The sequence below is a fragment of the Bradyrhizobium sp. 22 genome, from assembly GCF_000482425.1.
GTDB lineage: Bacteria > Pseudomonadota > Alphaproteobacteria > Rhizobiales > Xanthobacteraceae > Bradyrhizobium > Bradyrhizobium japonicum_B.
In genome coordinates, this window is record NZ_KI519399.1 from 57,672 (window position 1) to 114,479 (window position 56,808).

Here is a 56,808-nt window from a genome sequence, read left to right on the forward strand (position 1 = left end):
TGCTCGCCTCGGCCTCGGGCCCCGTCGCCCCCTCCCCGGATTGCACCATCAAAGGCAACGTCAACAGCGCCGGCGAGTGCATCTTCCACCGGCCGACCAGCCGCTGGTACACCCAGATCAAGATGAAGATCAGCAAGGGCACCCGCTGGTTCTGCTCGGTCGAGGAGGCCGAAGCCGCCGGCTGCCGCGAGACCAAGCGATAACCAGACCTGCGTTTTACGTGCTTTTCTCGATCCCGGGCCGCGCGTAAAACGTGATTCAGCAACCCACCAATCTGTTCTCTGGCAACAAGGACCGACAGCAATGACCGTTCGCGCGGGCCGGGAGTTTCTGGCCATCCCCGGGCCCACCACGATGCCCGACGAGGTGCTGCGGGCGATGCACCGTCCGGCGATCGACATCTATTCCAAGGAGATGCTCGACCTGACCGAGAGCCTGCTCGGCGACATCTCGAAATTGTTCGCGACCAAGGGTAAGTCCTACATCTACATCGCCAACGGTCACGGCGCCTGGGAGGCGGCGCTCAGCAACGTGCTGTCGCGCGGCGACAAGGTGCTGGTGCTGGAGAGCGGCCGTTTCGCGATCGGCTGGGGCAATGCGGCGGCGCTGATGGGCGCCGAGGTCGAGGTGCTCAAGGGCGACTGGCGCCGCGCGGTGCGGCCGCACGAGGTCGAGGAGCGCCTGCGCCGCGACAAGGAGCACAGCATCAAGGCCGTCGTCGTGGTCCAGGTCGACACCGCCTCGGGCGTGCAGAACGACATCGAGGCGATCGGCAAGGCGATCAAGGCGAGCGGCCATCCCGCGCTGTACATGGTCGACACCGTGGCCTCGCTCGGCTGCATGCCGTTCGAGATGGACAAATGGGGCATCGACGTTGCGATGTCCGGCTCGCAGAAGGGCCTGATGACGCCGCCCGGCCTCGGCTTCGTCGCCGCCAATGCGCGCGCGCTCGAGGTGCACAAGAAGGCCAACATGTCGACGCCCTATTGGAGCTGGAGCGAGCGCGAGGGCACCGAGAATTATCGCAAATATGCCGGTACCGCGCCGGTGCATCTGTTGTTCGCCTTGCGCCGTGCGATCGACCTGCTGCACGAGGAAGGGCTCGAGAACGCCTTCCGCCGCCACAGCCTGCTCGGCGAAGCCGCGCGCCGCGCCGTTGCCGTCTGGGCGGAAGGCCAGGTGCTCGGCTTCAACGTCGCCGAAGCCAGCGAGCGCTCCAACACCGTGACCACGGTGACCATGAGCAACGGCTACGACCCCGCGGTGCTGCAACGCTATTGTAAGGACAAGTGCGGCGTGGTGCTCGGCACCGGCATCGGCGACCTCTCCGGCCAGGCCTTCCGCATCGCCCATATGGGCCACGTCAATGCGCCGATGCTGCTCGGCACGCTCGGCGTGATCGAGGTCGGCCTCAACGCGCTGAAGATCCCGCACGGCAAGGGCGGGATGGAGGCGGCGGTATCGTATCTCGGCGACGAGGTGGCGGCGTAGGGCGGAGCCACAATCACGGCTGTCGTCCCGGACAAGCGGAGCGCTGGCAACGCGCAGCGTTGTCAGCGTGGAGCGCAGATCCGGGACCCATAGCCACAGGAAGTGGTTTGGCGAAGACTCGGAGTTGCCGGCGCGCGCGACAACTTCTCCCTGGGGTTATGGGTCCCGGATCTGCGCTTCGCTTGTCCGGGACGACAGCGGAGTGCTTGGCTACTACTGTGGCACACGATACGCCTCGACCTGCGCCTTCAGCTCATCCAACGAGGAAAGGGGCGCCTTCGCATCGACGCGATAGGCCCCGCTCGCCAGCCACCTCAGCACCATGGCGTCCACCACCGGCGAATGGTGGATGACGTCGCCGTAATTGTCGAGGTCGTGCGTCACCTCCTTGATCGCGCGGAAATCGTGCAGGCGCACATTGGGGAGCTGCGCCAGGCGCCGCGCGATGACGGCGGTGAGATCGGTGACGGTCTTCAGCGTGGCGGGCGAGGCCTCGCGCATCGCGACGAATTGCAGGATCGAATAGGGCGGGAAGTAGATGTCGAAGGTGACGTCGGGGTGACGCGCGATCAGGCCGACGGCATCCTGCTCGAAATGCCGGACCATGACCTCGTAATCGTAGCCTTCGCCGAGGAAACGGCTGCGCGTGGGATTGGTGATGTAGGTGAAGGCCGCGAGCGTCTTCTTCGCATTGTACTCGCGCGCGACGTCGAAATCCCGCGGCAGCGCGTAGATGTCGTCAACGTCAGGCAGCGCGAATTTCACGGGCAGGAACGGCGCCGCCCGGGTCAGCGGCGGCCGCAATGGCGGAACCGAGCGCAGCAGCGCGAACAGGGATTCCTTCGCCATCGCGGCGCTGAAAAGATAGGACGCAATCCCTTTCGCCGTCCCGCGGTAGAGATCGACGGAGAGATACGGATCGGATTCGATGTCGGCGGCATCGATGAAGATGAAATCGTCCATCTCCCAGATCACGCGCCTGGCGCCGCGCCCGATCGCCTGCTCCAGCACGAAACCCTGCTGGCGCGAGTTGGAGCCGGTCATCGCCAGCTTCAGCGAATGCACGCCGAGCGCGCGGTCGATGTCGCTCTGGCGGAAATGGATCGCGAGCGAGGTGCCCATGAAGGCCGTGTCGAACGACTGGCTGCGGATCAGCCCGGCATTCTGCACGCGGGTGTCGTCGGAATAGAAGGCGAGGCGCGAAGGGCGGAACAACTGCAGGGGATCGACGGCATAGGTGAGCAGCGCGGCGCCCAGCACGCACACGATGCTCGCGAGCAGCAGACGCACCAGATGTGTGAAAGCCCCGCGCATCAGAACCGGAAATAGATGAATTCGCTGTGGCTCTGGATGCCCAGGATCCCAAACGCCAGCACCAGCGACGCCGCGTAGAGGACCAGCGGCCGCATCCGCCCTGCCCGCAAGGCTTCGCCGACCCTGCGGCCTTCGTGATCGTATCCCATCAGCGTTTGCGTGTTCGGTGCCAGCCACACCAGCGCGGCGTAGATGACGACCATCACCAGCGCCGCGATCTCCTCGCGGCCGAACACGATATTCGAGGGGTCGGCCATGGCCTGGAGCACGCGCAGCGCCCATTCCACACCCGCGGCACGGAAGAACACCCAGGCGACCACGACAGCGAGGAACGTCAGCGCAGCGCCTGCGATGCGAGCGGGGCGTGCAAGCAGCGGCGGAACGTTCGGCACCAAGGCATTGAAGGCATGATTGATGCAGAGATAGGCCCCATGCAGCGCGCCCCAAATGACGAAAGTCCAGGCCGCGCCGTGCCAGAGCCCGCCAAGCAGCATCGTGATCATCAGGTTGACGTAGCGCAGCACGCGCCCCCTGCGATTGCCGCCGAGCGGGATGTAGAGATAGTCGCGCAAAAATTGTGACAGTGTCATGTGCCAGCGGCGCCAGAACTCGACGATGCTGGTGGCCTTGTAAGGCGAGTTGAAGTTTACGGGCAGGAAGATGCCGAACATCAGCGAGATCCCGATCGCCATGTCGGAATAGCCGGAGAAGTCGAAATAGAGCTGGAACGTGTAGGCGAGCGCACCCAGCCAGGCCTGGTCGAAGCTCGGCGAGCGCGCCTCGAAGGCGAGCGCGACCAGCGGCTGGATGCCGTCGGCAAGACAGGTCTTCTTGAACAGGCCGATCGCGAAGATGATGGCGCCGCATAACATGAGGTGCCCGTCCGGGCGCTTGGTCTCCTCCCGTTCGAACTGCGGGATCATGTCCTTGTGGTGGAGGATGGGCCCGGCGATCAGATGTGGGAAGTAAGTCACGAACAGCGTGTAATGCGGCAGCGCGTAGGCCGCGACCCGGCCGCGATAGGCGTCGACCAGGAACGCGATCTGCGTGAACGTGTAGAAGGAGATGCCGACCGGCAGCAGGATGTGGACCGCGACATGCGTGCCGAGCAGCGCGTTGACGTTCTCGGTGACGAAACCGGCATATTTGAAGATGCCGAGCACGATGAGATCGCCGGCGACGCCAAGCGCGAGCACCGCCTTTCGTCGCGACGGGACGAGCTCCGACACGATCAGCAGATGGCCGACGCCGTAATTGAAGGCGATCGACAGCAGCAACAGGGCCACGAACTGCCAGTTGCCGATGGCGTAGAAGGCGAGCGAGGCCAGTGCCAGCCAGATCACCGGCATGAGATTGCTGCGCCGCCCGAGCCAGAAATAGCCCGCCAGCACGAGGGGCAGGAACAGCAGGATGAACGGGTAGGAATTGAACAGCATCAGGCTGGACCGGCGGCGTGGATATGGTCCGTAAAGCATACAGGGGGCCGATCAACAACCCGGCGATCTCTAGCCGGCGTGGTGGCAATTCGGGTGCCGGTCGCCATATGATGGGCGACCAGCCGCCTTTTACCGTCATTGCCGGGCTTGACCCGGCAATCCATCGCCAAAGATTTCGTCCTTTGATGGATGCGCGGGTCAAACCCGCGCATGACGAGATGAATTTCAGTGACACGAACGAGGACCGAGTGACCCAAACCAAGATGCCTTCCCAGCCCCCCGTCGCCCCGCGCCGGCCGCATTCCTTCACGCGGCACGGGATCACCGTGAGCGACGACTACGCCTGGTTGAAGGACGCGAAATGGCAGGAGGTGCTGCGCGATCCCGCCGTGCTCGACCCTGATATCCGCAACTATCTGGTTGAAGAGAACGGCTACACCGAGAGCCTGCTCGGCCATACCGCGGGCTTGCAGAAGACGCTGGTGCGCGAGATGCGCGGACGGATCAAGGAGGACGATTCCAGCGTGCCGTCGCCGGATGGTCCGTTCGCCTATTTCCGCCGGTTTCGCGAGGGCGGGCAGCACGAGCTGTTCGGCCGCATGCCGCGCGAGGGCGGCGACGGCGAGATCGTGCTCGACGGCGACGCGCTCGCCAAGGATCACGCCTATTTCAAGTTCGGCGGCAGCCGCCATTCGAACGATCATAAGCTGCAGGCCTGGAGCGCGGACACCAAAGGCTCGGAATATTTCTCCATCCGCGTGCGCGACTGGGCGACCGGAAGCGATCTGGATGATCTTGTAGAAGAGACCGATGGCGGCGTGGTCTGGACCGCTGACTGCAAAAGCTTCTTCTACGTGAGGCTCGACGACAATCACCGGCCGATGCAGGTCTGGCGCCACAGGCTCGGCACCAAGCAGGCCGACGACATTCTGGTCTATGAAGAGCAGGATGCCGGCTGGTTCACCCATCTGCACGAGAGCACCAGCGGCCGATTCTGCGTGATCGCGGGCGGCGACCACGAGACCAGCGAGCAGCGGCTGATCGATCTTGCAAACCCCGAGGCGCCGCCGCGCCTGGTGGCCGCGCGCGAGGAAGGCGTGCAATATTCGTTGGCCGACCGCGGCGACCAGCTGTTCATCCTCACCAATGCCGACGACGCCATCGACTTCAAGATCGTCACTGCGCCGCTTGGCTCGCCCGAGCGCAAGAACTGGCGCGACCTGATCCCGCATCGGCCCGGGATCTACATCATCGACCTCGATCTCTATGCCGGCCATCTGGTGCGGCTGGAGCGCGCCAATGCGCTGCCGTCGATCGTGATCCGCGATCTCAATACAAGCGAGGAGCACGCCATCGCCTTCGACGAGGCCGCCTATTCGCTGGATACGATGGGCTCCTACGAATTCGAGACGACCAATCTGCGCTTTGCCTATTCGTCGATGACGACGCCGTCGGAGGTCTACGACTACGACATGGTCAAGCGCACGCGCGTCTTGCGCAAGCGCCAAGAGATTCCCTCGGGCCACAACGCCGGAGACTACGTCACCACGCGCATCCTGGCGAAGGCGCACGATGGCGCCGAGGTGCCGGTCTCGATCCTGTATCGCCGCGGGCTGAAGCTCGACGGCACCGCGCCGCTCTTGCTTTACGGCTACGGCTCTTACGGCATGGCTATGCCCGCGTCCTTCAACGCCAATCGCCTGTCGCTGGTCGACCGCGGCTTCGTCTACGCCATCGCACATATCCGCGGCGGCGCCGACAAGGGCTGGGGCTGGTACCTCGACGGCAAGCGCGAGAAGAAGACCAACAGCTTTGACGATTTCGCGGCCAGCGCCCGTGCCCTGATCGATGCCAAATACACCAGCGCCAAGCGCATCATTGGCCATGGCGGCTCGGCCGGCGGCATGCTGATGGGCGCGGTCGCCAACCGCGCCGGCGAATTGTTCGCCGGCATCGTCGCCGAGGTGCCGTTCGTGGACGTGCTCAACACCATGCTCGACGACACGCTGCCGCTGACGCCGCCGGAATGGCCGGAATGGGGCAATCCGATCGAGAGCGAGGAGGATTTCCGCACCATCCTGTCCTACTCGCCCTACGACAATGTCGCGGCGAAGGACTATCCGGCGATCCTGGCGATGGGCGGCCTGACCGATCCGCGCGTCACCTATTGGGAGCCCGCCAAATGGATCGCACGCCTGCGCGCCACCATGACCGGCGGCGGCCCGGTCCTGCTCCGCACCAACATGGGCGCCGGCCACGGCGGCGCGTCGGGACGTTTCGACCGGCTCGACGAGGTCGCGATCGTCTATGCGTTCGCGCTGTGGGCGGCAGGGATGGTGGAGGCGTAGTCTTCACCCTCGCCCCGCTTGCGCGGGAGAGGCGAAGAGACTACCGCCCGTTCTTCTTCCGCCACTCCGCGAAGTCGGTGAGCGTCTGCGGGTCTGTCGCGGGATAGAGGCCGAAGATGCCGCGGCCCTTGCCGACCTCCTCGGTGACGAAATCCTCGAACGCGGTCATCTCGAAGGTCTCGTTCGCGATCTCGTCGGCAAGATGCGCGGGGATGACGATGACGCCGTCGGCATCGCCGAGGATGACGTCGCCGGGAAACACCGGCGCGTCGCCGCAGCCGATGGGGACGTTGATCTCGATCGCCTGGTGCAGCGTGAGGTTGGTCGGCGCGCTGGGGCGATGGTGATAGGCGGGGATGCCGAGCCTGGCGATCTCGGCGGAATCGCGAAACCCGCCGTCGGTGACGACGCCGGCGACGCCGCGCTTCATCAATCGCGTGACCAGGATCGCGCCCGCCGACGCCGCCCGCGCGTCCTTGCGACTGTCCATCACCAGCACCGCACCCGGCGGGCAATCTTCCACCGCCTTGCGCTGCGGGTGCGAGCGATCCTTGAAGACGTCGATGGTGTTGAGGTCCTCGCGCGCCGGCATGTAGCGCAGCGTGAAGGCCTCGCCGACCATGGTCGGCTGGCCCGGGCCGACAGGATGCACGTCCTGGATCATCTGGATGCGCAGGCCGCGCTTGAACAAGGCGGTGGCGACCGTGGCGGTGGAGACGGATTTGAGCTTGTTGCGGGTGGCTTCGGAAAGTTTGGTCATGGGGTTCTCTCTCGTTCGTCATTCCGGGGCGATGCGTCAGCATCGAACCCGGAATCTCGAGGTTCCGGGTTCGCTTCGCGCCCCGGAACGACCGAAACTAATAAATCGACGGCTCGCCGATCGGCGCGCCGAAATCGGTCTCGAGGAAATCGAAGTCGCAGCCGTCATTGGCCTGCTTGATGTGCCTGGTGAACATCCAGCCATAGCCGCGCTCGAAGCGGCGCTCGGGCTGCTTCCAGGCTGCGCGGCGCTTTGCGAGCTCGGCTTCGGGGACGTCGAGATTGATGGTGCGGGCGGCGACGTCCAGCGTGATGCGGTCGCCGTTCTGCACCAGGGCAAGCGGGCCGCCGATGTAGGATTCCGGCGAAACGTGCAGGATGCAGGCGCCGTAGCTGGTGCCGCTCATGCGCGCATCCGAGATGCGCACCATGTCGCGTACGCCCTGCTTCACGAGCCTGGTCGGGATCGGCAGCATGCCCCATTCCGGCATGCCCGGCCCGCCCTGCGGCCCTGCATTGCGCAAGATGAGAATGTGGTCCTCGGTGACGTCGAGGTCGGGATCGTCGACCGCCTGCTTCATCGCGGGATAATCGTCGAACACCAGCGCCGGCCCGGTGTGCTTGAGGAAGCGCGGCGCGCAGGCGGAAGGCTTGATGACGCAGCCGTCGGGCGCGAGATTGCCCTTGAGCACGGCAAGCGCGCCTTCCTTGTAGATGGGATCGTCGATGGAGCGGATCACGTCGGCATTGTGCACCTCCGCGCCCTCGATGTTCTCACCCAGCGTCTTGCCGGTGACCGTGATGCAGTCGAGATGCAGATGCGGCTTGATCTGGCCCATCAGCCCCGGCAGGCCGCCGGCATAGAAGAAGTCCTCCATCAGGTAGGTGTCGCCGCTCGGCCGGACGTTGGCGATGACGGGCACCTTGCGGCTGGCGATCTCGAAATCGTCGAGCCCGATGTCCTGGCCGGCGCGGCGGGCCTGCGCGATCAGGTGGATGATCGCGTTGGTCGAGCAGCCCATCGCCATCGCCACCGCGATCGCGTTCTCGAACGCCTTGCGGGTCTGGATCGTCTTCGGCGTCAGGTCTTCCCACACCATCTCGACGATGCGGCGGCCGCATTCACTGGCCATGCGGATGTGGTTGGCATCCGCTGCGGGAATCGAAGAGGCGCCCGGCAGCGTCATGCCGATCGCTTCCGCGATCGCCGTCATGGTCGAGGCGGTGCCCATGGTCATGCAGGTGCCGTAGCTGCGGGCGATGCCGGCCTCGATGTCGAGCCAGTCCTTGTCGGAGATCTTTCCGGCCCGGCGCTCGTCCCAATACTTCCAGCCGTCGGAGCCGGAGCCGAGCGTCTTGCCCTTCCAATTGCCGCGCAGCATCGGGCCGGCCGGCAGATAGATCGCCGGGATGTTCATCGAGGTGGCCCCCAGCAGCAGCGCCGGCGTGGTCTTGTCGCAGCCGCCCATCAGCACCACGCCGTCGACGGGATGGCTGCGCAGCAGCTCCTCGGCGTCCATCGCCAGCAGGTTGCGGTAGAGCATGGTGGTGGGCTTGAGCAGCGATTCCGACAGCGACAGCGCCGGCAGCTCCAGCGGCAGGCCGCCGGCCATCAGGATACCGCGCTTGACGTCATCGACGCGCGACTTGAAGTGCATGTGGCAGGGCTGCGCGTCCGACCAGGTGTTGAGGATCGCGATAATTGGCCGGTCCTTCCACTCCTCCGGCGCGTAGCCCATCTGCATGGCGCGGGAGCGGTGGCCGAACGAGCGCAGATCGTCGGGTGCGAACCAGCGCGCGCTGCGGAGCTGATCGGGTGTTTTCTTCTTGGTCATTTTTTCCTCTGCGAATTCGCCCGCTCTTCCCACATGCCGCTCACTCCTCGCAAGTGGTCGGATGCGCCAGGCTCAGCCTTCCGCTATGCACGAAAACGTGCATATCTTGCGATACGAAGCAACAGCCGCCGACCGGGAGCGTCATCGCGCGAAGTGCTTGCAGGCCGGGCGGAATCCGCGCAACAATTTCATCTTTGATGGTTTGATTTGCGCCGATGGGAATGTCCCGTCCGGCGCGGAGGAATTTAGACGTGGCCAACATCCTGATCGTGGATGACGACCCGGCCGTTCAGATCACGATCCGGCTGCTCCTGGAGAGGGCCGGTCATCAGGTCACCCTCGCCGGCGATGGCCGCAAGGCGCTGGCGCTGTTCGAGGCCGGGCGGTTCGATCTGCTGTTCCTCGACATCTTCATGCCTGGCATGGATGGGCTGGAGACGATGCGTCACATCCGGGCGTTGGCCCCGGCCATTCCCATCATCGTCATTTCCGGCCGTTCGGCCGCGCCGGATGCCTATGCGGAACCCGATTTCCTCAATATGGCGACCAAGCTTGGCGCGGTGGCAAGCCTGCAGAAGCCATTCCGGCCCGGCGCACTGCTTGCCGCAGTCGATGGCTGTCTGAAGGCGGGCGAGCCGGAGGGGTCCGATGTCAGCTCCGGCCGCCGATAACGAGGCCTCCTCTGCTTCAGGCCGGAGCGGCCGCGATCATCCGGGAAGTCCTGCGCGCGTTCCCATGACACTCGCCACGCGGCTGGCCGTCGCCATGATCCTGCTGGTGGCGGTCACCGTGGCCGCGGTCGGCTGGCTGGGCTATCGCAACACCACGCAAGCGGTCATTCCGCGGGTCCTGGAACGGGTCGAGGCCCAGTCGCGCCTGCTGGCGGCCAATCTGGAATCCTACGTTTCCGGAGCGCGCGGCGACCTGATCGGCTATCGCGCCGCCGCGGCGATCCAGGGCCTCATCCGCGCTCACACCGGCGGCGGCACCGATCCGGCCGACGGCGTCTCGGAGCAAATCTGGCGCGAGCGTATCGCCACGCGGCTCGCGGCCGAGATCGAGGCCAAACCCATCTATGGGCAGTTTCGGATCATCGGCATCGATAACGACCAGCGCGAGCTCGTCCGTGTCGATCGCTCCGGACCGAACGGAACCGCCCGGATCGCCCCGGACAACGAGCTGGAGAGCAAGAGCGACCGACCGTACTTTCAGCAAACGATCCGGCTGCCGTCTGGCGAGATCTATGTGTCACCCGTCGATCTCGCCACCCGCCAAGGGGGCACCACGACTCCTCACATCCCGACTCTCCGGGTGGGGACGTCGCTATTCGCACCGGACGGCAAGCCGTTCGGCATCATCGTCGCCAATATCGACATGCGGCCGGCCCTCGACCAGGTCCGCGCGACGGCGGCCTCGGGAGGAGAGATCTACGTCGTGAATTCGCACGGCGACTATCTCGTTCATCCCGATCGCGCGCGCGAATTGGGCAAATTGCGCGACCGTCCCGGCGACTGGCGCAAGGACTTCCCTTACTTCGCGGCTCTGACGGGCACGCAGGACGTATCCACACGGCTCATGACCGATGGGGCGGGCCGGCCCAGCGGCGCGGCCATTGCCCCTGCGCTGCTTGCCGGCAAGGAATGGGTCGCCGTCATCGAGACAATTCCCGCGCCCGTGTTCGGCCTCGTACCGGCAGCGATCCAGAAGACGTCCCTGCTGGTCGGCATATTGGCCGTCGTCGCCGCGGCCGTACTGGCGGTGCTGCTGGCGCGCTCGCTCACGCGTCCGATCGGCCGCTTGACCGCGGCAGTCCAGGCCATCGGCAGCGGGCGTCCGGCGGACATCCCCGTCGATGCCGGCGGCGAGACGGGCGTGCTGGCGCGGGCCTTCGCGCAGATGGTCGAGGAAACCCGGGTGAAGACCGCCGCGCTCGAACGCGAGATCGAGGAGCATCGCCGCACCGAGGCCGCGCGCAGCCATCACGCGGCGCGCGAGCGCCTGTTCAGCGCCGCGATCGAATCCTCCGACGACGCGATCGTGATGCAGACCCTCGATGCCGTCATCACCGGCTGGAATCCGGCCGCCGAGCGTCTGTACGGCTATTCGGCAGACGAGGCGATCGGCAAGCCGACGTCGATCATCGTGCCGGCGGACCGCCGCGAGCAGGGCAAGGACTATCTGGCGCGGATCGCGCGCGGCGAGCCGATCGAACGCTTCGAGACGGTGCGCCTGCGCAAGGACGGCACGCCGGTCGAAATCTCGCTCAGCCTGTCGCCGATCAAAGGGCCGTCGGGCGAGATCATCGGCGTCTCCGGGACCGCGCACAGCCTCACCGAGGCGCGGCGGGCCGAGCGGCAGCTCCAGCAGCAGCTCGAGGAGCGCCGGCAGATCTTCGACACCTCGCAGGATCTGATCATGATCATGGATGCCCGGGGCCATATCGCACAGATCAGTCCGAGCAGCGAGACCATCCTCGGCTATCGGCCGGAGGAGATGATCGGCCGCAGCGGCGCCGACTTCATTCATCCGGACTTTCTGGAGCGATCCCGCGCCGAGATGCGCGCGATGCGGCGGGGCGAGCGTCCCAAGATCGACGACACGCGCTGCTTCCACAAGAACGGACACGAGGTCTGGCTGTCCTGGCTCGGCAGCTGGTCCGAGCAGGCGCATCGCTTCTTCTTCGTGGGACGCGACATGACGGAAGCGCGGCTCGCGCAGGAATCGCTGCGCGAGAGCGAGCGGCTCGCCCGCAACATCATCGAGACCTCGCTCGACGCCTTCGTCCAGACCGACGAGACCGGCAGCATCCTGAACTGGAACTCGCAGGCCGAGCAGCTGTTCGGCTGGCGCCGCGAGGAAGTGCTCGGCAAGAGCACGATCGACCTCATCGTCGCCGAGAGCCAGCGCGAGCGGGTCAGGGCGGGTCTGACGCAGTTCCTGGCGAGCGAGAGCGGCAGGACGCTGAACCGGCGCCGCGAGCTGATGTGCTGCCGCCGCGACGGCAAGGAATTCAAGGCCGAGCTGAGCGTCACCGCGCTGAAGCGCCGCGAGGGCCTGCTGTTCAACATCTTCTACCGCGACCTCACCGACAAGATCGCCGCCGAGGAGCGCATCCGTCACGCCGAGAAGATGGAGGCGATCGGCCAGCTCACCGGCGGCGTGGCGCACGATTTCAACAACATCCTCACCGTCATCACCGGGACGATCGAGATCCTCGCGGAGGCCGTCGAGAAGGAGCCGCAGCTTGCGGCCATCACGAAGATGATCGACGAGGCGGCCGCGCGCGGCGCCGACCTGACCCAGCACCTGCTCGCCTTCGCGCGCAAGCAGCCGCTCCAGCCGCGCGAGATCGACATCAACGCGCTGGTGGTCGACACCGCGAAGCTGTTGCGGCCGACGCTGGGCGAGCAGATCCAGATCGAATCCGTGTTCGAGGACGAGAACTGCGTCGCGATCGTCGATCCCAACCAGCTCACCACCGCGATCCTCAACCTCGCGCTCAATGCCCGCGACGCGATGCCCGGCGGCGGCAAGCTGATTCTGGAGACCGGCGCCGCCTATCTCGACGAGGCCTACGCCAACGCGAACGACGTGTCGCCGGGGCACTACGTGTTGATCGCCGTGAGCGACACCGGCACCGGAATCCCGGCGAACCTGCTGACCAGGGTGTTCGATCCCTTCTTCACCTCGAAGGGGCCGGGCAAGGGCACCGGGCTCGGCCTGTCGATGGTCTACGGCTTCATCAAGCAGTCCGCGGGCCACATCAAGATCTACAGCGAGGAAAGCCACGGCACCACGATCAAGATGTACCTGCCGCCCGGCAAGACGCCGACGGCGGCCGGCGAGGGCGTGACGCCGGCAGCCATCGAGGGCGGGCACGAGACGATCCTGGTGGTCGAGGACGACAGGCTGGTGCGCGACTACGTGCTGGCGCAGCTGCATTCGCTGGGCTACGTCACCTTGCAGGCCGCCGACGCCGCGGAGGCGCTCGCGATCGTCGCCGCCGGAAAGCCGTTCGACCTTCTGTTCACCGACGTCATCATGCCCGGCAAGATGAACGGACGGCAGCTTGCCGACGAGCTGATGAAGACGCGGCCCGATCTCAAGGTGGTCTACACCTCGGGCTATACCGAGAACGCGATCATCCATCACGGCCGGCTCGATTCCGGCGTGATGCTGCTGGCCAAGCCCTATCGCAAATCGGATCTGGCGCGGATCATCCGCAAGGCGTTGAGCGGGTGAGGTTTGGGAGTCATTCCGGACGCGCGCAGCGCGATCCGGAATCTCGAGATTCCGGGTTCGATGCTCCGCATCGCCCCGGAATGACGAAAAAATATCCGCAATACAGCCAGCCTTTACGACGCGCGCTGGGCCGCGGTCATCACGATGCGGATCAGATCGGCGGCGTTGCGCGCGCCGAGCTTCTTCATGATGTTGGCGCGGTGATCCTCGATCGTGCGCGGGCTGATGCCGAGCGTGCGACCGGCTTCCTTGTTGGACGCGCCGGAAGCAAACTGCTCGAGCACCTCGCGCTCCCTGCGCGTCAGCGGCTCGCGTCCGGGGAAATGCAGCGAGCCGAATTTCGGCGAGGCGTTCTCCGCCTGCCTGCGGGCATAGGCGCCGATCGCCTCGTCGAGCCGGCCGACGATCTCGCTGCCGCGGAACGGCTTCTCGATGAAGTCGAGCGCGCCGCTCTTGATCGCGCCCACCGCCATCGTGATGTCGCCCTGTCCGGAGATCATGAAGATCGGCGCCGGATAATCCTCGCCGTGCAGCTCCTTCAGGATGTCGAGCCCCGACTTTCCGGGAATGTGCACGTCGAGCAGGATTGCAGCCGGCGTGCGGTTTCGTGCGACGGAGAGCAGCGCTGCGCCGTCCGCGAAACAGATCACCTCATAACCCGCCGCCTTCAACACCATCGACAGGGTGTCGCGAACGGCAGGGTCGTCGTCGACCACGAAGATTTCACCGCGAGAGGTTTGTTCGGCCATGTGCCACATCCGGTTGGCATGAAGGACTCGCGTCCGCGCCAACCGTTTATGGCGTTCGGCGCGGATTCGGCCCACCCGTATTTGTACGGGACATGCACTTAACGCACAAGTAGCGACAAGGTGCCTTATTGCGGGGGACGGAGAATATCCATGCTAAATTACGCTGGCACACCCCCGCTCGCCGCGATGGCTGACACCGACAGCCGTCAGTTGATCGCGGCCGAACTTCGCTCTCTCATCGCGCGCATCGACCTCAGTATGCGTCTGATCGACGCGGCCATGGAGGAAGAAGACGCCGGCGGTGTGTCGGGTTCCAGCGAGATTGTGGTGCTCGACGACGTGACGCCCCGTTATGCCACGGCCAGCGCCGCCCTCAACGCCTGCCGGGCTGAACTCGGCCAAGCCCTGCGACGGCTGTCGGAATTCAGCAACCCGACATAGAGCGCGATCGGCGCCGAACGCCGACCGCATGGCAGCTCCGCGAGCCCTAAGCGCGGTGCCGTTCCACGATCGCGTCGGTAGCGACACCGCCCCAGGTGTGGATCGCGGGAAGGCCCATGGCGATCTTGCCAAGATTGGCGAGGCTGATGCGCAGGGCCGCGAGGTCGAGCGGCTTCGGCAGGCTCTGGAGCTCGATCCCGACGGACCGGGCGAAGCTGCGAGCGGCGCTGCGGCGCTTGCCGTCCATGCCGCTGATGACGATCACGGCGCCGCCGAACTTCGCCGCTGCCATCTCGCGCAGCACGTCGATGCCGTCGCCATCCTCCAACACGAGATCCAGCGTCACGCAATCGAAACGGGCGGTGCGCAGCTTCGCGATCGCATTCGCCACGGACGGCGCCACGGTGACTTCGTGCCCGGCTTGGTTGGCGGCGACGGTGATCAGGCTGCGCTGCGTGGCGTCGTCATCGACCACCAGAAGCTGAAGCGCACGCCGTTCGGCGCCGTCGGGCAGGTTTGACGTCATGGGCGAAAGAGGACTTCTGGGCATTTCCGTATCCTGAGATTGAGACGGTCAACGGATACAATGTTCGCGCTGAGGCCACGTAAAGCTGCCGGCGCGAATTCGCTTCGAAATCTTCAGAAAGTGTGAAGCAAGAGATCGGAAAGGACGGTCACGGACGCGGGCGGATCACGCCGCGGCGTCATGGCCGCCGGCCGCGCCGCGCTTCTTCCTGTTCTTGCCGCGCAGGAACTGGATGTCCATTTCGGCGCCGTTGACGCGGACCAGCTCGCAGCGGCGATAGGCGAGGCCCGTGGACGACAGCAGCAGGAAGAACTCCTTCAGGTTCAACCCCTGGATCGAGCCTTCCACCGTGAGAATGGCGTCGGTGTCGGAGATCGCGTTGAGCTTGCAGTCGCGGCGCCAGGTGCCGTCGATGGCCATGATGCAGACATCATAGCCGCGACTGAAGGTCACGCGTTCGGTACCCTTGCCATCCTCGGCCATGTCTATCGTCCTGCCATGACCGCGAGGCGCGGCGCCGCGCCGGCGAGGACCGGCTTGGCGGCTGCGGCACGCGGATCGTTCGGCTTGTAGAGGCCGCGCCGGTCCGCGATCGGCCGGAACGTATCGGTCAGACCGACCACGGTTTCGGCCGCGCCCAGCACCAGGAAGCCATCGGGCTCGATCTGGCGCGCCAGCCGGTTGAAGATGTTGATCTTGGTGTCCTGGTCGAAATAGATCAGCACGTTGCGACAGAAGATGACGTCGAAAGTGCCGAGCTGGGAGAAGTCGTGCAGCAGGTTGAGCTGGCGATGCTGGATCATCGCCCGCAATTCGGGATTGACCTGCCAGGTCTCGCCGGTCTGCTTGAAGTATTTGACCAGCATCTGGATCGGCAGGCCGCGCTGCACCTCGAACTGGCTGTAAATTCCGGCCTTGGCCTTCTCCAGCACTTCCTGCGACAGATCGGTCGCGATGATCTCGATGCGCCAGCCGGTGAGGGCCGCGCCCATCTCCTTCAGGCACATCGCCAGCGAATAGGGCTCCTGCCCGGTCGAGCCGGCGGCACACCAGATCCGCACGCTGCGCTTGCCGGCACGCGCCTTGATGATCTCGGGCATGATGGTGTCGCGAAAATGATCGAACGGGACCTTGTCGCGGAAGAAGAAGGTCTCGTTGGTGGTCATGGCTTCGACCACGTCGGTGATCAGCTGACGCGAGCCGCCTTGCAGCTTCTGCACCAGCTCGGCGATGCCGGAGAGTCCGGCCTTGCGGGCCAGCGGCAGCAGGCGGCTTTCGATCAGATATTGCTTGTCTGCGGACAGGTCGAGACCGGAATTGTCCTTCAGGAACTTACGCAGGTACTCATACTCGGTCGGGGTCACTGGTAGCCTCTTCGAAGCTGTACTGGAACATTCTGACCAGATGCGCGGGCCAGATTCGCTCAGGCCATGGCTTGTCCGACCGGGAGCAAGCCGACTTCGGCAAACTTGTCGGCGATGATGTCCTTGTCGAAGGGCTTCATGATGTACTCGTTGGCGCCGCCGCTGAGCGCCTGGGCGATATGAGCCACATTGTTCTCGGTGGTGCAGAACACCACCTTGGGCTGGTCGCCGCCGGGCAGGCGGCGCATGTGGCCCATGAATTCGAAACCGTCCATCACCGGCATGTTCCAGTCGAGCAGCACCGCGTCGGGCAGCTGCCGCTGGCAGATCTCGAGCGCCTTCGAGCCGTCCTCGGCCTCGGTCACTTCGAATTCCAGGCCCTCCAGGATCCGGCGCGCGATCTTCCGCACCACGCTGGAATCATCGACCACCAAGCAGGTTTTCATTTCGGTTCTCCGGCTCCGATGTTTCGTTGGCTCACGCGGCCATCTGCACTTTGGTTTCGAGCTCGAGGACGCGATCGACGTCGAGGACGACCATGAGCTGTCCGTCGAGGCGGTGGACGCCGCCGGCGAGCTTGGCCATGCGGGGATCGAGGTTGACGGGGTTTTCCTCCATGCCGGCTTCGGGCAGGCGCAGCACCTCGCCGATCTGGTCGATCAGAAGGCCGTAGGATTCGCCGCGCAGATCGACGCCGACCGCCATCGGCACCTTGCCGTCCTCGGGCTGCGGCAGGCCGAGGCGGGCGCGCATGTCGATCACGGTGACGATGCGGCCGCGCAGATTGAGCACGCCGGCGATCTCGCGCGAGGACAGCGGCACGCGGGTGACGCGCTCGGGCATGAACACGTCCTGGACGCGGGAGATCGGCAGCCCGAACAGCTGGCCGCCGATCATCGCGGTGACGTATTCGACCATGGCGCCGTCGGCGGACTGGGTCTTGCTGGTCATCTCGTATCTCCTATCCCTGTCCTGCTCTTACGCTGCCGCCCGGCTCAGCTCGGAGGCGCCGGCGGCGCCCGCGGTCTGCTCCTTCAGCGCCGCGATCAGGCCGGGACGGTCGAACTTGGCGACATAATCGTGGAAGCCGGCCTGGCGGCCGCGCTCGATCGCCGCCGGCGACACCAGCGCCGACAGGCCGATGATCGGCATCGAACCGAGATTGTTGTCGGCGCGGATGGTCTCGGCGAACTCGAACCCGTTCATGTCGGGCATCTCGATGTCGGTCAGGACCACGTCGAAGCTCTGGGCCCGCAGCGCGGCGAGGCCCTCCTGCGCGGTCGGCGCGGTGCGGACGCGGTAGCCGGCCGCCTTCAGCACCGGGGCCAGCATGTTGCGGAAGAACGCGCTGTCGTCGACCAGCAGCACCGACTGAGAGTGCAGCGACGGCTTCATCTCCTTGCGGGTGAACCAGTCGGAGAACGCCATCGGGAGGAAGTGGCCGACGTCGATCACCTCGGTGGCCTGGCCCTTGATCACGGCCGAGCCCAGGATGCCGGAGGAGGAGCCGCCGACCTCGATGTTGAGGCGCTCCTCGACGATGTCGATGATCTCGTCGACGACGAGGCCCATGGAGCGGCCATCGTCGGCGAACACCAGGATCGGCTGGGCGCCTTGGCTCGCGATGGTGACGCCTTCCATGGCCACGAGCGGCATCAGCTGCTCGCGGTACTGCACCATGTAGCGACCGTTGGAGAACTCGATCTTGTCGGCGGGCAGCTCTTCCAGGCGGGTGACGAGGCCGAGCGGGACCGCCTTGGGCTGCGAGGAGCCGGCGCGGAACACGAGCAGCGAGGTGGTCTGCTCGCCCGAGCCGATGTGATGGGCGCCGTTCTCGTCGCCCATGTCATGGGCCGAGGAGCCGGCGGCGCCGAGCGCCTTGGCAATGCCGTTGGGGTCGATGATCATGATGACGGCGCCATCGCCCAGAATGGTGTTGCCGGAGAACATGTCGATGTGACGAAGCTTGGTCGACATCGGCTTGACCACGATCTCCTCGGTGTGGAACACGCCGTCGACCACGATGCCAAACGTCTGGCTGCCCACCTGAGTGACCACGATGAAGCCGTTCTCGGGATCGGAGGCCGCGCCGTCGTCGATCTTGAGCAGCTTCTTGAGGTGGATCAGCGGCAGCAGCTTGTTGCGCAGGCGCAGCACCGCGGTGTCCTTGATGCGCTCGATGCGGTGCTCGGAATTGGCGCGGGCCCGCACCAGCTCGACCACCGAGAGCTGCGGGATCGCGAAGCGGTCGCCGGCGGCCTCCACGATCAAGGCGGAGACGATGGCGAGCGTCAGCGGGATCTTGATGGTGACCGAAGATCCTTCGCCGGCCACCGACTTGATGTCGATGGTGCCGCCGATCTGGTCGATATTGGTGCGCACCACGTCCATGCCGACGCCGCGCCCCGACACCGAGGTGACGGCAGCCGCGGTGGAGAAGCCCGGCGCGAAGATGAACTTGTGGATCTGGGCCTCGCTCATCTTCTCCAGCTCGGCCTCGGTGACGAGACCGCTAGAGATCGCCTTGGCCTTGATCTTCTCGGTGTTCAATCCGCGGCCGTTGTCGGCGATGCAGATGATGATGTGGCCGCCCTCGTGATAGGCGGAGAGGCGAATGGTGCCCTGCTCGCCCTTGCCGCTGGCCAGGCGCTCGGCGGGGGTCTCCAGGCCATGATCGGCGGAGTTGCGCACCATGTGGGTGAGCGGATCCTTGATCAGATCGAGCACCTGGCGGTCGAGCTCGGTGTCGGCGCCGTGCATCTCCAGCTCGATCTGCTTGCCGAGTTCGCTCGAGAGATCGCGGACGATGCGGGGCAGCTTCTGCCAGGCATTGCCGATCGGCTGCATGCGCGTCTTCATGACGCCTTCCTGCAGCTCGGCGGTGACGTTGGACAGGCGCTGCAACGGCACCTTGAACTCGGTGTCCTCGTTGCGGCGGGAGATCTCCAGGAGCTGGTTGCGGGTCAGGACCAGCTCGGAGACCATGGTCATGAGGTGCTCCAGCGTATCCACGTTGACGCGGATCGACTGGTTGGCGATGGAGGCGCCCTCGCCGGCGCCCTCGTCGGCCATCGACTTCTTCGGCGCGGCCTTCTCCCTGGCGGGCTTTGCGTCCTTGGCGGCCGGCGCTTCGGGAGCAACCTCGGCCTTCACTTCGGGCTTCACCTCGGCCTTGGCAACGGGCGCGGGCTCTTCGATCGCGGTCTCGCGGAAGGCGCGCTCGAGCTCGTCGAGCGAGACCTCGCCCGGACGCAGCGGACGCTCCAGGGTCTGGTCGATCAGCGTGCCCGTCACCATCTCCTTGGCGGGCGCGGCGACCGGGGCTTCCGGCGCCAGCGGCGGGGCGTCCGCGACGGGAGCAGCAGCACTACCAGCAGCCATGGCCGCCATGCCCTGCTCGACCATCGCTTCCAGCTTGTCGATGAGGTCGCGGTCGTTGCCCTCGGGCTCGGCCTCGGTGGCTTCGAGCCCTGCCAGGATCTCCTTGATGCGGTCGATCGAGGACAGGATCACCGTCACGGCTTCGGCCGTCACCGGCATGCCGTCACGGAACTTGCCCATCAAGGTCTCGCCGGCATGGGCCAGCGCTTCCAGCCGCGGCAGGCCGAGGAAGCCGCAGGTGCCCTTGATGGTGTGGACCAAGCGGAAGATGTTATCCAGGATCTTGGCGTTGTTCGGCTCCTGCTCGAACTTCACCAATTGATTGTCCACGGTGTCCAGGCTCTCGCTGGTCTCCGTCAGAAATTCCCGCAACAGATCATCCATGAGCTACGCCTTACTGACCTGAACACCAACTTGAATCCGGACTTCGACGCCTGAGCCATCCTTGGCACGGACGGAAGCCCTCCTCTTGGATCGTTAGACAACCCCTTTCACAGTCCCGTTAATTTCATCCTCCGTGCTAATACGGATATTGATGAGAAGTTTGGGGTTCGGCGGAAGGCAGCAGCGCTTTTCGGCAAATCCGGCTGCGCGCCGCAGCGCCGGGAGGCATGCGGTGACGCACCGACGACAACGACGGGGCGAAGCGCGCGCGAAAGTCCTGCTCGTGAAGGACCATAGGGCCAGCGTGCGGAACGTTGGACCGGACCGCGCGCGAGCGGCAATGCGCTCGCAGGCCCGGTTTTGCGTTGTCGCACCGCGCTGCAGATCCGGCGTTTGAGGTAAACGAACGATTACCTCGTTGTCATGGCGGCCGGCGCCGCGCTAACCCAATCGCGCGGCCATGCCGCCGTTGGCACGATGCTCCGCCAGGCAATCGTTGATGGCGGCGAGCAGCGCCTGCGGCGTGAATGGCTTGCGCAGACAGCGTGCGGCACCGAGCTCCAGCGCCATCCGGAGGAAGTCGGGTGCAGGCGAAATCAGATCGGCGAAGGCGTAGCCGGACATCGCGATCAGCGGAACGACCGGCGCGCGCTCGTGGAAGAGCCGGATCGATTCGAACCCGCGCATGTGCGGCATGAAGATATCGACGATCATCAGGTCGACCTGTGCATGTTCGAGAGCGCGCAGTCCGGCTTCACCTCCATCGGCAATCGTCACTCGAAAATTGTTGCGCTGAAGATAGATCTCGATGGCCATGCACACCATCGGGTCGTCGTCGACGACGAGTACATGATATCGACCCTCGGTCCTCTCGTGAGCGTCCGGCTTCTGCGTTTCAATCATTGGACCGTAGGACACGCCTTTCTCCTTTGCTTTCGATCAAGAGAGGGAATGGCCGCAAACGTCGTTGGCGGACCGAGGAGAACGGAGACGACGGAATCGAGCTGCGCGGCCATCGCGCGCCAGGGCTCAGGGCAATGTTGGACGATCGTCACGCGTTCGACGGACAGGAGGGCGCAGGTCATCAGTCGCCCGATGGCGGCACGGATGCAATGCTTCCGGCTCATGAGGCCCCCCTTACCGCTTTTTCCTGCATGCCCTTGCAGGAGACGCGACCGCTCACGAGCGAATCGACGCCCTTCTCATTTCGGCCGTAAATCGGACGGCCTGTCTGCCCTGTAACGGGTATATGGACACCGATGCAACCTTTACAATAGTTTTTGTTCGCAGGGCAACTGAACCACGAACGCCCGCAGAATTGTTCCATCGAACCTCGCCGGATTGACTGCATGACCGCAAGCGGAACTCCGCCCAATCAGCTGCTGCAATTGCTCGACCCGCCGGCTTTCGAGCTGCTGCGTCCGCATCTCGCGACGGTCGAAATGGCCAGGAAGTCTGTCTTGGGTGAAGCGGGTGCGGCGCTGAGATACGTCCACTTCCCGCATGGCGGCTCGGTCTCGATCACGGTCGGCCTGTCCGACGGCCAGACGATCGAGATCGCGATGCTCGGCCGCGACAGCGTCGTGGGCGGCGGCGCCGCGCTGGCTGACGGCATCGCGCTGTCGGACGCGGCCGTGCTGTTTTCCGGTACCGCGTCCATGCTGGAAATCGCGGCCTTCCGCTCCGTCGCGGCCGCGAGCACCTCGTTTCGCGAGCTGATCATCCGCCACGAGCAGTTCTTGCTCGCGCATGCGCAGCAATCGCTGCTCTGCAATACGCGGCACCCGGTCGAGGCGCGGCTCGCGCGCTGGCTCCTGCGCGCCCGCGACCTCTCCCCCGGAGAAAGCCTGCCGCTGACCCAGGAGGCGCTGGCGCAGATGATCGGCGTCCGGCGAAATGCCATCTCGTTGGTGGCACATGACCTCCAGCGCGCCGGCATCATCCACTACAGCCGGGGCCGCATCGAGATCCGCGATCTGCGGGCGCTGCAGGCGACGTCCTGCGAGTGCTATGCGACGGTGAAGGTTTGCCACCTCCGCCTCCTGGGCGAGGAGCCATGACCACGGCTCGCGCCGTCGATCGTGTGCCGGCAGGAACGCCGCCTCCGGGAACGAACGTCGGGGCGGACATCTTGTCCCAATTGCCAACATATCCCGACGGGAACATGATGGAAGCTGCTGCGCCGCACGTGACCTTGGGCATCGCGCGATTCGATCGGCAGCACACGGGAGGCAGCTTTGGAGACGATGGCGCGCTCGTCCAACGGTTTCCTGTCCGCACTTCCGGCAGACGATTATGAATTGATCCGGCCGCACCTACGGACAGTCGATCTGCCCCATGAAGCCATGCTGGTCGAGGCCGGCGAGACGCTGAAGCGCGCCTATTTTCCCCACCGCGGCGTCATCTCGCTGGTGGTGAAACTCGCCAAAGGCGAACACGTCCAGGTCGCCATGATCGGCCGCGACAGCTTGCTGGGCACGCTCTCGACCATGGGCGATGCGTGCGCGTTGAACACTGCCCTCGTGCTGATTCCGGGCCTTGCGTCGGTGATGGATCTCGACCGGCTGCGGATCGCCGCCGACCAGAGCAGCACCCTGCGCACCGCGCTGACGCGCCACGGGCTGGCGGTTTATGCCCAGGTCCAGCAGACCGCGGGCTGCAACGCCGCCCATCCGGTGGAGGCGCGGTTGGCGCGCTGCCTGTTGCACACGCATGATCTGTCCGGCGATTACCGGCTGCTGCTGACCCAGGAGGCCATGGCACAGATGATCGGGGCGCGTCGCAACAGCGTGTCGCTGGTGGCCAATACGTTGCAACAGGCTGATTTCATCCATTACAGCCGCGGACACATCCAGATCCTCAACCTCGACGGCCTGCGCCAGACGGCTTGCGAATGCTACGCCACCGTGAAGGCACAGTACGACCGGCTGCTCGGCGCGCGCTGACCGCAGCCCGCATGGTGAACCGCCGGCTAATGCCGGCCTGCAAACACCTCATGTCCTGCTACCGGAACTGAAATTGGCGTGCGGTAGACACGGGGGACCCTCGCGCCGACTCGTGCCGCGCGACAAATGACCCGTGATCAAGGCAGCAAGGCCATGTTTGACGTCACCGTCGCGCCCGCGCAGAAGGCGCTTGATGCCGAGCCCGCGCGCGAGCCGCGCGCATATGAAGCGCTGGTGCGCGAGATCGGCGAGGACGGGGCCCGTGAAGTGCGCGAGGTGTTCTGGAGCGAGACCGCCGCGCGCCTGCGGCAATTCCGGACGCTCGCGCTCGCGCAGCACCACGGCAGGATCGCGCGCGAAGCGCATTCGCTGAAGAGCGCCGCCGGAACGTTCGGCTATGTCAGGCTGGCGGCGCTGGCGCTGACGCTGGAGAAGACCGCGGAGAGACTCGGCGATGTCGAATTCGGCGATCTCCTGGACCTGATGGATGCGGCTTATGCCGCCGCCCGCGCGCAGGAGCCGCGCTGACCACCCGCGCGTGCATTCCCGCCGTACTTCTACGGCGTTGGATGTTTAGAGATGGCTAATCATAGGTGGCGATAGTCGCGGCAAACCAGGAGGGTTGTCCATGTTCACCTTTGAGACTGCGGACCAGAAAGAGGTTCGCCGCTTCCGCATCGCACAGTTCAACGGCCGGATGGCAACGGTGAAGGCTGGCGACTCGACGGTGACGGGCTTCGTGCGTTCGGTGCTGGAGCAGGAATCGAGCATGCCGCCCCGCTGGACCATCACGATCATCCCGAACGGGCCGAAGGAAGAGATCAAGCCGCTGCGCCCCGCCTCGCGCGCGCGTCCCTTCGCCGAAGACTATTTCTGAGCGCGACCGGATTTCGCCGAGTCCGGGCCGCCACCGGCGGCCTCCTCAGTCGATGGAATGCAGCAGTGCCGCGCGGACCAGGTCCGCGGTGTTGCGTGCACCGAGCTTGCGCATCGCCTCGGCACGATGGCTCTCGAAGGTGCGCGGGCTGATCTGCATCCGAAGCGCACCCTGCTTGTTCGAGTATCCTTCGCTGATCAGCCTCAGCACCTCGCGCTCGCGCTTGGTGAGGCGCTTCTGGCCTGACAGGCCGAGGAACTCGGCGCTCGGCACGCGCGGAGCTTGCTGTGCGCGCAAGGCCTTCGCGTCCGTATCCGCAGCGCTGGACGGGACCGGCAGGCCGCCCTTGTCGGGGCCGGCAAGCTGCTTGACCAGCGCGCAAACGCGCTCGGTCTGCGCCAGCGCATTCTCGACCACCCGCTGCAAATAGGCACGGTCGGCGCTCGCCGGCGCGAGCTGATCGCTGTGATGCTTGATCTCGCCCATATAGAGCAGCAGCGCAGTCAGGGGGCCGTTGAGCTCGCGGGCGATGGCCGCAGCCATCTCATCGGCTGCCTTGGCCCGGGCGGCGCTCAGGCGGACCAGATCGAGCTCTTCGGTTGCAGCAGCGCTGCTGTCGTACCATTCCGACGGCCGCGAATCGGTGGCCGTATCATTCTGTGACCCCATGTCACTCATTTAGCGGAACCGGGGCCGGCCTGTGGTTAACTTTTTGCTCCGTAAGACTACGGTGATTCCGGCGGGTTTGCGCTGAAATGACGGCATCGGCACAATTTGTGCTTGCGCGAGGTCGGGGCTGCCCCCGCGAAGGTTGAATTCAGCCGGAATTGGACCAGAAGGCGGGCCATAATCGCCCGGACCGGCCGCCGCCCCCCCGGATTTTACGGAATAATTAACGGCGACTTGCTTCTCTTGGCGAGGTTGAGAGCGCGCAAATGCCTCCACGCATTGGGCCTGCACGCCCGCGGGAAACGCTGCGAAAGATTGCGTGCCATGAACGAGATCGATCGGCTGTCGGAATTCTTGCAGAGGCTGACGCCGCTGTCCCGCAGCTGTTTGCTCAGCGAGCTCGAGCGGCTCGAGCTGTGCGGCATCGACATGCCGGGCTCCGGCGAGATCCAGTCGCGCTTGCGCGCCGAATTTCGCAAGGACGGATCGACCCAGGCGCGCGCCACCAGCCCTTCGCGCTATTTCTTCGCGCCGCTCGAGCTGCTGCTGATCGACGGCGCGCCCGAGCACGCCAACATGGGACGGATCTCGCGCAATACCCTCACTCCGATCTGGGAGTGGATCTGCCGCGACCTGCTGCCGACCATGGCACGCGACTACATCAAGGCGATCAACGACCAGATCGCCGTGAACAACCAGAAGGAGGTCCTGAAGGTCGCCTCGACCTTCCAGACCAAGGTCGTCAAGGTTCTCGAGAGCACCTTCGCATCAGTGGACAGCACCGACTTCGCGCGCGCCAAGCTCGCGCAATACACGGCCTCGCGCAGCGCCTTCGACGACGTCAGGAAGATGCTGCATGTGCTGCGCGCCGGCGATGCGCTGCCGAAGTTCAACGAGAAGCTGCCCGACAAGATCGCGAAGTTCGACGACGGCCAGGTGGTTCAGATCACCGCACAGCTCGACGCCTTCAAGAAGGCGCACCCCGAAGCACTGCCCTTCGCGCTGGCGCTGGTGGCGAGGCGCCTGACGACGTCCTGGCAATTGGTGCGGCTCGCCACCAAGGCTGCCGCAAGCAAGAGCGCCAGTGATGTCGCCGCCACGCCCTATGCCTGCGTCGTTCACATGGTGCTCGACCGGCTCGACGACAAGCGTCTCGCGCTTCGCGTCGCGCTCCGGCACAACCGCGTGCTGATCGCCCGCGACCTGCTCGCCGATATCTACGACACCGAATATGCGCTCAAGGTGCGCATCGACGGTATCGAGAATTGCGAATGGGGCGTCCGCCTTCAGCAATTGATGGACGCGATCGCGACCCTGGTGTCGGCCGAGGTGAGCCGCTTCCCCGACAATGTCGGCCATATCCTCGGATCGCGTCGATTGCGGAGCCACGACACGCTCTCGGGCAAGCTGACTTACCTCGCCTGGAAGGGTCGCGACGTGGTGCACGACGGCGCCGCGGCGTTTCGCAAATTGATCGGGCAGAACTGATCTGGCGCCTATTGCGCGCGCGGCAGGCACAGGAAGCGGTCGAGGAATCGCCCCGACATCACAACCCGGAACCACCAATAAGCCATTCGCCGTGTCGTCATGGTCGCAATCCTCGACAGCCCACCACCGGCTGTGCGGAGCAATAGCGCAAGTGCGGCAATACGCGTGTAATGCGCTTCACATTCGCGGCCGCAGGCGCGGCCGCGATGTCGCAGAACCATCGCGAGCGTCAGCGAGACATGCCCGCCCGGCGCGCATGCGGGTGGTTCGGCTCCGCTGTCGCTCGCCCCAACCCAGCGCGGACGACGCGGTCCTGTTCACCCATACTTGTCGAGCGCCGCCAGCCCGCATTCAGAACGAGTGCCTGCGATTAATCTTCCGATGCGTCGCTGGTGCCTCGAAAGGGCACACCACCTCGACGCCGCCTGCGTCGGCCGAGGAACAGACGCTCCCGATATCGCGTGCGAGAGATTCTGCAAGCGCTGCAGTCGTTGCGCGTGCGGTGCCGGGGTATGCGAATTCTTTTCGAACAGATTGTCGAAAAATTAGCTCGAATTGCAGGGCTTAACGTTACTCAGATAATTCAACAACGACGTGAAGCTCTCCTTATTTGAACCCACGCTCGCCGTTTAAGAAACCGTCACGGAACGGGAGTGGTGTAGATGAACGATGGGATGGTTGAACTCGTCGGACGAAGGCCTGTGACCTTCGGGCGAAGAAAGGTGACGCCGCGGGCCTGCGTGGCCGACAGCAAGCGTCACTTGCGCGCCTTCCTCAGCGAAGTGCTCGAGGATCTCGGCTTCGTTACCAGCGAATGCGCCAGTGCGGACGAATTGCAGACGGTGCTCGCCAGCGAATTGCCGGATCTGATCCTGCTCGGCGTCGCCACCGACGGCATCGAGCCGGGACGGTTTCTGGAGATATTGGTGCGTGAGGCCTTCGCCGGGAAAGTTCTGGCGGTCGGCGCGCGCGAATCGATCATCGTCAGGGCCGTGCGGCAGGTCGGCGAGGAATACGGCCTGGCCATGCTGCCGCCGTTGACCACGCCCTTCGCCGCGGAGACGCTGCGCGAGCGCGTGGCGATGCTGCTGCCGGAGGAGCCGGCGCCGAGCCCGGCCGTCCATGTCGGCGAGGCGCTGCATGCCGGCTGGCTGGAGCTGTGGTACCAGTCCAAGATCGACGCGCGCACGCTGGTCCGCAGCGGCGCCGAGGCGCTGGTGCGGATGCGGCATCCGACCTGGGGCGTCGTGCCGCCGGCCTATTTCATTCCGGAGCCGCATGATCCGCATCTGCGCGACCTGTCGGAGTTCGTGATCGACCGCGCCATGCAGGACTGGCACTATCTGCTGGAACAACAGAGCCCGGTCGATCTGTCGATCAATCTTCCCGCCTCCTATCTCAGGGAGCCGCAGGCGGTGCGCGATCTCTGCCGCCGCGTGCCGACGCATCCGGCCTTCGGCGGGCTGACCGTCGAGATCGACAGCGAGGAGGCGATCCGCGACCTCGATCTTCTCACCGAGGTCGCGCGCGAGGTCGGCCTGCACAATATCGGCCTGTCGATCGACAATCTCGGCGCCAACTGGCCGGCGCTGATGGAGCTGGACCGGATTCCCTTCGTCAAGCTGAAGGCCGACCGTCAGTTCGTCACCGGCAGCGGCAACGACCGGCTCAAGCGCACGGTGTGCCGTCACATCGTCGAGCTCGCGAAGGGCTATGGCGCGCGCGCGGTGGCGCAAGGTGTCGAGAGCCGCGCCGACCTCGTCGTCGCCAACGAGCTCGGCTTCGACCTCGTGCAGGGCTTCCTGTTCGGCAAGCCGATGCCGCTGAAGAAGTTCGCCCGCTCGGCGCTGACGAAAACGGTGATGGAGTAGCCGTCAGGCACAACCCTCACGCAAACCGCCGCGCGAAGAACACGCAGGCGACCACGAGCATGGTCGCGGCGATCATGCTCCAGGCGACGGGCTCGTGCAGCAGAAGCCCGGCGAGCGCGAGGCCGAAGAACGGCTGGAGCTGCTGCAGCTGGCCGACGCGTGCGATGCCGCCGAGGGCGAGGCCGCGATACCAGAAGATGAAGCCGACGAACATGCTGAAGATCGAGACGTAAGCAAGCCCGATCCAGGCCGGCACGCTGACGCCGCTCCAGGATGGCGGCCAGGTCAGGATCGCGACCGGCACCATCAGCGGCAGCGCCAGCAGGAGTGCCCAGGATATCACCTGCCAGCCGCCGAGCCGGCGCGACAGCGCCGCGCCTTCGGCGTAGCCGAGCCCGCACAGCACGATTGCGGCGACCATCAGGAGATCGCCGATCAGCGAAGCCGATCCATCGCCGGACAGGGCGAAGCCCACCACGGTCGCGCTGCCGAGGCCGGCGAACAGCCAGAACAGCGGCTGCGGCCGCTCGCCGCCGCGCAGCACGGCGAAGATCGCCGTCGACAATGGCAGAAGGCCGATGAAGACGATCGAATGCGCGGACGTGATGTGCTGGAGCGCCAGCGCGGTCAGCAGGGGGAAGCCGACCACGACGCCGACGGCGACGATGGCGAGGGAAGCGAGATCACGGCGCTGCGGCCGGGCCTGACGCAGCAGACCGAGCACGGCGAGAGCGATCAGCGCGGCGATCACCGCGCGCATCGAGGTCAGGAACAGCGCGGAGAAGCCTCCGACCGCGACGCGCGTCGCCGGCAAGGAGCCGCTGAAGATGATGACGCCGAGAAGCCCGTTGCCCCAGCCGCTGGCGGAAGAGTGCATGTTGGTCTCGCTTGGTGGGGGCGGTTGATCCGGTGCCGCGGCGATTGAACGCTTCGCCTTCAGCCATGGAACAACAAAAGTGCGAAAACAACCCCATGCACAGTAGACGGGGGTTGCAAGATCAATGGGTTAGGTGGGGGTGGATCAGGTGCAGGTCGGGCAGGATTTCGGGAGCCAAAAGCCGAGGGATCGTGGTTTGGCTCGTCTGTCCGGCGCACCATGCGAGCCGACGAGAATTGGGCGAGGTCGTTGCGGCGTTGAATGACGTCTCCCGTTATTTGCTTCGTCGGGCAAAACAGGACCATAGTGCGATCATTGCAGGAGGGCTGCCAGGCAGGGTTCTGGCTGGGGCTCGAGGCGAGCGAGTTGCGGGGTGGACGCTAGGTCGGACTCTGTCCGACGCTGGCCGCTGAACAGTCAGTGCAGCCCAGCAGTGTACCTCAACTCTCATCCTCGCGGCTGTGTCATCCGGTATTGGCCGCCCTGCTCAGGGGCACGTCAGGACTTGCGGGATCGTCGTTTCGAGCTCTGCGAATGATCAAGGGAAGATAGCGCACGCTGCAGCAAGCGCAACAGATCTGCTGCAAATGCAACATCGATCGGCGGCCTCTCGCTGCTCCCCAGCCGATCGAGACCGCGGCCAATCAGCTTTGCGCTCGTCTCGGTGACGGGGTGCCCTGCCAGAGCCCTGGTCACTAAAGAGTGATTCAGGTCCAGCTTCCGGGCCAATTCTCTCACACTCCACTGGGGATGCTCCTGAGCGTACTCCCGCAGCCGCGCGACAGCAGGATGATCGACTTTTCCTGGGGGCATGACTTCATTTTAAGAGCAAAAGGAACATTCCCATTGCGACAAATTTGTTTCATATGCAACAGAGATGTTGTAGGTTACGCACGATGGCGCTGCGTTGCATGCCTAATTATATTGACGGGATCCGATGTCCTGGAAGAAGAGCACGATGGTTGCAGTTAGGGTCGAAGTGGGACCATCGATCATGCTCCATAGTGGCGCATGGTTTGACTTCGCCTCGCCGCACAGCAGCGACTTCACGGCCGAGGACATCGCACACGGACTCGCGCACATCTGCCGGTACTCCGGCCAATGCAGTCGATTCTACTCGGTGGCCGAACACAGCTTACTTGTGAGCGACGTCGCCGAAGGATTCGAATTCGAAGCGCTCCTACACGATGCGGCCGAGGCCTTCATCGGGGACATCACGCGCCCGCTCAAGCAGATGCTTCCCGACTTCAAGCGAATCGAAGCCGCTGTCCAGGACGCCGTCCTGAGGCGGTTCGGTATCGCACCTGCTCTCTCTCCTCAGATCAAGGAAGCCGACCTGCGGGTGCTCGCGGCCGAGCAAAGGCAGATAATGCCGCCGGGGACCGACGGCTGGCTCGCCGGCTTGACCATAGAGCCGGCTCCGGTCCTGGTCCGGCACCTTCCCCCGGAGACCGCCAAGCGGATGTGGCTCGATCGGTTCGAGACTCTGCGGCGAGAGAGGATTGTCAAGGGACAATCCCAGGCCCGGTGAAAGGTGGTGATATTTCTCCGGAACGGCTGGAGCGCGCGACCGTTTGCGCCTTTATGCCGAAGCGGGACGCGTAACAGGGGCCGGGTCGATGTCATTGCGTAAGGACGTTTCGTTGGACGAACTCGCCCGGGTCGGGAACGTCGCGCAATTCGTGAGCTTCTCCCCCGATGCGAACCAGCCGCGCCAGGAATTCTGCCGGGTGGCCGGGTTCGACGCGAACCACAAATTCCTGACGCTGGCGGACGCGCTCCGCAGCCTAGTCGAGCAAAGCCCCGAAGGGACAATAAATCTTCGCAGCTTCACGCCAGACAGTCCGAGAAGCCGCGACTTCCATTACGGCCTGTCCGATCTCGCGCAGGTAGAAGCGCTGGTCCGACGTATGTCGGCGGAAGGTCTCTTCGTTATCGCAAACGAGACGGTCGACGTCTCCGACGGCGGCGTGTCCGGTGTAATCCAGGGCGGCGTGGCCGAGTTCGCGCCGGACGATACGCCACGCTGCGTCGAAAAGGGCGGCACGGCGTCTCTCCCGCTGGACTGGGCTATTGCCCTGATCGAGACGGTGTACGGCATCCCTGTCGAAACGGTCGACGCCGGTCGCGGGCGGCTCGAGTTCAGCATTCATCCCAAGCCGCGTGGCTGGCGACGTACCCACACTTTGATGTGGGAATACGAAGGCTCGGACAGCGCGCCCGCCCTGGCGGCCGTCAAGTGGCCGAACCGCTTCAGCCGATTGATCGGCGACAAGACGTTCGGTTTGTTGATCGCCCACGTTACGGGCGTCCCCGTTCCCCGGACGACCTGCATTTCGCGGCGCATCGCGCCGTTCACGTTCGGCGAAGCGACTTCGTCGAAGGAAGTGTGGACGCGCACGTGTCCGCGCGAACAGGAGCCGGGCAGATTCACCACCACCAAGGGCTGGCTCGATCCATTCCGCCTGCTTAAGGCGGAGGACCCGAACGACGAAGCCATTGCGGCGGTACTCTCACAGGCCGCAGTCCCCGCATCGTTCGCAGGCGCGGCCATCACGGACGCGCGGGGTGAAGTCGTGATCGAAGGCGCCACCGGGGAGGGCGATCGCTTCATGCTCGGCCAGAAACTGCCGGAACGGCTGCCGCGAACCATCTTGAGCGACGTCGAGGCGATCTATCAGCGAACGAAGGAGCGACTCGGGCCGGTGCGGTTCGAATGGGTCCACGACGGCAAGCGCGTCTGGATCGTCCAACTCCACAAGGGCGCCACGGACAGCGCCGCTTCTACCCTCGTCCCGGGCGAAGCGGAACGGTGGGAGACGTTCGACGTTTCGAGCGGTCTGGAGGAGTTGCGAAGCCTGCTGCACCGGCTGCCGTCGGGCGTCGGCGTCCGCATCCGTGGCGAGGTCGGCTTGACGTCACATGTGGCCGACCTTCTGCGCAAGCATCGGCGCCCTGCTCGTCTGACCGAGAATTCGGCGGCGTAAGCCGCCGTCTACGGTCCCTCGGTCCGATCGCTGCCTTTGCGCCGCCACAGCACTTTCTTCTCGCCTTTGAAGACGCGATGCGCCGCCAGAGCGTGAATTTCAATGTCGGGCACGCCACCTATCACGGTCAACTCGACCACCGCGTCCTTGATCGGCTTCTTCAACCTTTTTCGGCGCTCGTCGAAGGGAAAGTCGGCGATGGGCATGAACGTGCTGCGGCCCCTCGGCACTGGATTGTAGATCGTGGCGCCGCTGTTGATCGGACTGAGCGTGATGGCGTCGCGATGCGCGGCGACTAGGCTCTTGGTATCCAGCGTGATGACGGTCTGCGGTTTGTCGCGATAGGCTCGTGCACCAAGGAGACCTTGAAGCCGGTCCTTGGAGAGCCAGAAGAACACCCGCGCGTTCAACGTTTCGAACCACTCTTCGGGCGTAGTGCCGTCGGTCAGGCACTTCTCCAGCGCGGATCGGGTCATCGGCTTCTGGTCACGGATCACGGCAACCGGCAACCCGGTCCGCGATATCTTGACCAACTCTGGTCGCCGTTCGGATTCCAACTTACGCCGTTCCTCGCCCTCGAGTCCGTAGAGGTCCAGCAGCGCAGTCGTCGACAACAGACCGTGGCGGGCGACCGACTCCCAACTAGCGTCTTGCGCCATGTGGTAGAGACGAGGATAGTTCTTCAGTAGGTCTTCTTCCTTCACCGCCAGTTCCTTCGATCGATGACGCCGAAGCGGTCGAATTTGGTCGATATTAGAGTAACCGGTGCGTTGGCCACTCTCTCAACTTCAGCGATGAAGGCATGCGTCTCTGCCGACAACTCATCGTAGCGCGTTGCGTTCTGGTTTTCGGCGGTTATGTAATCCGAGAAGCTCAGCGCGATGTCTGTCGCACCGTTAAGCGAGGCTGAGCGTCTGAGTTGTTCCCAATCGAACTCGGCCATCCTACGCTTCTTACCAGACACGGTCCCGACCTCCGTCCTTTCGATCTGCGACACCGGGAGCCCCGACCGATCCGCGATGGTCTGAGCATCGATCTCCTTACCCATCGGCCCGGAAGTGCCCCCGACCCGGATCGGATACGTTCGGGTCAACATCACAATCTTGCGTACGCGGCGCGGCGAAACGCCTGCATCTGCGAGACAGCCGGCAGCGGTCGTCTCGCGTGAGGTGACGTGCGGATAGCTACCGTGGTGGATGCTCAACCCTGTACCCTGCGTGCCCTCAAGCATGATCTTCGAGCCCGCCGCATAGGCGTCTTCGAGATGACGCGCCGTGGGTCCCACGTAGGGCCTCAGATCCGGGTGATGCCTCGCGAGGCGTACCTTCGCTCCGAAGATCGGTTGGACGCCGCGGTTTAGGATCTTGCGCGCGGTCGCAACGCCGACGCCTTGCTTGGTCGATCCGATCGACTCCAGCGGGCCCGCCTCAATCACCGCATCCTCGTCCTCGATGATCATGGCTTGCTCGTCAATGACCAGGCGGGATCGGCCTTCCAGGGCGCATTCCCGGATTTCCTTCAACATCTGCGACGGCTTGATGGTCGCGCCCGGTCCGATGAGGATCTTCGCATTCACGTTAGACTGCGTGCCAGATGGCAGCTGGATGTAATCGTAGGGCGGATAAGCCACGCGATGACCAGCGTTCGGCCCGCCCACCCGTACGAGAACGTCGTAGCCTGGCGCGAGATGGGCGCAGACATGACCCTTACCCTCGCTGCCGTATTGTCCCCCGACGATGACGTCCACGCTCGGCGTCGGTTCTAGCGGAAAGAGCCCCAACCCCGCCGTGGCAAGAGCTAACAACGACGCGGCGTCCTTATTGTGGTTCTGGACCACCCGATCGGCCTTGCCGTTCAGCAACCAGACGCCGGCTTCCGTGGGATCGGCCCTGACTTGGTCGTAGATCATTCCGGTATCGGCGAGCGAGCCGCGTTCCTCGTAGCGCTTCTTGATCACCTCAAGTGGAGCGGCGACATGTATGTGGACGAGCCGCTGGCCGTAGGTCTCTCGGAGAAATGCGATCTGTGGCAGCGTCCGTACGGCGTCGACCAGGATCACGTCCTTGCCTTCGTGCTCTGCCACATAGCGGGCGATACCGTCTCGAACCCATCGGCCGCCGGTCTGCGAGTCCAAGCGCTTACCGGCTTCGATGAGTGCATCACGCTCGTTTGGGCAGCCCGTATCGATCAACAGTTGCCGAGTGGAAATCCGATAGGAACTGAATCTTTGAAGTAGCTGGTCGGCCAATGCCGACTTTCCGACCGCGACCGGCCCCGAAATCGCAAAAATGTAACGCACGCTTAAAACCTCGAGTTGAAACACCTCGCGTAAGGTAAGTGCTACGTGCCGATTCTGTCTACACCCGACCGATTTTCCGACGAAGTAGATATGCGGCGGCGCAGCAAGCCCCGCCTCTAGGCTTTTGCACTGCAAGCGCTGCCGAGGTCGAGAGTGGAGTCGGAATAGGTGGCGCAGAGGGAGGAATTCAGACTCCCGATAGGCTTGCACCTATGCGTATCTCGAGTGCGGTGCATTCAAGCACTCTCCCACTTCTCCTGAAGGCGCCATTGAGAGGTTGCGGCCCCTCCCGCAAGCGCCAGAGGTGAATCAGCACCGCGGCAACAAACTAGCCTGGTCCTTCCCCCTCTAATACAGCGGCTCCTCGTACACCGGCTCGCCATCGAGCAGCAGCCGCTTGATGGCGGCGCGGCCCGAGGGCAGCACGGCGGCGACGATCCGCAGTTTCTGCTGGTTGCGGGCCTGCTCGAGCTTGCCGCCCTCGCCTTGCGGCACGAAATAGCTTTCGAGACCGTATTTGATGGTCAGCTTGTCACAGAAGGTGCGGGCGTTCAATCCGCAGGATCCGCCGTAATTGCCGACGCGGCCGCGGATCAGCACTTCGGGCGCGGTGACCGGGACGGGCTCGGCATGCACCGAGACGGCTTGATAGAGCCCGTTCGCATCGGGCGCGAGCTTGACGAAGACGTCAGGGTGGCGCGCATCCGCGACCTTGCCGGCGAGCGCGCCCGCCGGCACCTGCGAGATCTCGTAGCGAAGCACGACATAGTCGCCGCGCAGGAGATCGCGCGGATCGACCGGCTGCGTCTGTAAGGTCACCTCGACCCCTTCGCGCAGGATCTGCACGCGGTCGACGACCATCAGCATCAGCAGCAGGCATTGCACCAGGACGGCGACGCCGAACAGCACGGCTTTCGGGATACGCTGCCAGAGCGCCGACAAGGACGTGACCAGCTGGCTCATCGTGCACTCCTCGGCAGCGCGCGGTTGAGCGCCGTGGCAAAGGCAACGGCGACGACGCCGGCCGCCGCCAGGAACGCCGAGCGGGCGAGCAGCGAGCCCTTCACCGCCCAGGTGATGCCGGCGATCACGCCGGCGATGCCGAGCCAGCCGGCGACGATGCGCGGACGGGCCTCATCGAGCATGCCGGAGACGACGAGGCACAGCATGGCGCAAAGCAGCGCGGCATAAGCCAGCCAGGGCTCGCCGGCCGGGGCGACCGGCCAGAACGGCGCGGCAAGCAGCACAAGCCCGATCGCGCCGGCGGCAAGGATCTCGCCTCTGCGCCTGGTGAACGTGGCGGAGACGAGGGCGAGGATCACCCCCGCCGCTCCGCACAGGATCGCCCACAGCGGCTGGGCCGAGGCTGCGCGCGTCGTCCGCAAGTGAATGATGTCGTCGGCCGTCGTCACCTCCAGGAAAGCCGCGGCGGCCAGCGCGAACGCACCGTGGATCGACAGCACGCTGCCGAGCCGCGCCGCCCGCGGGTTTGGCATCGCGGCGACCGCAAGCCCGGCGCCGAACAGCAGGGCCGCGCCGTTGGCGAGCACGAAGGACGGCTGGGCGCCGTCGAGCTCGAAGCGCAGCGAGGTCGCGATCCACCACGGCAGCGCCGCGAGCGCGACGAGATGGGCCGCGACACGTGAATTCCACGCCAAGGCAAGGTCTGCTGCGATCAGCCAGACCGCCACGAAGGGAAGATGCAGGATATCAGGCGAATCGTGGATCCGCATGCAGGTCCAGATGCTGGCGGCGACGAGGCCGACCGCGAGCGCCCCGCGCGAGCCGGTCAACATTGCGGCGGCGAACGCGCCGATCGACCACAGCAGCATGCCGCCGGCAAAATCCTCGCCGAGATGATACATCTGGCCGACCAGCGCGATGCCCGCGCCGAAGATGATCGCGCCAATGCTGGCGCAGAGATCGGCAAGAACGTCGCGGCCCCGCCTAGCGAACCAGGCGCCGAGCGCGCCTGTCGCGACCATGCCTGCGATCAGGATCGCGAACCGAGCCAGCCGCGCGATCTCGGTCCAGTGCGCGGCGACGAAGGCGAGGAACGCGGCCGCGATCAGCAGCCCGCCGACGATGCCGACGACCACGGCGATGTTGATGCCCGCGGGCGGCGGCGGCAGCGCATTGCGGATGGAAGCGGCCGCCGCCGGCGCAATCACGCCCTCGGCCTCCCATCGCGCCAGATCGGCTTCGAGGCGGTCGCGGTAAGTCTTGTCGAACATCGGGTGTGGTTACCTCGGTCCCGCCGGAGGGCGGGGCATTGCTGGGTCGGAGCGGGCGGGGATTGGGTTCAAGCGGGTGCCGCCGTGCCAGAGGTCTTATGCCCCGGACAACAATAAACGCGAAAACAACCCCATGCACAGTAGACGAGGGCCGTTGGATCAATGGCTTACGCAGGAGCCCGGGCCCGAGCCATCCGACGGATTCAAGACCCGCAACGCCGCTCTCCGCGAGAGGCTGCGGTCGCATGACGACTAGTTCGCCTTGATACCGGCCTCGCGGATGAGCTTGCCCCATTTCGCGCTTTCGTCCTGAATGAAGCGGGCGAACTGTTCGGGCGACATCGGCGCGGGCTCTGCGCCGAGCGTCCTGATCTTCTCGACCACCGACGGGTCCTTCAGCGCTTTCGTGAAGGCCTCGTTCAGCCTGCCGATGACGTCGGCAGGCGTGCCTGCGGGAGCAACGAGCCCGAACCAACCAACGGATTCGAAGCCTGCAATGCCGCTCTCCGCGAGGGTCGGCACATCGGGCAAGGACGCAAGGCGGTGCGCCGAGGAAACGCCGATCGCGTTGAGCTTGCGCTCCAGGATCAATTGCCGCGATGCCGGGATATCGAGCACCGCGAACGGAATATGGCCCGCAAGCACGTCGACCGTCGCCGGTGCGGTGCCGCGATAAGGGACCAGCTCCATCGCGATCCCGGTCTTGTGCGTGAACAGCGCGGCCGTCAAATGCATCGCGGTCGAGTTGCCGCCATGTCCAATCGACAGCGCGCCTGGCCTCGCCTTGGCCAGCGCGACCGTTTCGGCCATGGTGTGCGCGGGAATGTCGGCGGCGGAGACGAGCACGAAGGGGATTTCCGCAAGCAGGGTGATGGGCGCGAGATCCTTCAGCTCGAACGGCATCGACGCGTTGAGATACGGGTTGACCGTCAGCGCACCCGCCGGCGCCACGCCGAGCGTGTAGCCGTCCGGCTTCGCCTGCGCGACCGCGGCCATGCCGATGTTGCCCCCTGCTCCGGCGCGGTTCTCGATGACCAGGCCCTGCTTGAGCTCGGCCGCGACCAGGGGTTCGAGCGCGCGGATGACCGTGTCGGCGCTGCCGCCGGGCGGAAAGGTCACGATGATCTTGATCAATTGCTCCGGATAGGCTGCGTTTGCGGCCTCAAGCGGCAGCCCGACGACAATCGCGGCCGTCAGCACGGCCAGAATGCGGCGCCTTGCAATGCGAAACACGTTCTCCTCCTCGATGCGTTTTGTGTGAGCCGCCTGGCGTCCGTCGTCAGGCCGGCAGCTTGATCGTCTTTACGCCGCCGCGCCGGTGAGCCGCGCCAGCAAGCCCGGCGCATCTTCGGGTGCAGCCTGCCCACGCCAGGCGACGTGCTGGTCGGGCCGCACCAGCACCAGCTTTTCGGCATAGGCCCCGTCTGCCTCATCCGGCGCGACGTCGACCAAGGCCAGCGGCATGCCACGCGTCTCGGCCGCGGATCTCAGCGCCGCCACGTCGATCGCAGGGTCGAGCCGCAGCAAGGTGTAGCCGACCCCGAAGGCGTCGTAGAGCGATCGTCCGTCGCGCAGGAACAGATGCGGCGCGCGGGCGCCCGGCACGGTGGAAGGCGTGAAGCTTCCCATCGTGTAGGCCGGCGGCGTCTCGCCGTCATAGGCGATGATCGGCGAGGCATCGTAATAGTAGCCGAAATTCAATCCTGCGCAGCAATATTGCTGCACGTTGAGATCGTAGGCCGCCTTCGCCAGCGCGGCGCGCGCCGCCTGGCCGCGCGGCGTGTCGTCCTCGATCTCCGCCGAGACGCCGCCGCGCTGCGCCATCATCTTCATGGCGTGGTCCATCGCAAAGCGCGACACCTGCTCGGTGATGGGCTGGCGCTCCGCTTCATAGGCATCGAGGATCGACGCCGGCGCCCAGCCGTTCAGATGCGCCGCCAATTGCCAGCAGAGGTCGACGGCGTCGGCGATGCCCGCATTCATGCCGTAGCCCGCATAGGGCATCCACAGATGCGCGGCGTCGCCGCAGATGAAGACCCTGCGATCGCGGAAGCGATCGGCCACCAGGCGCCGCCCGACCCAGTCCTCCTTGCTGAGCACACGATATTCAAAGCGCTCGTCGACGCCGAGAATGGCGCGAATCGACCAGTCGCGATCCACCGAGTCGAATTCGGGCTCGTCGGGCTTGAGGTGATTGTGGATCAGCCAGCGGTCGTGACCGTCGATGGCCACGGTGGTGCCGGAGCGCCGCGGGTTGAGCGAGAGCACCATCCAGGCCGGCTTGTGCGCGCCCATCAGCTCCTTGAGCTGCGGCGCCTCGATGAAGGTCGATTGCACACGCTGGATCACCGGCGTGCCGGACAGGCTGGCTCCGATCGATTTGCGAACCAGCGAGCGGCTGCCATCGCACCCGATCACGAAGCCGGCGTCGATGCGAAGCAGGCTTCCGCTGTCGAGGTCGCGCGCCAGCACGACCACATGATCGTCATGCTGCTCGATCGACACGACTTCCGTGCGCGCCAGAATGGTGATGCGCGGCTGCGCGGCGGCATGATCGAACAGGATCGGCTCGAGATAGACCTGGTTGATCCGGTGCGGCGGCTCGGGCGTCGGCCACCAGGTATCGGGACCGCCGGTTGCGCTGTAGCGACGCGCGCGCGAGGGAATATCGATGCGGCAGAGCTCGATGCCGGTCGCGGTGGTCCGATAGGCGCAGTCATTGGGAAAGTCCGCCGGGAGTCCCGCCGCGCGCAGCCTGGCGGCGACGCCGAGCCTTCGGAAGATCTCCATCGAGCGCGCCGAGACGTGGTTGCATTTGACGCTGGGTGGATCGCCGGCATGGCGGGTCTCGGCGATCACGACGTCGATCCCGCGCGAAGCGAGGTCCATGGCCGCGGTCAAACCCACGGGCCCGGCGCCCACGACCAGCACCTGTGTCCTCATGCTCGTTTCATCCCCCTCGGCAGCTTGCGGATTCGTCGTCCGCGCAACATGAACTTTATTGCAGGGTCGTTTATGAGATAAGACAGAAAGAACTCATCAACTCATGAGTTTTAGATATGAATGTCACCTTGCGACAGCTACGGACCTTCGCCGGCGTGTACCGCACCCGCAGCATCACGCGGGCGGCGCGCGAGCTCGGGATCACGCAATCGGCGGCGAGCCTGTTGATCCAGCAGCTCGAGGGCCAGCTCGGCGTCAGGCTGTTCGACCGCTCGACGCGGTCGGTGCAACCGACGCTGGCCGCCCATGAGGCATTTCACGCCGCCGAGCGGATGCTGAGCGATGCGCAGGGCCTGTCGCGGCGCATGCACGACCTCGCGCAAGCGCGCGCCGGCCGCGTCGCGTTCGTCGCGTCAGCCGGCGCCGCATCGGCGCTGCTGCCCCTGGTGCTCGCGACATTCCGCGCCACCCATCCCGACATCGAGATCGACATGCGCGACGTCGCAGCGGACGATCTCGTGCCGCGCCTGATCGCAACCGATGCGGAATTCGCGATCGGCAGCGTGGAAGGCGAGTTCGCGGAGATGACGATCGAGACGCTGACGCGCGGACGCCTCAGCGCGATCGGCCGCCGCACCACCGAGTTCGCGGCGCGGCGCTCCCTCACATGGGACGAGCTGGCGCAGCTGCCGACGATCGCGATGCGGCGCGAGACACGGATCCGGATGCAGATCGATCAGGCGCTGGGCGCGCAGGGCAAGCGTCTGTCGCCAACCTATGAAGTGACGCTGATCAACACCGCGCTCGCCATGACGGCCCAAGGCCTGGGCCTCGCCATCCTGCCCGCGACGATGCTGCCGGCTGACCAGTTTCCAACCCTGATCGCCAAGCCGCTGGTGCGCCCGGCTCTCACTCGACCGGTGTCCGTGCTGCAGCGGCAGGGCCGCACGCTGTCGCCGGCGGCGCAGGCGTTCGTAGCGACGGCGCGAGCGGTGCTGGCGGAGCGATCGGGGTGAGCTTTGCCGATATGGTGAAAACAAACTGCAGCACGGCAAGCAGCATGTCTCCCGCGAACATGATGGCCATCGCAATGGTCTGCTTGCGCGACATTTGACCGGCCGGCCCGCTCAGGATTCAGGTCAACCAGGTGACCGATACGGCTGGAGACCGTGACATCGGCATCGACATCCTGTTGACCAGGATCAACTCCCGATGAAGCACGGTCGTACACACTGGCCGATGAAATATCGGCGACCACCACACCGAGGGCATTCCAATGGCACACAAGCAGGTTCTGTTCCATTCAGCGGCTCGCGAGAAAGTTCTGCGCGGCGCTTCGTTGCTGGCGGACGCGGTGCGGGTCACGCTCGGCCCGAAATCGAAATCCGTTCTGATCCAGAAAGGTTGGGGTGCACCGATCGTGTGCAACGATGGTGTCACCATCGCGAAGGAGTTCGATCTCAAGGATGCCGAAGAGAATCTCGGCGCCCAAGTGCTTCGCCAGGCCGCCGAGAAGACCGGCGACGTCGTCGGCGACGGCACCAGCACCTCGACCATCCTTGCGCATGCCATCCTGTCGGACGGGGTTCGCAACGTCGTTGCCGGCGCGAGCGCAATCGATTTGAAGCGCGGCCTCGATCGGGGGACACAAGCCGCAATAGCGGCGCTGCGGGCGATGGCAAAACCGGTGAAGACCAGGGCCGAAAAGGCGCAGGTCGCGACGATTTCGGCCCATAACGATACGTCCATTGGTGAACTGGTCGCCGACGCGATCGAGAAGGTCGGCGGTGACGGCGTCATCTCGGTCGAGGAGTCCAAGACGACGGAGACGCTCCTGGACGTCGTCGAAGGGATGAAGTTCGATCGTGGCTTCCTCTCCCCCTATTTCGTCACGGATGCGGACCGGATGGAATCGGTGCTGCAGGACCCGTACGTTCTGCTCTGCGACCACAAGATCGGTGCATTGCGCGATCTCGTGCCCCTGCTCGAGCAGGTGGCCAAGAGCGGCCGGTCGCTCCTGATCATCGCCGAAGACATCGAAGGCGAGGCTCTGGCGACGCTTATCGTCAATCAGCTTCGCGGCGTGCTCAAGGCCTGCGCGGTCAAGGCGCCGGGGTTCGGCGATCGGCGCAAGGCCATGCTGGAAGACATCGCAATTCTGACCGGCGCGCAGGTGATCTCGGAAGAGATCGGCCTGAAGCTGGAGAACGCCACCCTACAACAGCTCGGCCGCGCTGCGCGTGTGGTTGCCGACAAGGAGAACACCACCTTGATCGGAAGCGGCGGCGACCGTTCGCGCATCGACGCGCGGCTGGCGCAGATCCGGGTCGAGATCGAGAAGACCACCAGCGACTACGACCGGGAGAAGCTCGAGGAGCGCCTCGCCAAGCTCTCCGGCGGCGTCGCCGTGATCCGGGTCGGGGCGCCGACCGAGGCCGAGATGAAGGCGAAGAAGGAGGCGCTCGACGACGCCATCAGCTCGACCAAAGCGGCCGTCGCAGAAGGCATTGTGCCCGGCGGTGGACTTGCGCTGCTTCGAACAGTGGCAGCCGTGGCCAAGGAAGAAGCGGCCTGCGAGGGTGACGAGCGAACTGGTGTACAGATCCTGAGGCGCGCGCTCGAAGCGCCGGCGCGCCAGATCGCCGAAAATTCTGCTGCGGACGGCGGCGTCGTGGTCGCGCGGATGCTCAGCAGCGAAGGCGATCTCGGCTTCGATGCCGCGCGCAAGGTCTATGTCGATCTGGTGGAAGCCGGCATTGTCGATCCTGTGAAGGTGGTGCGGATCGCACTGGAAAACGCCGTCTCCGTGGCCAGCGTCCTGCTTCTGACCGAGGCGACGATGACGGAAATTCCGGAGCCGAAGCGCGAACGGCTGCCCGAGCACGATCTGGCGATGTAGCCGCAGCGGCTTTCCGCTTCAGTCTTTCGAACAGGAGACATCGGGATGCCCTATCGTTCGAACAGGGAGCTTCCATCGGGCGTGCGGCACCACCTGCCACCTCATGCCCTGGACATCTATCGGGAAGCGTTCAACCATTCCTTTGCCTCGCACGCGGGGGACCTTCGTCAGGAGGAAATCGCGCACCGAACCGCATGGGCCGCCGTGAAGCGTTCCTATGTGAAACGTGGCGATCAGTGGCTACCGAAATGGCCCGATGCGTAGATATCAAATTTTTCCTGCACCGCTTTTACATTTGAGGAGGATCAATCAAAGCCCGAGGGCTCGGCCTATCTTTCCGGCGACCGGATGGTCAAACTTCAATGGAGTAGGCGATCATGGCAACCGAAACCAAGCTACCTGTCACCAAGACGTCCACCGCGCCCGCCGCTGCCGGCGAGACTTGGCAGCCGTTTCAGGCGCTGAGAAACGAAATCGATCAGATCTTCGACGATTTCGGCAACGGCTTCTGGAACCGGCCGTTCCGGTCGCTCGCGCGGCTTGAGCGTGACCTGTCGAAGACCTTCAGTGCGCCGGCCGTCGATGTCGCCGAAAGCGACAAGGCTTACGAGATCACCGCGGAGCTGCCCGGCCTCGACGAAAAGAACATCGAGGTCAAGCTCGCCAACGGCGGTCTCACCATCCGCGGCGAGAAGAAGGAAGAAACCGAGGAGAAGAAGAAGGACTATTACGTATCCGAGCGCCGCTATGGCTCCTTCGAGCGCTACTTCGCGCTGCCCGACGGCGTCAACGCCGACAAGATCGAGGCGACCTTCAAGAACGGCGTGCTCAAGGTTACGCTTCCCAAGACCGAGGAAGCGCAAAAGCCGGCCAAGACGATCGATGTAAAGGCCGCCTGACGGCCTCGCTGGCGCGGGGCGGCCCTGGCCGCCGTCTCGCGCCGATGCTGCCGCCTGACCGTGCCATCAGCCTTCCGAGGAGTCGAGCAGCGGCAGGCCTGATTCTCTCGTTGCGAACCAGGTTCGCATGATAGCTGCCGCCTTCATTGCTCCGCCTCGTCGAGCCGCAATTTTGCCGCCTAGTGAGACATGAGCACGCAGATCCTGGCGTCTCGCAGGAGACCGAGCGTCATGCCTCCGAAGATCCATTCACCCAATCTGCTATGGCCGTAGCCCCCTGCAACGATGAGATCGGCACGAACGTCCTCGGCAAGGCGAATGAGATACCCGGCATCAGCCTCTGCCGTATGCACCCGGATCTCGGACTCGCAATTGGCGCCATGTTTCTTGAGATAGCCGGCGACATCCCGCACACGGCGGCGTGCCGCGTCCTGTTCGTCCGAGGTGCAAATTTCGGTGATGATGACCTTTGAAGCGCGGGTCAGGAACGGCATTGCGTCGCGAACGGCGCGGCGCGCCTCGCGCGTATCCTTCCAACCAACCACGATCTGGTCTCCGGACAATTCCGTCACGCCGTCGGGTACCGATAGCGTCGGGCGCCCCATTCGCAGCATGGCTTCCGCCGGGTCGAAGAAGTGAGACGGACTGGCTTTGGGCGGTCTGCGTTTAACGACGACGAGATCTGCCGCCCTCGCCTGCTCAATCACGAAGTCGGTCGGATCCTCGATCGCCCAGCGCCATTCAACCTTCTCGCTCGTCGAACGCACAACTTTCCTGAACCAACCCTCCTTTTCCGCAAGTGCATCTCGCATGCGCCTGACGTCGTCCTCGGTGGCCTGTTCGATGATGACGCCTTCCGCCACAAACGGAGGCTGCACGGCCATAGCGGACACACCCAGAATCGAGGCCTCGAACCTCGAGGCGACACCATCCGCGACGGCGACTTGTCCCGCTTCCTGCTGCTCGGTGTCGACGTAAACCATGACGCTGGCGATTGACATGAGATTCCTCCGGAAATGCGCGCCTTCTTCTTTATCGCTCGGCGGACAACTCACCCGTTGAGCAAGATCAAGTCTCGGACCGGGGCAGCCGGCCGCATCAACGGGGCTACCGTTTGTCGCCTATCCCTGAAGATGCTTCTCGATTTCGCCGACCGGGTGCTTGGTGAGATCCTTGTCGAGTTCGCCGATAATCCGCCGTTTGACATCGTCATGGAAGGCGGAGCGAAGCTCTGCCAAGGTTCGGGGCGGCGCGACGACGACGAGGGGTGTCGACTGCTCGCTGCGAATGAGCTGCTCGGCGGCCGCTGCGACCTGCCTCACGAAGCGGCTTTCCTCGAGCTCGTGCCAATCGGTGCTCTCGACGGCACTCCTGTGCGAGGAATGGGAAGCCTTGCTGACCCGACCCGGCCGGTCTGCTCCTTGTGAATGCGTCGGCGGATTGTCGTGCTCAAACACCGCTTGTGCTTTCAGGTGCGGAAACTTCTCGTCCCCTTCGTTGCGCAGGAATAATGCTTTCCGTCCGTCACCTACGAACACGATTGCCCGATGCGGTATCCTGACCATTTCGGCCTCCTTGGTGAATACTGCAATTGCTATCGCTCCGTCGAGCGCCCCCTTTGATCAGCATCAAGCCGGAGGATTCCCAGGCTGGCACATTGCAGCAATACGGAACCGACAAGGAGCCTGTTATGCAAGCACGCGACATCATGATGTCCCCGGTCGTGACCGTGGGCCCGCACGCGTCCGTTCAGCAGGTCGCGAAGATCCTGCTGGAACGCCGGATCAGCGCGGTGCCGGTCGTGGATCCCGACAACAAGCTTCTTGGAATTGTGAGCGAGGGCGATCTCATGCACCGGGCGGAGAGCGGTACCGAGCGCTCCTATTCCTGGTGGCTGCGCTTGTTGACCGGTGACGCCGAACAGGCCGCTGATTACGTCAGATCGCACTCGGCCAAGATACAAGACGTCATGGTCAAGGACGTCGTGACCGCGTCGCCCGAGACGCCCTTGAACGATATTGCGATGCTGCTCGAGAAGCGGCAGATCAAACGCGTCCCGATCGTCAACAGAGAAGGCCAGCTCGTCGGGATCGTCAGCCGCTCCAATCTGCTTCAGGCTATCGCGAGTGCCCGGCCGAAGCTCGAAATATCTCTTCCGGATGCCGCCATCAGGAAGAGGTTCTTGGACGAGCTCAAGAAGCAACCTTGGGCTCATACGCTCAATGTGAATGCCATCGTCCAGAATGGGGTGATGGATCTCTGGGGCTTCGCGCCGTCGGTCGCTGAACGCACGGCTATCCGCGTGGTCGCAGAAGCCGTCCCTGGCGTGCAAACCGTCAACGATCACCTGCTCGAAACCCCGGCCTTTATCTATTGATCGCGTCCGGAGGGTTTGCCATGGCCCACTTCACCGTCCGCTTCCTGAAGGACGTGCTCGGCGATCAGGGGCAGCCCTGCGAAGCTTGCCAACGTACCATTGACGTTGATGCACGCGACGCTGCTGAAGCCGCGGCTCTGGCAGCGCAACAATTTTGCGAACTCCGCGAAATACGAGATTGGTCGCTACATGCGGATCGCATCGACGTGCAACCAGCAGACTTCCCGTCTTGATCCAGGAGAGGCCTGAACGCCGGCGGCTGATCTGAACGAGCGCCCCGCCCTGGATCTCATCCAGCTTGTCTTCAAGCTCGGCAAAGTGAAATTGCGGCGCGTGCCTCCTCCTGACTAACGTCAGTCCAGGGTCACCAGGGTGATAATGAGGTGAAACAGCTGCCATCCGAAGGTGATCAGCAGAGCCCCCACGATGAGTATCTTTCCGTACCAAGAGACCTTGGGACTGATACGAACCCATCTTCGGGAACCCTTGTTCGCCGACAGGACCCGACGCTCTGCCGGCAACAAATCCGCTGCGCGATCACCCGGTTTGCTGATTGCACGGCTCTTCGTTCTGGCATCCATAGTCGTATGGTCGCCGAAGCAAACGGCGGCGCCTTGATATCGGTCAAGGAGGATATTGCCTTCCTTTTCCCGGCAGGCTCATCCTCTCCGAGCCTTGCTCAGGTGATGGGAACGGCGACGAAATTCATCGCGCCGGCACGTTTGATCCGGACCAGGATTGTGCGCCTGGATTGTGCACGGGCCTCGTTGACCATCCTATCGAGGTCGGCGCCGGCGACGATGGGCTGTCCCCCGATGCCTATAATGATGTCTCCGACCTGAAGGCCACCGTCTGCCGCGCCGCTGCCCGGCCTGATTTCGAGCACCACCACCCCGGTTTCCCCGGCACCTGGGACAAGGCGTGCCTGCGCGATTGTGAGGCCAAGCTCCGCCCGTTCCTTCAACTCCGCTTGCTTGTCTTTAGGCGATTCTCTCGCGCGGGGAAGTTCGCCCACCGTCAGTTCGATCGACATCTCCCGCGCGTTCCTGAGGATGCGGAGATGGATGACCGTGCCTGGGGTGATCTCAGCTACCCTCCTGGCGAAGTCGCGAGGATTTTTCACCTCGAGATCATTCACGAAAGTAATCACGTCGCCGGGCTCTACACCTTGCTTGGCTGCGGGCCCTTCATCGAGTTGCGCAACGAGAGCACCCCGGGTGCTCCTCAGGTTCAGCGCGTCGGCAATGCCGGTCGAAACTTCTTGAAGGTAGACTCCAACCCAACCGCGAGAGACGTAGCCTTTCTCTCGCAGCTGGCGGACGACCGATCTCACCGTCTCCGCCGGCACATCGAACGCCACCCCCACCGATCCGCCCGACGGCGAGTAGATGACGGTGTTGACCCCGATGACCTCCCCTCTCACGTTGAACGATGGCCCGCCGGAATTGCCCTTGTTGACCGGGGCATCGATCTGGATGAAGTCGTTGTAGGATTCTCCGCCAATATCGCGCCCGAGGGCCGAAACGATCCCGGCGGTGACCGTGCCGCCGAGCCCGAATGGATCGCCGATCGCAAGCACCCAGTCGCCTATCCGAGGCCCCGCCGCAGCAAAACGCACGTAAGGCAAGTCACCTGGGGCGGAGATCCTGATCAGCGCGAGATCGGTTTGCGGGTCGCTGCCGATGAGCTTGGCCGAGTAGATCTTTCCGTCGTCCATCGTTACCTCGATGTCGACGCCCTTGGTTACGACGTGCTCGTTCGTGACAACATAGCCGTCACCGGAGATCAGGAATCCCGCACCAACCGTGACGTCGGATCCGGGAGCCGGATCGGAAGGAATCTGCACACCGAATTGCCGGAACAACCGGTCCAACAGCGATCCGGCCGGCGGCAGCTGCGCCCGCTCGCCGTCACCCGGCTCGGTCTTCACCCGGATGCCTACGACTGCCGGTCTAACCCGTTCAATGACCTCTGCAAATCCGACCGGAGCGGTGACGCCAGCGGCGTCGACCTCGGCGGCGACCGCATGCCCCGCTCCATCCAATGCAAGCGTCGCCCCCAACATCGCGACGCACAGGCCTAATGCGATGAGTTTGCCGGCGCAGGCGGCAGCCCGCACACAATTGTTGACGGGATTCACTCTCCCACCTCGTTTCGCGCTCAAATGGCGGCTGAGCTTGGCCGGCTTTCGCACCGGCACGTTGATTTACCTCAACCAAACTGACGCATCACGGCTGACGCAACTTCGTAGTCCTGGCCACGATTTGGTGTCAGCGCAGACCGAGCGCGCGGCCGCGCTTCTGCCGGCCGCTGTTGTTTGCCCGAGCAGACCGTCCGACCCTGATCCTGCTCAAGACGACCGGCTGCAGCATGCTTGCAAGAGCGAGTGTCGGCATTCTGCTTGGTGGCCGACAACGGCCGCGGCGCACCTCTTTGCGTCGTTTTTTCCTCATCGACCCGACAAAAATATATTTCCGACTGCCCCGTTAGAGCGCATAATGAGTTGTGGTGAACTTGGGACCGGGGGGTCCGATGCACCGATTTATCGCCCAGGCCAATGTGGATCACTTCATCAGCCTTTTGAACGGCGATGATCTGACGTCTGACAAGCGAACGGCCATCACCAAGTTGTTGCTCGCCGAGCTGGATAAGCTCGCGAATGAGCTGGACCATCTCGAATTTGCCGAGAGAAAGGCGGCAGAGGGCCGTGATAGAGTGACCCGCGCCAGGGAGACCTGCAACGGCCATCCCTTCGGCACGACGGAGCGCGAACAAGCCGAGCGGCTGCTCGTTAGCTGCGAGAACTTGCAGACGGTGCTCGAAGACTTCTGTCATCGCCTGCGCGACAAGATCAACTCGGCGGCCGGTACAATTTATGCCGGCTCGCGACAAAACCTGATATACTGACGATATCACCGATCGAGGCAATGCCCGTAGGCATCGGTGGCTGAGAGACCATTGCGCTCCCGCCTGCGAAAAGCGGAGCGCGCCATGTGGCTATCCACGGCAGCACCATTTGATCGTGAAGTACAACTGGCGGTGATTGATACCGACGGCGAGGTACACGCGCTCGTCTTCCCGTGCCGCCGCGTGCTGCGCGGTTGGGTAAACTCGCAGACCGGCGCGCCTGTAGATGTGTTCCCAACGCATTGGCGCGAATGGAACGACGCCGCCGCACAACTCGACTGCTAACGGAGGAAAGCGACCCCAATCCGCATGCATGACGCCGACCGCTTCATGAGCTCACCGCCTGGATGAGAGCCGGGACAGCCGCAGCATGAATGCGCTCCGCCGATGCGTTCACCCTGGTCATGGTCCGCGTCAGCTCTTCATAAACCTGATCCTCGATCGTGACGGTTCCGAAATTCGAATCTTCGCCGTCAAATCGCCCCTGCGCCGGCTCATCGGCATGCTCGAACCAGTGATAGCCGACCACATTCGGCTTGCTGAGCGCCGCCGCAACGTAGCCCTCGAAAGCTCGGGCGCGCTCTGTCTGGGTCGCCACTCGGGGGCCCCCTCCCTTCGTATTCGGCAAGCCCGCGTCGTCGCCTCGAAATGAGAATTCAGTGATGAGGCATGGCTTCCCGGCGGCAGCGTAAGCGTCGATGACCGGACCGGGGTCGAACTCGTAGCAATTGAAGGAAATGACATCGAGATGGCGGCCGGCAGCCGCGATCACGCCTGCCGGCGGCTGATAACCGAACCGGGATCCGAGCACGAGATGATTGGGATCGGCCGTCTTGATGGCCGAGACACACAGTTCGAAATATCTGTCAGCCACGACAGCCACGAAGGCATCGCAATCTGCCGAGAAGGCCTCGCGGGCCGGATCTGCCAGATTGGCCTTGGTCTCGAGAGCGTCGTTCAAGACGCCGGGACGAAGCCTGACGAACGGGGCCGCGACATGTTCGATTCTGCCGAGCTCCTGCCAGGATCGCGCCTGAGTGCGCCAGACCGCATTGAACTGATCAAATTCCCGATAGCGCGCCTGCAGTCCCGCGATAGCGGCGCCCCTGCCAGGCCGACGAGACGGCAGATTCAGGAACAGCGTCAGAAGCTCGTCGGTATTGCGCCAGTCGGGTGACCAGTAGAGCTCGTTATCGATGAAGGTCCCGAGCAAACCGGGATCATTGCGGCGATGCCGGCAACGCTGATCGGCGCTCGCGCGGATATGCGCCGAGAATTCGGGATCGAAGACATCAGGGAAGACTTGATTGCGCCGGTGCAGGCGGAAGGACGCGCCGAGCTCCGCGATCGGCGTGGTTGCCAGCAAGTGCGATCCGGAACCGGCAACGAGCTCGTCCGACCAGCAGCCGACCGTGTTGAAGGCCCAGCTTGCCAGCCGGTCCGACACGGCCGCGCGCCAGAGCTGCAGGCTGCCATACTTGGCCCGGCAGGCCTCGGCATAGGGCACGCGCTCGCTCCCCCCAATGCGTTCCTGATCGAAGCGGATCGTATTGACCCCCTTCGAGAGGAAACGGCCTCCGTCCGGATCGACGAGCCAGAATACGCCATTGCGCTCGGCGACGCGAAAGTAGCCGCTCCCGCTGAGGTCGCCGTCAACGACCCCGCCCCATCTGGTTCTCTGCAATTGCGGCCCCCGGCAACGGTCTTGGGATGTCAATCCTTTGCATGGCCGCGCCGGAACTCGTTGAGCTATCTCAATACCGTCCAGAACCTGCATGATTACCAATGTCGCGACAATCACGGCGGGCTGGAGCAAGCAGGTCGTTCATGGCGACAACGCAACTGGCGAACACCACGAGCCTGCGCCCGGATTTCATCTGGGGCGTTTCCACCTCGAGCTTCCAGATCGAGGGCGCGACGCGGGAGGACGGGCGCGGGCTCAGCGTCTGGGATGTCTACTGTCAGAGCGGTGCCATCAAGAATCACGATACCGGCGATGTCGCGTGTGACCATTATCATCGCTATCGCGAGGATGTCGGCCTGATGAAGGCCCTGGGCGTGCAGGCTTACCGGTTCTCCGTGGCCTGGCCGCGCGTGCTGCCGCAAGGGACGGGCTCCGCCAACGAAGCTGGCCTTGCATTCTACGACCGCTTGATCGACGCGCTCTTGGCCGCCGGAATCGAGCCATGGCTGTGCCTCTATCATTGGGACCTGCCCCAGGCCCTGGAGGAGCGGGGCGGCTGGCTGAACCGGGAGTGCACGACATGGTTCGCCGACTACGCGGCTCTGGCCGCCAGGCGCTTTGGCGACCGGGTCAAGCGGTTTGCGACATTCAACGAGCCGTCCATGTTCACTCTCTTCGGCCGCTCGCTCGGCAAGCGGGATCGCGGACGCGAAGATGAGCTCCACCGCATGATCCACCACGTCAATCTCGCGCACGGGGCTGCTGTGGACGTGCTGCGCGCGAGTGTCGCTGGCGCCTCGATCGGATGCATTCACAATCGGCAGCCCTGTCGGCCCTCCAGCGCAAGCGAAGCCGATGCGGCTGCGGCGGCGCGCCTGAGCATGTATTGGAACGATGTTTTTCCCGATCCGCAATGCGTTGGCGCTTATCCTGCGTCGATGCGGACAGCGATCGAGCCGCATATGCAACCCGGCGATATGGCGCGCATCTGCCGTCCGGTCGATTGGTTTGGACTGAACCATTACAGTCCGGTCTATGTGAAGGAGAACGCGGATTCGATGCTGGGTTACGACTTCGGCGACAAGCCTGCCGGCACCCCCTTGACGCCGATCGGCTGGCCGATCGATCCCGAAGCTTTCCGGCAAACCATCCAGTCCGTCCACGCGCGTTATGGGCTGCCGATCTACGTCCTTGAAAACGGATATGGCAGCTTCGACGAGCCCGACCAGACGGGTTCGGTGAACGATGGCGACCGAATTGAATTCCTGAAGGCCTATATCGAGGCGATGAATGCCGCCGCCTCCAGCGGAGCCGATCTGCGCGGCTATTTCATCTGGTCGCTGCTCGACAATTTCGAATGGGATTCCGGGTACAGCAACAGGTTCGGCCTGGCCTATGTGGACTATGTCTCGCTGCGGCGGATACCGAAGGCTTCATTCGGCTGGTTCGCCGAACTCATCGAGGCGGGGCGTTCGTCATGACGGCCGATTCTTCGACGACCGCCATTCTGCTCGCAAGACATCGGGGAGACCAACGCTCGCGTCTCGAAGCGGCGGCATGGGCTCTGCCCCGTCTTCCGTCGAGCAGCCTGTTGCAGCTTGGCGGACGAGAGCGCATCGCGGGCTACGAGAAGAAAGTGCCGGATCGGATTTCAAAGCTGGCGGAGAGGGAGGGATTCGAACCCCCGATAGGCTTGCACCTATGCCGCATTTCGAGTGCGGTGCATTCAACCACTCTGCCACCTCTCCTGAAGGCGCCATATAGAGGCAGGGCCCCTGTGGTTGGGGGCGTTAATAGGCGAGGATGGCCGGCCAGACAAGGCGCGGGAGACGAAAATCAGACCGGTTTTCCAGCTCCGTCCTGGGATGTCGCGGTGACGGCCAGGCCAATTGCGGATTTGGGCGGCACTTTGAGGGAAATGGGCCGCTTCTCAGCCGGCGCCACGCAGGGGGCCGAATCACCGGTCTGGTCGGAAAAAACGGGGTGGGACCGCCAGACGCGGTAAACACTGGCGGTCCCGGTGCCGCTCATTGAAACTCTGGCCGTGAAGGGCGGCTTCGCCGGCCAGGCGAGGCGACGATTCGACCCTAGCGTGCGGCGGCCGGTGCGCAACGCAATCCGGTCCTTAACCTAACCGGTCAAGGTTACTCGTCGTCGTTCTTCTTGCTGTCTTTACCCTTCTTCTTGCCGTTGTCCGTGGAATCCCGGTCCTTGCCGTTCTCCTTGCGGCGGTTGGTGAAGCGGGCGTTGCCGAGGCCGGTGCCGATGGTGAGCACGCCCCAGCGCTCGACGTCCTGCATGAACGGCACCTCGGAGAGGCCCTGCACCACGCCGTCATTGTGCATCAGGATCGCGGTGTCGTGCTCGCCGATCTGCGGAATGCCCTCGAGCAGGCTCGCCGGCAGGTTGAACTTGCTGCTCTCCCAATTGCCGGGCAGATTTTGCGCGCCCTTCTCGATCGAGCCGTCGGCGTTGATCACGCCGGGACAGGCGATGCCGATGAAGGGGGCGAGCTTGTAGCCTTCCTTATCGGCTTCCGTGATCAGCCCCTTCAGCATCTTGGTGAGCCGCTTCACCGCGCCTTCGCGCGTCGGCTCGTCGTCGGCATGGCGCCACAGCTCGGAATGCACCACCTTGGCTTTCGACAGGTCCTTGGCTTTTTTCCAGCCGGTTTCCACCAGGCCGCAGCGGATGTTGGTGCCGCCGATGTCGACCGCAATGATGCTGTCATGGGCCTCGAAGATCCAGGACGGCGCCAGATGCAGCGCGCCGATCAGGCCGGCTTCATCGGGGTGATGGCGGATCGGCATCATGTCGATCTTGAACTCCTCGGATTTGAGGATGATCTCGGCGCGCGCGATCGCGAGCTCGCCGAGCCGGGAATCGCGGAAACCGCCGCCGACGATGATGCGCTCGGTCTTGGCCCAGGCCTTGGTCTTGAGGAAGCGGCGCGTGACATAAGCGAGCTCCTGGGCGAAATCCTCGATCGCGCTGTGCACCACGGCCGCGGCCTCGGCGTCGTCGCCGATCATGATGGCATCCAGCGTCTTCTTGTTGATCTCCTCCGTCGGCACCTTGCCGAACGGGTCCTCGCCGGTCTTGCGCAGCGGCTTGCGCCAGCGGTCGAGGATGTCGCGGAACGCGCCCTTGCTGGCGCGGTCGCCGAGGAAGCCGTCCTCGTCCTTGATCTCGATGTTGAAGCTGTCGATGTCCACCGACGGCAGCCGCTCGGCGCCATGATGGGCGATGCCCGTCGTCGTCTTGACCAGTTCGTCCGTTGCCATTGAAGAGCCCTTGCCCGCTTACCTGTTCCGGCCGGGACAACGGCGCGGGAACCGGTTTGTTGCAACGGCCGTCGAATTTCGGATGAAAGCCGGCGGCCCGGCCAAATCCTTCAAATCCGGGCCTTTTTCCGCGGTTTTCCTTGACTTGTGGCCGATGGCGGCTATAAGTCCCACAGCCGGCGCGGGGCGTTTCTCGCGCCGCTTGTTTTTGCGTGGGTTTTCAAGGGGATAAGCCCCACCCGCACAAAACGCAGATAAACCCGTAGCGACTGACAAAAAGCCGGCCCGGACAATCCGTCACGAGGCCGGGATTGAACACGGAGAAAGAACGATGTTCGCAGTCATCAAAACCGGCGGCAAGCAATACCGCGTCGTGCCGGATGATGTTCTCGAAGTAGGCAAGATCGAAGGCGAAGTCGGCTCGATCGTGCAGTTGAATGAAGTTCTGGTGGTCGGCGGCGACACGCCGGTGCTGGGCATTCCCACGGTCGCAGGCGCGTCCGTTGCAGTCGAGGTGCTCGACCACAAGCGCGGCCCCAAGGTCATCGCGTTCAAGAAGCGCCGCCGCAAGAATTCGCGCCGCAAGCGCGGCTATCGCGACGAGATCACGGTTCTGCGCGTCAGCGAGATCCTGACCGACGGCGCCAAGCCCACCAAGGGCCCGCGTCCGAAGCGGGAGAAGGTGGCGAAGGAGCCGGCCGCGGAAGCCGCCGAGTAACGCAAGATCGATCACGCCCATTCACGAATTGAGGCGTGAGACATTTTGAAATGATTCCGTCAAGGAATTGACCTAGACATACGCAGGATTTCGGAGACGAGCCATGGCTCACAAAAAAGCAGGCGGTTCATCGCGTAACGGACGCGATTCCAAGGGCAAGCGCCTCGGTATCAAGGCGTTCGGCGGGGAGCTCGTCACTCCCGGCAACATCATTGCGCGTCAGCGCGGCACCACCTGGCACCCCGGCCTTAATGTCGGCATGGGCACGGACCATACCCTGTTCGCCAAGATCGAGGGTCGTGTTGCGTTCCAGGCCAAAGCCAACGGCCGCACCTTCGTATCGGTACTCCCGATCGCAGAGGCTGCTGAATAGACGGTGGATCAAATGGAGTCCGCCGGTCCCGACTGAACCGGCGGAGTCCAGATCATAGCGATCGAAGGCTCCAGGGGAGGCGGGAAACCGGCCTCCCCTTTTCTTTTGACTTGTTCACTTTGACTTAGTGACTTTCACGGAGCCGGACATGTTGCAGGATTTCTCGAGCGTGACCTTGGCCGAGGCGAGACCCAGCGTCGTCGCCACCGAACGGCTGACCTTGCGGCGGCCGACGCTGGCCGACGTCAGGACCATCGCCCGGCTCGCCAACGACCGCCGCGTCGCGGAAAACACCCGCCGCCTGCCGCATCCCTATTCGCAGGACGACGCCGTCGAGTTCATCCGCGCCACCGCCGCGCTCGGAGCTGAGACCGTGTTCCTGATCGAGCACGATAACGGCCCGGTCGGCATGGTCGGCATCGACTGCTCCACGCCTGGGAATGCCGAACTGGGCTATTGGCTCGGCGTCGAGCATTGGGGCCGGGGCTTTGCCACCGAGGCCGCGCGCGCCGCGATCGATTTCTTCTTCGAGGAGTTCGAAGACGAGAACCTCTATGCCGGCGCGCGCGTCACCAATCCGGCCTCGCGCAAGGTGCTGGAGAAGTGCGGCTTCCAGTGGAGCGGCGTGCAGCTGCATCGATTTCTGGCGCTGGGCTCCTCGACGCCGGTCGATTGCTTCCGCCTGTCGCGCGGCGTGTGGGCCTCGCTGAAGAGCTGGAGCAGCGCAAGACGGATGAGGTAGGCGCGCTGCAGCGTCATTCACAACTGTCATCCCTGGGCGCGGCAAAGCCGCGAGCCCGGGGATGACGTTGTGAGTGTGGCTACGCTGGCGGATTCACTTCCTCACTCGGACGCCCGAGATCCCGCTCCCGCAGATAGATGTAGAACCCGGCGCCGATGATGATGGCGGCGCCGACGAGCGTTGCGATGGATGGGACGTCGCCGAACACGACGAAGCCGAAGATCACGGCCCAGACGATCATCGAATATTGGTAGGGCACCACGACGCTGGCCGGCGCGAGCTTGAGCGAGCGGTTGACGCAGAACAGCGCCGTCACCGAAACCAGCCCGGCCGCCGCGAAGATCGCGAGGCTGCCCGGCGTCGGCGGCACCCAATGGAACGCCGACAGCACCGCGCCGAGCGAGAACGTGCCGACGAATTGCGACGACGCCATCACGATGTCGGGCGTCTTGCGCAGGCTGCGCGTGATCAGCATCAGGGTCGCGAAGGACAGGCTGCCGCCGAGCGCGATCAGCGCCGGCAGGCTGACGGTCTGCGCGGAGGGACGCAGCGCGATCAGGACGCCGCAGAAGCCGATCAGGATCGCGGTCCAGCGCCGCCAGCCGACCTTCTCCCCCAGGAAGATCGCCGACATCGCGGTGACGAAGATCGGGCCGGCGAGATAATAGGTGATGACGTCAGCAAGCGGCAGATAGACGGTGGCGAGGAAGAAGGCCGCGACTTCCAGCGTCGACAGCACGACACGAACCAGCTGCAAACCCGGCCGCTCCAGATGCAGGAACAGGTGACGCTGCGTCCAGATCAGCGGCGACAGCAGCAGCAGCGCCGCACAGGCGCGCAGGAACAGGAGCTGCCCCACCGAATAGGTGCCGACCAGGAACTTGCCCATGGCATCGCCGAACGAGAACATGAAGATCGACAGCAGCATGAGTCCGATGCCGGCCAGGCGCGCGGAGCGATCGTCATAGGCCGAGAGATTCTTGAACAGGGGCATGGGATCGGACTGCAAGGGTCGTCATTGCGAGGAGCCCGCGACAAAATTGCGAAGCAATTTTGCGCTGGTGCGACGAAGCAATCCAGACTGCTTCCGCGGATACAGTTCTGGATTGCTTCGCTGCGCTCGCAATCACGGGGAGAGAGCGCCGGGAATCGGCTGGTAGTGTTGCTTGCGGTCGTTTTAATGACGTGAGCCGCCGGGACAAGCCCACAACGCCGAATTGAACGGATTGTCGCACTCTTCGCATCGCGGTAGCGATACAGGCCACAGGATGAGAGAGCCAAGAAGAGAGCTAAGCCATGACCGACTTCGATCCAGCCCTGCATCGCATGATCCCCGCGCAACGCTGGTTCGAGGATTTCGTCGTCGGCGAGCGGTTCGTGCTGCCGAGCCGGACCCAGACGTCGGCGGTGTTCGCCGCATTCCAAACCGCGAGCGGCGACACCCATCCCGTGCATTACGACGTGG

53 protein-coding genes and 1 tRNA gene (2 of these 54 running past the window's edge) are annotated in these 56,808 nt (G+C 64.3%); 27 read left to right on the forward strand and 27 right to left on the reverse strand.

Annotated features, from left to right (window positions below):
• Window positions 1-203: the end of a thermonuclease family protein gene (locus K410_RS0101535; protein WP_028133198.1), read on the forward strand. Its footprint begins 520 nt before the window's first position; 203 of the gene's 723 nt are visible here — the last part of the coding sequence; the start codon falls outside the window, past its left edge; the stop codon is at window positions 201-203.
• Window positions 204-303: 100 nt separating this feature from the next.
• Window positions 304-1,491 (forward strand): pyridoxal-phosphate-dependent aminotransferase family protein, encoded by a 1,188-nt coding sequence (locus tag K410_RS0101540; RefSeq protein ID WP_028133199.1) that lies wholly within the window; start codon window positions 304-306, stop codon window positions 1,489-1,491.
• Window positions 1,492-1,704: 213 nt separating this feature from the next.
• Here the strand turns inward: K410_RS0101540 and K410_RS0101545 are convergent, their stop codons facing one another.
• Both K410_RS0101545 and K410_RS0101550 read right to left on the reverse strand, forming a co-directional pair.
• Window positions 1,705-2,805, reverse strand: coding sequence for a beta/alpha barrel domain-containing protein (locus K410_RS0101545; protein WP_028133200.1), 1,101 nt, complete (start codon window positions 2,803-2,805; stop codon window positions 1,705-1,707).
• Complete coding sequence (locus K410_RS0101550; protein WP_028133201.1) at window positions 2,805-4,241, reverse strand: MBOAT family O-acyltransferase; 1,437 nt, start codon at window positions 4,239-4,241, stop codon at window positions 2,805-2,807. Before K410_RS0101550 ends, K410_RS0101545 begins: the two co-directional genes overlap by 1 nt.
• Before the next feature lie 248 nt (window positions 4,242-4,489).
• Here K410_RS0101550 and K410_RS0101555 point away from each other — a divergent pair, with 248 nt between their 5' ends.
• Window positions 4,490-6,589 (forward strand): S9 family peptidase, encoded by a 2,100-nt coding sequence (locus K410_RS0101555; protein ID WP_028133202.1) that lies wholly within the window; start codon window positions 4,490-4,492, stop codon window positions 6,587-6,589.
• 40 nt (window positions 6,590-6,629) lie between these two features.
• Here K410_RS0101555 and K410_RS0101560 read toward each other — a convergent pair whose 3' ends face one another.
• A complete protein-coding gene (locus tag K410_RS0101560) occupies window positions 6,630-7,349 on the reverse strand; it encodes a ribonuclease activity regulator RraA (protein WP_028133203.1) in 720 nt (239 codons plus the stop codon).
• A gap of 97 nt (window positions 7,350-7,446) precedes the next feature.
• Complete coding sequence (gene araD, locus K410_RS0101565) at window positions 7,447-9,183, reverse strand: L-arabinonate dehydratase (RefSeq protein WP_028133204.1); 1,737 nt, start codon at window positions 9,181-9,183, stop codon at window positions 7,447-7,449.
• 251 nt (window positions 9,184-9,434) lie between these two features.
• Here araD and K410_RS0101570 point away from each other — a divergent pair, with 251 nt between their 5' ends.
• Complete coding sequence (locus tag K410_RS0101570) at window positions 9,435-9,854, forward strand: response regulator (protein WP_028133205.1); 420 nt, start codon at window positions 9,435-9,437, stop codon at window positions 9,852-9,854.
• Window positions 9,832-13,425 carry a PAS domain S-box protein gene (locus tag K410_RS0101575; RefSeq protein ID WP_028133206.1) on the forward strand — a complete coding sequence of 1,198 codons (3,594 nt, stop codon included), beginning with the start codon at window positions 9,832-9,834 and terminating at the stop codon, window positions 13,423-13,425. The genes K410_RS0101570 and K410_RS0101575 overlap by 23 nt, the downstream gene beginning before the upstream one ends.
• A gap of 113 nt (window positions 13,426-13,538) precedes the next feature.
• On the opposite strand, the gene K410_RS0101580 is transcribed toward K410_RS0101575, so the two are convergent.
• A complete protein-coding gene (locus K410_RS0101580; protein WP_028133207.1) occupies window positions 13,539-14,174 on the reverse strand; it encodes a response regulator transcription factor in 636 nt (211 codons plus the stop codon).
• A 150-nt stretch (window positions 14,175-14,324) separates the two neighbouring features.
• Between K410_RS0101580 and K410_RS0101585 the strand changes: the two genes are divergently transcribed.
• Window positions 14,325-14,615, forward strand: coding sequence for a hypothetical protein (locus K410_RS0101585; protein ID WP_028133208.1), 291 nt, complete (start codon window positions 14,325-14,327; stop codon window positions 14,613-14,615).
• A 46-nt stretch (window positions 14,616-14,661) separates the two neighbouring features.
• Here the strand turns inward: K410_RS0101585 and K410_RS0101590 are convergent, their stop codons facing one another.
• From K410_RS0101590 to K410_RS0101620, 7 genes are all read right to left on the reverse strand, one after another.
• Window positions 14,662-15,165 carry a response regulator gene (locus tag K410_RS0101590; protein ID WP_028133209.1) on the reverse strand — a complete coding sequence of 168 codons (504 nt, stop codon included), beginning with the start codon at window positions 15,163-15,165 and terminating at the stop codon, window positions 14,662-14,664.
• A gap of 141 nt (window positions 15,166-15,306) precedes the next feature.
• Window positions 15,307-15,624 (reverse strand): hypothetical protein, encoded by a 318-nt coding sequence (locus tag K410_RS0101595; protein WP_027563592.1) that lies wholly within the window; start codon window positions 15,622-15,624, stop codon window positions 15,307-15,309.
• Window positions 15,625-15,626: 2 nt separating this feature from the next.
• Window positions 15,627-16,505: a CheR family methyltransferase gene (locus K410_RS0101600; protein WP_028133210.1), complete on the reverse strand. Its 879-nt coding sequence runs from the start codon at window positions 16,503-16,505 to the stop codon at window positions 15,627-15,629.
• 59 nt (window positions 16,506-16,564) lie between these two features.
• On the reverse strand, window positions 16,565-16,951 hold the full coding sequence (locus tag K410_RS0101605) for a response regulator (protein ID WP_028133211.1): 387 nt from the start codon (window positions 16,949-16,951) through the stop codon (window positions 16,565-16,567).
• A 31-nt stretch (window positions 16,952-16,982) separates the two neighbouring features.
• Window positions 16,983-17,456: a chemotaxis protein CheW gene (locus K410_RS0101610; RefSeq protein WP_028133212.1), complete on the reverse strand. Its 474-nt coding sequence runs from the start codon at window positions 17,454-17,456 to the stop codon at window positions 16,983-16,985.
• A 27-nt stretch (window positions 17,457-17,483) separates the two neighbouring features.
• Entirely contained in the window at window positions 17,484-20,270 is a 2,787-nt protein-coding gene (locus K410_RS0101615; protein ID WP_028133213.1) for a hybrid sensor histidine kinase/response regulator, read from the reverse strand.
• Between the two features lie 441 nt (window positions 20,271-20,711).
• Window positions 20,712-21,173 carry a response regulator gene (locus tag K410_RS0101620; RefSeq protein ID WP_049819892.1) on the reverse strand — a complete coding sequence of 154 codons (462 nt, stop codon included), beginning with the start codon at window positions 21,171-21,173 and terminating at the stop codon, window positions 20,712-20,714.
• A 446-nt stretch (window positions 21,174-21,619) separates the two neighbouring features.
• On the opposite strand from K410_RS0101620, the gene K410_RS0101625 reads away from it, so the two are divergent.
• From K410_RS0101625 to K410_RS0101640, 4 genes are all read left to right on the forward strand, one after another.
• Window positions 21,620-22,330, forward strand: a complete 711-nt coding sequence (locus K410_RS0101625) for a Crp/Fnr family transcriptional regulator (protein WP_028133215.1) — start codon at window positions 21,620-21,622, stop codon at window positions 22,328-22,330.
• A gap of 186 nt (window positions 22,331-22,516) precedes the next feature.
• Complete coding sequence (locus K410_RS0101630) at window positions 22,517-23,215, forward strand: Crp/Fnr family transcriptional regulator (protein WP_196236046.1); 699 nt, start codon at window positions 22,517-22,519, stop codon at window positions 23,213-23,215.
• Between the two features lie 153 nt (window positions 23,216-23,368).
• Window positions 23,369-23,743, forward strand: a complete 375-nt coding sequence (locus K410_RS0101635; RefSeq protein WP_028133217.1) for an Hpt domain-containing protein — start codon at window positions 23,369-23,371, stop codon at window positions 23,741-23,743.
• A gap of 100 nt (window positions 23,744-23,843) precedes the next feature.
• Window positions 23,844-24,092 (forward strand): hypothetical protein, encoded by a 249-nt coding sequence (locus K410_RS0101640; protein WP_028133218.1) that lies wholly within the window; start codon window positions 23,844-23,846, stop codon window positions 24,090-24,092.
• 45 nt (window positions 24,093-24,137) lie between these two features.
• Here the strand turns inward: K410_RS0101640 and K410_RS0101645 are convergent, their stop codons facing one another.
• Window positions 24,138-24,761 carry a helix-turn-helix domain-containing protein gene (locus tag K410_RS0101645; protein WP_028133219.1) on the reverse strand — a complete coding sequence of 208 codons (624 nt, stop codon included), beginning with the start codon at window positions 24,759-24,761 and terminating at the stop codon, window positions 24,138-24,140.
• Window positions 24,762-25,085: 324 nt separating this feature from the next.
• Between K410_RS0101645 and K410_RS0101650 the strand changes: the two genes are divergently transcribed.
• Together K410_RS0101650 and K410_RS0101655 are read left to right on the forward strand one after the other, a co-directional pair.
• A complete protein-coding gene (locus K410_RS0101650; protein ID WP_028133220.1) occupies window positions 25,086-26,249 on the forward strand; it encodes a hypothetical protein in 1,164 nt (387 codons plus the stop codon).
• A 662-nt stretch (window positions 26,250-26,911) separates the two neighbouring features.
• A complete protein-coding gene (locus K410_RS0101655) occupies window positions 26,912-28,120 on the forward strand; it encodes an EAL domain-containing response regulator (RefSeq protein WP_028133221.1) in 1,209 nt (402 codons plus the stop codon).
• Window positions 28,121-28,136: 16 nt separating this feature from the next.
• Here the strand turns inward: K410_RS0101655 and K410_RS0101660 are convergent, their stop codons facing one another.
• Window positions 28,137-28,997, reverse strand: a complete 861-nt coding sequence (locus tag K410_RS0101660; protein WP_028133222.1) for a DMT family transporter — start codon at window positions 28,995-28,997, stop codon at window positions 28,137-28,139.
• A gap of 937 nt (window positions 28,998-29,934) precedes the next feature.
• On the opposite strand from K410_RS0101660, the gene K410_RS36375 reads away from it, so the two are divergent.
• Together K410_RS36375 and K410_RS0101670 are read left to right on the forward strand one after the other, a co-directional pair.
• On the forward strand, window positions 29,935-30,528 hold the full coding sequence (locus K410_RS36375) for a hypothetical protein (protein ID WP_049819893.1): 594 nt from the start codon (window positions 29,935-29,937) through the stop codon (window positions 30,526-30,528).
• Window positions 30,529-30,640: 112 nt separating this feature from the next.
• Window positions 30,641-31,984, forward strand: a complete 1,344-nt coding sequence (locus tag K410_RS0101670) for a hypothetical protein (protein WP_245269313.1) — start codon at window positions 30,641-30,643, stop codon at window positions 31,982-31,984.
• Window positions 31,985-31,992: 8 nt separating this feature from the next.
• Here K410_RS0101670 and K410_RS0101675 read toward each other — a convergent pair whose 3' ends face one another.
• From K410_RS0101675 to K410_RS0101700, 6 genes are all read right to left on the reverse strand, one after another.
• Window positions 31,993-32,688, reverse strand: a complete 696-nt coding sequence (locus tag K410_RS0101675) for a DUF7002 family protein (protein ID WP_028133224.1) — start codon at window positions 32,686-32,688, stop codon at window positions 31,993-31,995.
• Entirely contained in the window at window positions 32,685-34,283 is a 1,599-nt protein-coding gene (locus tag K410_RS0101680; protein ID WP_028133225.1) for an adenylosuccinate synthetase, read from the reverse strand. Before K410_RS0101680 ends, K410_RS0101675 begins: the two co-directional genes overlap by 4 nt.
• Window positions 34,284-34,631: 348 nt before the next feature.
• Entirely contained in the window at window positions 34,632-35,246 is a 615-nt protein-coding gene (locus K410_RS0101685) for a GDYXXLXY domain-containing protein (RefSeq protein ID WP_028133226.1), read from the reverse strand.
• Window positions 35,243-36,517, reverse strand: coding sequence for a DUF2157 domain-containing protein (locus tag K410_RS0101690; protein WP_028133227.1), 1,275 nt, complete (start codon window positions 36,515-36,517; stop codon window positions 35,243-35,245). Before K410_RS0101690 ends, K410_RS0101685 begins: the two co-directional genes overlap by 4 nt.
• Before the next feature lie 252 nt (window positions 36,518-36,769).
• Complete coding sequence (locus K410_RS0101695) at window positions 36,770-37,750, reverse strand: Bug family tripartite tricarboxylate transporter substrate binding protein (RefSeq protein WP_028133228.1); 981 nt, start codon at window positions 37,748-37,750, stop codon at window positions 36,770-36,772.
• 69 nt (window positions 37,751-37,819) lie between these two features.
• Window positions 37,820-39,460 (reverse strand): FAD-dependent oxidoreductase, encoded by a 1,641-nt coding sequence (locus K410_RS0101700; protein WP_028133229.1) that lies wholly within the window; start codon window positions 39,458-39,460, stop codon window positions 37,820-37,822.
• A 116-nt stretch (window positions 39,461-39,576) separates the two neighbouring features.
• Here K410_RS0101700 and K410_RS0101705 point away from each other — a divergent pair, with 116 nt between their 5' ends.
• From K410_RS0101705 to K410_RS0101715, 4 genes are all read left to right on the forward strand, one after another.
• Entirely contained in the window at window positions 39,577-40,476 is a 900-nt protein-coding gene (locus tag K410_RS0101705) for a LysR family transcriptional regulator (RefSeq protein ID WP_028133230.1), read from the forward strand.
• Window positions 40,477-40,736: 260 nt separating this feature from the next.
• On the forward strand, window positions 40,737-42,359 hold the full coding sequence (gene groL / locus K410_RS0101710; RefSeq protein ID WP_028133231.1) for a chaperonin GroEL: 1,623 nt from the start codon (window positions 40,737-40,739) through the stop codon (window positions 42,357-42,359).
• Window positions 42,360-42,404: 45 nt separating this feature from the next.
• Entirely contained in the window at window positions 42,405-42,623 is a 219-nt protein-coding gene (locus K410_RS37930; protein ID WP_063831403.1) for a ChaB family protein, read from the forward strand.
• 113 nt (window positions 42,624-42,736) lie between these two features.
• Window positions 42,737-43,258: an Hsp20/alpha crystallin family protein gene (locus tag K410_RS0101715; RefSeq protein ID WP_028133232.1), complete on the forward strand. Its 522-nt coding sequence runs from the start codon at window positions 42,737-42,739 to the stop codon at window positions 43,256-43,258.
• 179 nt (window positions 43,259-43,437) lie between these two features.
• Here K410_RS0101715 and K410_RS0101720 read toward each other — a convergent pair whose 3' ends face one another.
• The gene (locus K410_RS0101720; protein ID WP_028133233.1) at window positions 43,438-44,259 is read right to left on the reverse strand and encodes a universal stress protein; all 822 of its coding nucleotides are present in this window, start codon (window positions 44,257-44,259) and stop codon (window positions 43,438-43,440) included.
• Between the two features lie 120 nt (window positions 44,260-44,379).
• Window positions 44,380-44,823 (reverse strand): baeRF12 domain-containing protein, encoded by a 444-nt coding sequence (locus K410_RS0101725; protein ID WP_028133234.1) that lies wholly within the window; start codon window positions 44,821-44,823, stop codon window positions 44,380-44,382.
• Between the two features lie 125 nt (window positions 44,824-44,948).
• Between K410_RS0101725 and K410_RS0101730 the strand changes: the two genes are divergently transcribed.
• Window positions 44,949-45,635 (forward strand): CBS domain-containing protein, encoded by a 687-nt coding sequence (locus K410_RS0101730; RefSeq protein WP_028133235.1) that lies wholly within the window; start codon window positions 44,949-44,951, stop codon window positions 45,633-45,635.
• A 20-nt stretch (window positions 45,636-45,655) separates the two neighbouring features.
• A complete protein-coding gene (locus K410_RS38260) occupies window positions 45,656-45,868 on the forward strand; it encodes a hypothetical protein (RefSeq protein WP_080672208.1) in 213 nt (70 codons plus the stop codon).
• Window positions 45,869-46,314: 446 nt separating this feature from the next.
• Here the strand turns inward: K410_RS38260 and K410_RS36380 are convergent, their stop codons facing one another.
• Window positions 46,315-47,775, reverse strand: a complete 1,461-nt coding sequence (locus tag K410_RS36380) for a trypsin-like peptidase domain-containing protein (RefSeq protein WP_155253192.1) — start codon at window positions 47,773-47,775, stop codon at window positions 46,315-46,317.
• 392 nt (window positions 47,776-48,167) lie between these two features.
• On the opposite strand from K410_RS36380, the gene K410_RS36385 reads away from it, so the two are divergent.
• Together K410_RS36385 and K410_RS38265 are read left to right on the forward strand one after the other, a co-directional pair.
• Complete coding sequence (locus K410_RS36385; RefSeq protein ID WP_049819895.1) at window positions 48,168-48,542, forward strand: hypothetical protein; 375 nt, start codon at window positions 48,168-48,170, stop codon at window positions 48,540-48,542.
• 84 nt (window positions 48,543-48,626) lie between these two features.
• Complete coding sequence (locus K410_RS38265) at window positions 48,627-48,827, forward strand: hypothetical protein (RefSeq protein WP_080672109.1); 201 nt, start codon at window positions 48,627-48,629, stop codon at window positions 48,825-48,827.
• Between the two features lie 43 nt (window positions 48,828-48,870).
• Here the strand turns inward: K410_RS38265 and K410_RS0101755 are convergent, their stop codons facing one another.
• A complete protein-coding gene (locus K410_RS0101755; protein WP_349509789.1) occupies window positions 48,871-50,358 on the reverse strand; it encodes a glycoside hydrolase 5 family protein in 1,488 nt (495 codons plus the stop codon).
• Between the two features lie 11 nt (window positions 50,359-50,369).
• Here K410_RS0101755 and K410_RS0101760 point away from each other — a divergent pair, with 11 nt between their 5' ends.
• Window positions 50,370-51,707, forward strand: coding sequence for a GH1 family beta-glucosidase (locus K410_RS0101760; protein WP_049819897.1), 1,338 nt, complete (start codon window positions 50,370-50,372; stop codon window positions 51,705-51,707).
• A gap of 177 nt (window positions 51,708-51,884) precedes the next feature.
• Here the strand turns inward: K410_RS0101760 and K410_RS0101765 are convergent.
• Window positions 51,885-51,974: transfer RNA gene (locus tag K410_RS0101765), tRNA-Ser, on the reverse strand.
• 396 nt (window positions 51,975-52,370) lie between these two features.
• Window positions 52,371-53,510, reverse strand: a complete 1,140-nt coding sequence (locus tag K410_RS0101770; RefSeq protein WP_028133238.1) for an ROK family protein — start codon at window positions 53,508-53,510, stop codon at window positions 52,371-52,373.
• A gap of 331 nt (window positions 53,511-53,841) precedes the next feature.
• On the opposite strand from K410_RS0101770, the gene rplU reads away from it, so the two are divergent.
• From rplU to K410_RS0101785, 3 genes are all read left to right on the forward strand, one after another.
• Complete coding sequence (gene rplU / locus K410_RS0101775) at window positions 53,842-54,228, forward strand: 50S ribosomal protein L21 (RefSeq protein WP_028133239.1); 387 nt, start codon at window positions 53,842-53,844, stop codon at window positions 54,226-54,228.
• A 103-nt stretch (window positions 54,229-54,331) separates the two neighbouring features.
• Window positions 54,332-54,601 carry a 50S ribosomal protein L27 gene (rpmA, locus tag K410_RS0101780; RefSeq protein WP_028133240.1) on the forward strand — a complete coding sequence of 90 codons (270 nt, stop codon included), beginning with the start codon at window positions 54,332-54,334 and terminating at the stop codon, window positions 54,599-54,601.
• Window positions 54,602-54,749: 148 nt separating this feature from the next.
• Window positions 54,750-55,343 (forward strand): GNAT family N-acetyltransferase, encoded by a 594-nt coding sequence (locus K410_RS0101785; RefSeq protein ID WP_028133241.1) that lies wholly within the window; start codon window positions 54,750-54,752, stop codon window positions 55,341-55,343.
• A gap of 79 nt (window positions 55,344-55,422) precedes the next feature.
• On the opposite strand, the gene K410_RS0101790 is transcribed toward K410_RS0101785, so the two are convergent.
• Window positions 55,423-56,337 carry a DMT family transporter gene (locus K410_RS0101790; RefSeq protein ID WP_028133242.1) on the reverse strand — a complete coding sequence of 305 codons (915 nt, stop codon included), beginning with the start codon at window positions 56,335-56,337 and terminating at the stop codon, window positions 55,423-55,425.
• 302 nt (window positions 56,338-56,639) lie between these two features.
• Between K410_RS0101790 and K410_RS0101795 the strand changes: the two genes are divergently transcribed.
• A protein-coding gene (locus tag K410_RS0101795; protein ID WP_028133243.1) for a MaoC family dehydratase crosses the window boundary here: on the forward strand, window positions 56,640-56,808 show its 5' end (the start). 314 nt of this gene lie beyond the right edge of the window; the window shows 169 of its 483 coding nt (coding positions 1-169); its start codon is at window positions 56,640-56,642; the stop codon falls past the right edge of the window.

Coding starts and splice junctions, on each gene's coding strand:
- K410_RS0101685 (WP_028133226.1), bottom strand. CDS start 35,246: ATGAGCCAGCTGGTCACGTCCTTGTCGGCGCTCTGGCAGCGTATCCCG.
- K410_RS0101635 (WP_028133217.1), top strand. CDS start 23,369: ATGTTTGACGTCACCGTCGCGCCCGCGCAGAAGGCGCTTGATGCCGAG.
- rpmA (WP_028133240.1), top strand. CDS start 54,332: ATGGCTCACAAAAAAGCAGGCGGTTCATCGCGTAACGGACGCGATTCC.
- K410_RS0101645 (WP_028133219.1), bottom strand. CDS start 24,761: ATGGGGTCACAGAATGATACGGCCACCGATTCGCGGCCGTCGGAATGG.
- K410_RS0101790 (WP_028133242.1), bottom strand. CDS start 56,337: ATGCCCCTGTTCAAGAATCTCTCGGCCTATGACGATCGCTCCGCGCGC.
- K410_RS36375 (WP_049819893.1), top strand. CDS start 29,935: ATGTCCTGGAAGAAGAGCACGATGGTTGCAGTTAGGGTCGAAGTGGGA.
- K410_RS0101715 (WP_028133232.1), top strand. CDS start 42,737: ATGGCAACCGAAACCAAGCTACCTGTCACCAAGACGTCCACCGCGCCC.
- K410_RS0101575 (WP_028133206.1), top strand. CDS start 9,832: ATGTCAGCTCCGGCCGCCGATAACGAGGCCTCCTCTGCTTCAGGCCGG.
- K410_RS0101785 (WP_028133241.1), top strand. CDS start 54,750: ATGTTGCAGGATTTCTCGAGCGTGACCTTGGCCGAGGCGAGACCCAGC.
- K410_RS0101700 (WP_028133229.1), bottom strand. CDS start 39,460: ATGAGGACACAGGTGCTGGTCGTGGGCGCCGGGCCCGTGGGTTTGACC.
- K410_RS0101620 (WP_049819892.1), bottom strand. CDS start 21,173: ATGATTGAAACGCAGAAGCCGGACGCTCACGAGAGGACCGAGGGTCGA.
- groL (WP_028133231.1), top strand. CDS start 40,737: ATGGCACACAAGCAGGTTCTGTTCCATTCAGCGGCTCGCGAGAAAGTT.
- K410_RS0101560 (WP_028133203.1), bottom strand. CDS start 7,349: ATGACCAAACTTTCCGAAGCCACCCGCAACAAGCTCAAATCCGTCTCC.
- K410_RS0101610 (WP_028133212.1), bottom strand. CDS start 17,456: ATGACCAGCAAGACCCAGTCCGCCGACGGCGCCATGGTCGAATACGTC.
- K410_RS36385 (WP_049819895.1), top strand. CDS start 48,168: ATGCACCGATTTATCGCCCAGGCCAATGTGGATCACTTCATCAGCCTT.
- K410_RS0101605 (WP_028133211.1), bottom strand. CDS start 16,951: ATGAAAACCTGCTTGGTGGTCGATGATTCCAGCGTGGTGCGGAAGATC.
- K410_RS0101595 (WP_027563592.1), bottom strand. CDS start 15,624: ATGGCCGAGGATGGCAAGGGTACCGAACGCGTGACCTTCAGTCGCGGC.
- K410_RS0101655 (WP_028133221.1), top strand. CDS start 26,912: ATGAACGATGGGATGGTTGAACTCGTCGGACGAAGGCCTGTGACCTTC.
- K410_RS0101770 (WP_028133238.1), bottom strand. CDS start 53,510: ATGGCAACGGACGAACTGGTCAAGACGACGACGGGCATCGCCCATCAT.
- K410_RS0101725 (WP_028133234.1), bottom strand. CDS start 44,823: ATGGTCAGGATACCGCATCGGGCAATCGTGTTCGTAGGTGACGGACGG.
- K410_RS0101540 (WP_028133199.1), top strand. CDS start 304: ATGACCGTTCGCGCGGGCCGGGAGTTTCTGGCCATCCCCGGGCCCACC.
- rplU (WP_028133239.1), top strand. CDS start 53,842: ATGTTCGCAGTCATCAAAACCGGCGGCAAGCAATACCGCGTCGTGCCG.
- K410_RS0101590 (WP_028133209.1), bottom strand. CDS start 15,165: ATGCCCAGAAGTCCTCTTTCGCCCATGACGTCAAACCTGCCCGACGGC.
- K410_RS0101720 (WP_028133233.1), bottom strand. CDS start 44,259: ATGTCAATCGCCAGCGTCATGGTTTACGTCGACACCGAGCAGCAGGAA.
- K410_RS0101705 (WP_028133230.1), top strand. CDS start 39,577: ATGAATGTCACCTTGCGACAGCTACGGACCTTCGCCGGCGTGTACCGC.
- K410_RS0101585 (WP_028133208.1), top strand. CDS start 14,325: ATGCTAAATTACGCTGGCACACCCCCGCTCGCCGCGATGGCTGACACC.
- K410_RS0101615 (WP_028133213.1), bottom strand. CDS start 20,270: ATGGATGATCTGTTGCGGGAATTTCTGACGGAGACCAGCGAGAGCCTG.
- K410_RS0101660 (WP_028133222.1), bottom strand. CDS start 28,997: ATGCACTCTTCCGCCAGCGGCTGGGGCAACGGGCTTCTCGGCGTCATC.
- K410_RS0101550 (WP_028133201.1), bottom strand. CDS start 4,241: ATGCTGTTCAATTCCTACCCGTTCATCCTGCTGTTCCTGCCCCTCGTG.
- K410_RS0101760 (WP_049819897.1), top strand. CDS start 50,370: ATGGCGACAACGCAACTGGCGAACACCACGAGCCTGCGCCCGGATTTC.
- K410_RS0101690 (WP_028133227.1), bottom strand. CDS start 36,517: ATGTTCGACAAGACTTACCGCGACCGCCTCGAAGCCGATCTGGCGCGA.
- K410_RS0101650 (WP_028133220.1), top strand. CDS start 25,086: ATGAACGAGATCGATCGGCTGTCGGAATTCTTGCAGAGGCTGACGCCG.
- K410_RS0101625 (WP_028133215.1), top strand. CDS start 21,620: ATGACCGCAAGCGGAACTCCGCCCAATCAGCTGCTGCAATTGCTCGAC.
- K410_RS0101730 (WP_028133235.1), top strand. CDS start 44,949: ATGCAAGCACGCGACATCATGATGTCCCCGGTCGTGACCGTGGGCCCG.
- K410_RS0101640 (WP_028133218.1), top strand. CDS start 23,844: ATGTTCACCTTTGAGACTGCGGACCAGAAAGAGGTTCGCCGCTTCCGC.
- araD (WP_028133204.1), bottom strand. CDS start 9,183: ATGACCAAGAAGAAAACACCCGATCAGCTCCGCAGCGCGCGCTGGTTC.
- K410_RS0101580 (WP_028133207.1), bottom strand. CDS start 14,174: ATGGCCGAACAAACCTCTCGCGGTGAAATCTTCGTGGTCGACGACGAC.
- K410_RS0101630 (WP_196236046.1), top strand. CDS start 22,517: ATGGCGCGCTCGTCCAACGGTTTCCTGTCCGCACTTCCGGCAGACGAT.
- K410_RS0101545 (WP_028133200.1), bottom strand. CDS start 2,805: ATGCGCGGGGCTTTCACACATCTGGTGCGTCTGCTGCTCGCGAGCATC.
- K410_RS38265 (WP_080672109.1), top strand. CDS start 48,627: ATGTGGCTATCCACGGCAGCACCATTTGATCGTGAAGTACAACTGGCG.
- K410_RS37930 (WP_063831403.1), top strand. CDS start 42,405: ATGCCCTATCGTTCGAACAGGGAGCTTCCATCGGGCGTGCGGCACCAC.
- K410_RS38260 (WP_080672208.1), top strand. CDS start 45,656: ATGGCCCACTTCACCGTCCGCTTCCTGAAGGACGTGCTCGGCGATCAG.